Origin of the sequence: Brevundimonas sp. NPDC092305, assembly GCF_044755415.1 — a bacterium.
In the GTDB taxonomy this organism is placed as follows: domain Bacteria; phylum Pseudomonadota; class Alphaproteobacteria; order Caulobacterales; family Caulobacteraceae; genus Brevundimonas.
The window spans coordinates 446,462-502,278 of the sequence record NZ_JBIVQY010000002.1; the positions used below are offsets into that span (position 1 = coordinate 446,462).

The following is a 55,817-nucleotide window of genomic DNA, read 5'->3' on the forward strand; positions in this document are numbered from 1 at the left end:
CCGGCTTGAACATCGTCCGGGCGGTCCCGTCCCGCGCCACCACGGCGAAGGTGTTGGTCGAGGCCTGATAGATCAGGGTGTCGCCATTGGGACGTTTAACCGTCTCGGCGTCTGCCGGCGGACTACCGGTGAAGGCCTCCAGTCGCGCCAGATAATCCTCGGCCGTCCGCGCCCCGAACGCTGCCCCGTTGCGCTCGAACAGGCGAGCGACCTTGGCGTCCACGGTCTCGCGCCGGTTGGCCGTCACGACCGGCTTCGCCTTGCCGGGCGCGCCCGGGTCAGCTTCTCCGACATTCACGCCCGCGGCCCGCGCCGGTTCAGACGCCTCGACCGATCGGTCCCGCGTCTCCACGGCCGACGCGTTTTCTCCACACGCGCCCAGCGTCATCGCCGCAAGCACAAGCCCGCCCGCCATCGTGGTCCTGAGCATCAAACCCTCCATCATTGAACCCACCGGCGCGGACATAATCATAGGTTATATGTTCGCGCAATGTTCCATTCGAAGACTCGTGCTCGACGAGCCGGGACCGCATCGCTACATCAGGCCCATGACCCAGCTGTCCGGACGCAAGGTGTTGCTGATCGTCGGCGGCGGCATCGCCGCCTACAAGGCGCTGGAGCTGGTGCGGCTGCTCGGAAAGTCGGGCGCCGAGGTCATGAGCGTGCTGACGTCGGCCGGGGCGGAGTTCGTCACCCCGATGTCGCTGGCGGCCCTGACCGGCCATCCCGTGCGGCAGGGCCTCTTCATGCCGGACGACGAGACGGCCATGGGCCATATCGAACTGTCCCGCTGGGCCGATCTGGTCGTGGTTGCGCCGGCGACGGCGGGCCTGATCGCCAAGGCGGCGAACGGGCTGGCCGACGATCTCGCGTCCACGACCCTGCTGGCCACCGACAAGAAGGTGCTGCTGGCCCCGGCCATGAATGTGCGCATGTGGCTGCACCCGGCGGTTCAGGCCAATGTCGAACGGCTGAAGGCCTTCGACGGCTTCCATGGCGTCGCCGTGGTCGGGCCCGATGAGGGTGAGATGGCCTGCGGCGAGTTCGGCCCCGGCCGTATGGCGGAGCCGGCGGCGATCCTCGAGGCGATCTCCGGATTGCTGGCCGGACCCGATGGCCGGCCGCTGGCGGGGCGCAAGGCCGTGGTGACCGCCGGTCCAACCTTCGAGCCCATCGATCCGGTGCGCGGCCTGACCAACCGGTCCAGCGGCAAGCAGGGCTATGCCATCGCCGAAGCGCTCGCCGGACTGGGCGCCGAGGTGACGCTGGTCTCCGGACCGGTCGCTCTGTCCGCGCCAGTCGGCGTGACACGGGTTTGGGTGGAGACGGCGCGCGAGATGCAGGCGGCGGTCGATCAGGCCCTGCCCGCCGACATCGCCGTGATGAGCGCGGCCGTGGCTGATTGGCGCGTGGACGGCGTGGCTTCCGGCAAGATCAAGAAGGCCCCCGGCGGGCCGCCGTCATTGGCCCTGATCGAAAACCCGGACATCCTCGCCGGCGTGTCGGCCAAGGGGACGAAGCGGCCCGCCCTCGTTGTCGGCTTCGCCGCCGAGACCACGGATCTGGAGACCAACGCCCGCGCCAAGCTGTCCCGCAAGGGCTGCGACTGGATCGTCGGCAATGATGTCTCCGACGACGTGTTCGGGGCCGACGGCAACGCCGTGACCCTGTTCACCAAGGACGGCGCCGCCGATGTCTGGCCGCGCCAGTCCAAGACCGAGGTGGCCCGAAAGCTGGCCGTCCGCATCGCCGATCACTTCAAGGGCTGAGAGACCTCGCATGACCACCGTCCGCGTCGAACGCCTTCCACATGCCGACGGCCTGCCCCTGCCCGCCTATGAGACCTCGGGCTCGGCCGGCATGGACCTGCGCGCGGCGGTGCCGGACGGCCAGCCGATGACCCTGCAGCCGGGCGCGCGGGCGCTGGTGCCCACAGGACTGAAGATCGCTCTGGAGCACGGCTATGAAGCGCAGGTGCGCCCCCGCTCCGGTCTGGCGCTGAAGCACGGGATCACCTGCCTGAACTCGCCGGGTACGATCGACAGCGATTACCGTGGCGAGGTGGGCGTCATCCTCGCCAACCTCGGACAGGAGCCCTTCGTCATCCAGCGGGGCGAGCGCATCGCTCAGATGGTCATCGCCCGACACGAACAGGCGGCCATGGTCGAGGTCGCAGCGCTTGACGAAACCGCACGCGGCGTGGGCGGCTTCGGCTCCACAGGACGGTGACGCCGTCTACTTCGGAATAAGCCGCCACATCCTGAGCGGATGACGCACCGCGCCGGCCTCCTCGCCTGCCGCATGGCCGCGGCCCATGTAGAGATCGGCCCGCACCGGCCCGCGTATAGCAGAGCCCGTATCCAGCGCGGCGACCAGCCCATGATAGCTGCCCCGCGCACCGGCCAGATCGCCGCCGTCCGCGCTGATCCACACCAGATCGCCATAGCGCCAGTGCGCCGGGTCCACCGCGATGGCGCGCCGCGCAGGCAAAGGCGCCCCGGCGGCGCCGGCGGGATCGCCGCCATCGTCCGGAGCCATGCGGAAGAAGATGTAGCGGGGGTTCAGCGCCATCACCGCCTGCGCTTCCCGGCCGCGATGTGACGCCAGCCATGCGCGAATCGCCTCTCCGGAGGTTCCGTTCCGTGGGAGCAGGCCCTGCTCCGCCATCCGCCGGGCGATGCCTGTGAAGGTGCGCCCGTTGTCGGCCGCATACGAGGCGCGAGCCTTCGACCCGTCCTCGAAGGTCAGATAGCCCGAGCCCTGGATCTGCATAAAGAACAGGTCTTCGGCCCGCATCCATGCAAGGGCGTCACGGGCAGGCGAGGCCTCGATGTCGGCTCGCGTCGGCAACGTGTCGCCGCGCTTCCAGCCCGACGGCGCGGCGCGCACCGGCGTGTCGAAATCGCCCGAGGGCGAGCGGCGGGCCGGATACTCGGGTGCGAAATAGGAGGTCAGCAGACCCGGCCGGCCGTCGTCGTTGCGCTGCTCCACGACGCTGAAGCCGCTCTCGAAGAAGGCGCGCGCCATGGATGGCGTGACCGGACGGGATGTGCGGCGGATGTCCATCGCGCGATCGCACTGGCGACGGGCGGCCTCTTCGCGGGCGATGCTGCAGGCGGCCGACCACGCGTCGAAGGCCGCGAGGAAATCCTCATGATCCCAGCCCGGTAGAAGCGTGGGACTGTCAGGCGCGGGCGACGCCGGCGTCGGGCCCGGTCCCGTTGGAAGCGGCGCGGGCGCGGGCGGCCGCGGCAAGGGTGCGACCGGCGGAGTCCCGGAGACGCAACCCGCGAGCAGGGCCGCGCAGGCGAGGACCCCGGCCCAGGCCCGCGCCAGCCTCATGCGCTGGCGGCTTCGGTCCGGGCCAGCACCCAGTTGGGGTCCGCCGCGCCAAGGGTGCGCTCAAAGGTCCATATCTCGGCCACGCGCCTTTCCTCGACCGCCTCCTCGGCGGCCGGGTCAGCGGATTTCACCCGGTTGCGCAGCTCGGCGAGGAACCGGACCTTGGCGACGGCGCGGTTCTCCTCGGCCGTGGCCAGTTCCAGATCGGCGCGGGCCGGATGCACGAACTCCGCGATCTCGGTCTCTCCGCGGGCCTCGCGGGCGGCGATGCCGGCCTCGAAGGACTCCATCACCACCGGCTTCAGCAGGGGCCGGAGCGTATCGCGGTCGCCGCCGGCGTAGGCCCGCACGATCGTCTCGTGCGCCTGACGCGCGCCCTCGAGGAAGCGGACGGGGTCGAAGTTGGGATCGCGGGCCTTCAGGCCGGCGATGGAGGCGAGGGTCACGGCGTCCAGCACCTGACCCGCACGCGGCTGGGGTTGGCCGTCAGGCGCCACGGCGGGACCGGCCGGAACGGGCGGCTTGGCGCGGGCGTCCTCCTCGGGCTGACGGCCGACTTTCTTGCCCAGCACATTGTAGAGCTGGAACAGCACGAGAGCCGCGATCACGGCGAAGATGACGATCTGAACCTGGGTGGGGATCACTGGCGGTCTCTGATGGGCGCCGGCAGGGCGCGGCACGCGAGGAATGACGATTAGGGCCGGATATGGGGGTGCGCAAGGCGAAGCGCTGCCCCTGACAACCCGGAAACCGGCGCGTCGTTGCCGCAGGGGGCCGTCCATGATAGTCGCGGCGCCTTCTTCCGGCCGCGAATGGCCCTCCTTCTTTCAGACAGACCTCCGATGACCGACGCCGCCCCGCCCGCCGACGCCAACGCCCCGCTGGAAGGCGCGCCGCAAGGTCCGGGCTTCCGGATCCTGGCCCAGTACGTTCGCGATTTCTCGTTCGAGAACCCCAAGGCGCCGGACAGCCTGCGTATCGAAGGCAAGCCCCAGATCGATCTGGGCGTCGAGATGAACGCCCAAGGCCGCAAGGACGGCCTGTTCGAGGTCGAGCTGCGCCTGTCGGTGCGCGCGACCGGCGACATCGGCGCGGTCTTCAACGTCGAGCTGCTGTACGGCGGCCTGTTCGCCCTGTCCGGAGTCGCCGAGCAGGACATCGAGCCCATGCTGCTGATCGAATGCCCGCGCTACCTGTTCCCGTTCGCGCGCGAGATCATCGCCCGCGCGACCTCGGACGGCGGCTTCTATCCGCCCTTCATGCTGGACCCGATCGACTTCGCCTCGATCTATGTGCAGCGCCAGCAGCAGATCGCGCGCGGACCGGCGGAAACCGGTCAGGCCTGATCCGTCAGGCGGCCTCGAGGCCGTAGCCTTCCCACAACGACCGGTCCTTCAGCGTCGCCTTCAGGAAGGCGACGTGCGCCTCGCGTTCGGCGTCGGTCAGACGCGGCTGCAACGGACGGGGTCGCGGACCGTGGCCGCCCGCGGCAATGCCTGCCGCCGTGGAAATCGAGACCGTCGCGGACGCCAGATCCAGCCGGCGCTCCTTGCCGCCCTTGAGCTCCAGATAGACCTCGGCCAGCAGACGGGCGTCGATCAGGGCGCCGTGCAGGGTGCGTTCGACCAGCGAGACCTTGAAGCGCTTGCACAGGGCGTCGAGCGAGTTGGCCATGCCCGGGAACTTGCGCTGGGCCAGTTCCAGCGTGTCGATCCAGCGCGTTTCCTCGATCAGCGGATGGGCGCAGCGGCCGCACTCATGATCGATGAAGTTGCGGTCGAAGCGGGCGTTGTGGGCGATCACCGGCGCATCGCCGATGAATTCCATCAGGTCGTGGACGATCTCGGCGAACTTCGGCGCGTCCTTGACCTTGTCGTCAGTGATGCCGTGCACGCGGATGGCGTCGGGCGGGATCAGCCGCTCCGGATTGACGAACCGGTGGAAGGTCCGGCCGGTGGGCAGCAGATCCTCGATCTCGATACAGCCGACCTCGATCAGCCGGTCGCCCGTTTTCGGGTCGAAGCCGGTGGTTTCGGTATCGAGAACGATTTCGCGCGCCATGTTCCCTTAATGGGGCTGTTCGACCGATTTCGAAAGAGTCCGGCGGCGGCTGGTCCAGCCTGCTGACAGAACCATCCCCACGATTTCGCGCACGCGGGCCCGGGCGGCGTCCAGGCCTTCGCCGGTGTCGATGACGAAGTCGGCGCGGCGGCGCTTCTCGGCGTCGGGTGTCTGGCGGGCGAGGATGGCCTCGAACCGCTTGAGGGTCATGCCGGGCCGGGCGAGGACGCGGGCGGCCTGCACCTCGGCGGGGGCCGTAACCACCACCACCGCATCGACGGCGGCGTCACCGCCCGTCTCGAACAGCAGCGGAATGTCCAGCACGGCGAGACGAGTTCCGCGGGTTTCGGCCTCGGCCAGATCGGCGAGGCGACCCTGTATCACCAGCGGATGGACGATGGCTTCCAGGGTCCCGAAGGCAGCCTCGTCGCGACCGAGGGCATCAGCCAGTCGGGTGCGATCCACGGCGCCGTCAACGACCACTCCGGGGAAGGCCTCGCCGACCTGAGCCACCGCAGCTCCGCCCCTTGCGTAAAGACGATGCACGGCGTCGTCAGCGTTCCAGACCAGCGCCCCTTCTTCAGCGAACATGGCCGTCGTCGTCGACTTGCCCATGCCGATGGAGCCGGTGAGGCCCAGCACGATCATCCGCCCACGCCCTCCAGATGCGCCAGCAGCAGCGGCCGCAGGTCCAGCGGCGGCGGGGGTCGGCGGAACAGGGCCTCGAACGAGGGTGCGGCCTGACCGACCAGCATGGCGAGGCCGTCGACCGTCGTCAGGCCTCGCGCGCGGGCCGCCTTCAGGAAGGCGGTCTCGACCGGCCGGTAGGTCATGTCCATGACCACCGCGCCGGCCGACAGATGATCAAGATCGATCGCTGGCTGGATGCTCAGCGCGTTGATGATCAGGGCGGCGTCGCGGACGACGGCTTCGTCTTCGGCCACAGACACCCGGTCCCCGAGTTCCGCCGACAACGCCTCTGCCCGGTCGCGCGAGCGGTTGAGCAAACGAACTTCCGCGCCGGCATCGACCAGCGAGCCGACCGCGGCACGGGCCGCCCCGCCCGCACCCAGCACGACGACGAGACTGTCCCTCAACGTGAGCTTTGGCGCCTGATCGGTCAGGGCGATCAGCAGGCCCTCGCCGTCGGCGCTGTCGGCGTGAACCCGGCCGTCCTCGAAGACGAGGATGTTGGCGGAGCCCACGCGGCGGGCGCGGTCCGTAGAGGAGTCCGCGAGACCGAACGCCTGTTCCTTGAAGGGCGCCGTGACGTTCAGGCCGAGAAGCAGACCGGCCCGTCCGGCTGCGACCAACGCCTCGAACCTCGCCGGATCGCGGGGGCGGAATGGCACATAGGCCCCATCCATCCCGGCGGCGGCCAGCCAGGCGTTGTGCATGACCGGACTGAGGGAGTGGGCGATCGGATCGCCCGCGATACCCGCGACGGCGGCGGCTCCGGTGATCATGGCGTCAGCACCCCCGCGCGCCGCAGCTCGGCCAGCACCGGCCACAGCGGCAGTCCGAGGACCGTGAAATAGTCGCCGTCGATGGTCTCGAACAGCTGGGCGCCCATGCCCTCCAGCCGGTAGGAGCCGACACAGGACAGCAATCCTTCGCCCTCGGCTGTCAGATAGGCGTCGAGGAAGGCGTCGGAGAAGTTTCGAACATTCATCGCCGCCGTGTCGACGCCCGACCAGACGATCTGGCCGTTCCGGGCCAGCGCCGCGCCGGAGTGCAGGGAGTGAGTGCGTCCGCGCATCGCCGAGAGGCGCGTGCGCGCGTCCTCAAGCGAGCGGGCCTTGGACACCAGACCGCCGTCGAAGGCCAGCGTCTGGTCCGCGCCAAGCACCCAGGCGTCTCCATCATGACGCGACACCGCCAAGGCCTTCGCCCGGGCCAACTCGACCGCCAGCCCGGCCGCGTCGGCCGGATCGTGGCCGATCTTCAGCGCATCCTCGTCCACATCGGCGACCTGGACCGTGAACGGCACGCCGGCGCCTTCAAGCATGGCGCGGCGGGCGCCGCTCCTTGATGCGAGGATCAATCGCTCACCGCTCACGCCGGCGCGCCCAAGCGGTGTGAACGGCGCTCGTTCAGCAGGTTGATGATGGCGGCCGCCGTCTCCTCCACCGATCGGCGGGTCACGTCGATCACAGGCCAGCCGCGGCGCTCGAACGCCCGGCGCGCCTTGACCGTCTCGTCGCGCACAGCGTCATGGTCGGTATAGGCGAAGGCCCTGTTGGCCTGCAGGCCGTCAAGCCGGTTGCGACGAATCTGCACCAGCCGGTCCGGCGACACCGTCAGGCCGATGACCAAAGGGGTCTTGAGGGCCGTCAGTCGCTCTCCGTCTTCCTGACCCGGCACCAGCGGCACATTGGCGGCGCGGATGCCCCGGTGGGCCAGATAGATGCAGGTGGGCGTCTTGGACGTCCGGCTGACCCCGCACAGCACCACGTCGGCGGTCTCCAGTTGCTCGGTCGTGCCCTGTCCGTCGTCGTGCGCCATGGCGAAGTCCAGTGCGGCGATGCGATTGAAATAGTCGGTGTCCAGCACGTGCTGCACCCCCACCCGGGTCGTCAGCGCCGCGCCCAGATAGCGGGACAGGGCCCCCACCAGCGGGTCCAGCGCCGCGATCTGGGGCACGTCCAGCTTGCGGCAGCCCTCTTCCAGCTGATCGCGGAGGTCGCGGTCGACCAGGGTGTGGAGCACGACTCCCGGCAGGCTCTCGATCTCTTCCAGCACCCGCTCCATCTGCTTCTCGGAGCGGACGAGGGCGTAGATGTGCTCGATCGGGATCACGCCCTCGAACCGGGCCACGACCGCCTTGGCCAGTGCGTTCAGCGTCTCACCCGTCGAGTCCGAGACCAGATGGACGTGGAAATAGGTGGCGAGGCGCGAGGCGCCGGCGGGTCGGGCGGCGCTCATTGACGGGTCGTCCCTGAGGAAAGACTCACGATCGGCTGTCCATGACGTGCGGACTCCTGTGGATCGGACGGGGCGCCGTTCGGCCCGACCGGGGCGCCGATACCTATAGCCAAGCCGGTCAGCGGCTGCGAGCGGGGATGACGGGGGACGACGGGCGCCGGTCCGCGACGAGTCGTCCACCTGCCGCGGCGTCTCCATCGTGCGGATGTGGACATCCTTAACAAATCCTTAAAAGTCCCCGGCCCCATCTACGCCTTGAACCCTGCCAAGCCCTTGTCGATTAAGGACTCGTTAGAACCTTTCCACCGGCATCCCCAGCCCTCGGCTGAACCGGGATCCGTCCCCACCGCCAGCGGGAAAACCCGGCCGGATACGGACAATGAACGCGGTTCATCCCCGTCGTCCCCGGCCCTGCCTTCTACCTCCATCTCTTTCGATTCTTTCTTGAGAAGGGATAGGGGTGCGACACCGGTCCGGGCTTGAGACCGGTCCGGTCGACCGGTAAGCCGACGACGATGACCAGCCCGACAGACCAAACCGGCGAAACGCCCCTCCTGCTCAAGGTTCTGGCGGGGGAGACGACAGCGCGTCCACCGGTGTGGTTCATGCGTCAGGCCGGGCGTTATCTGCCCGAGTACAGGGCTCTGCGGGCGGAAGCGCCGGACTTCATCGCCTTCTGTCTGAACCCGGGCATGGCCGCCGAAGCGACGCTGCAGCCGATGCGGCGTTTCGGTTTCGACGCCGCCATCGTGTTCGCCGACATCCTGCTGATCCCCCGGGCCCTTGGTCAGGACGTCTGGTTCGAAACCGGCGAAGGCCCAAGGCTCGGCGCCCTGCCTGTGATCGGTCGGATGGAGGAGCTGGCGGCTGGCGCGGGCGAACATCTGCATCAGGTCGGCGAGACCCTGTCTCGCGTGCGGGCGGAGCTGGAGCCCGAGCGGGCCCTGATCGGCTTTGCGGGGGCTCCGTGGACGGTGGCGACCTATATGCTGGACGGCGAGCACCGAACCATCGGAAAGGGCGAGCGGGCCCAGGCCCGGGCCTACGCCTATCGCGAGCCGGAGAAGGTCGACGCCCTTCTGGACGTGCTGGTCGAGGCGACGGCGCGGTATCTGAAGATGCAGGCCGACGCCGGCGCCCAGGTGCTCAAGATCTTCGAAAGCTGGGCCGAGGGCCTGCCGGACGACCTGTTCGAACGGCTGGTGCTGAAGCCCCACCAGGCGCTGGTCGCCCGCACGCGAGAGCTGGGCGTCACCGTGCCCCTGATCGGTTTTCCGCGCGGATCGGCGGCGCTGGCCGAGCGCTATGCCGCCGAATGCGACCTGCAGGCGGTGGCGCTGGACACCGCCTGCCCGCTCGAGGTCGGCAAGCGGGTGCAGGCGATCAAGCCGATACAGGGCGCGCTGGATCCCCTGCTGCTGCTGACCGGCGGCGAGGCGCTGGACCGCCGGGTTGATCAGCTGATGGAGGCCTGGGGGCAGGGGCCGTGGATCTTCAATCTCGGCCATGGCATCACGCCAGAGGTGCCGATCGCGCACGTCGAACAGGTGCTGAAGCGGATCGGCGCCCAATGACGGCTCCGATGCCCAACCGCCGTGTCGCCGTCGTCCTGACCAATCTGGGCGGGCCGGACGGGCCGGATGCGGTCAAGCCCTTCCTGTTCAATCTCTTCAACGACCCGGCCATCATCGGCCTGCCGGGGATCGTGAGGACGCCGCTGGCGAAGCTGATCTCGTCGCGGCGGGAAACATCGGCCCAGGCGAACTACAACCTCATGGGCGGCGGTTCGCCCCTGCTGCCCGAGACCCTCAAACAGGCAGACGCCCTGTCCGCGCGCTTGTCGGAGACCGCCCCCGGCGACCAGACCCGCGTCTTTATCGCCATGCGCTACTGGCATCCGTTCACCGAGCAGACGGCGCGAGAAGTGGAGGCCTTTCAGCCCGACCACATTGTCCTGCTGCCGCTGTACCCGCAGTTCTCCACCACCACGACGGCGTCCTCTCTGAAAGCGTGGCGTGAGGCCTACAAGGGCTCGGGCGAGACCCATGTGGTCTGCTGCTATCCGGACGCCGACGGACTGGTCGAGGCGCAGGCGCGGCTGATCCGTCAGACGATCGACAAGGCTGGCGATGAGCCTGTGCGGGTGCTGTTCTCGGCCCACGGCATCCCCGAGAAGCTGGTCGCGAAAGGCGATCCCTATCAGGCGCAGGTCGAGGCGACGGTGGCGGCGGTGGTCGCGCGCATGGGCCTGACCGACTGGATGATCTGCTATCAGAGCCGGGTCGGACCCCTCAAATGGCTGGGCCCGTCGACGCCGGAAGCCATCCAGCAAGCGGCCGATGACAAGGTCGGCGCGGTGGTCGTGCCGATCGCCTTCGTCTCCGAACACGTCGAGACCCTTGTCGAGCTGGACCACGAGTATGGCGAGCTGGCGAAACAGATCGGCTGTTCGCCCTATCTGCGCGCGCCCGCCGTCGGCGTTGAACCCGCCTTCGTCTCCGCCTTGGCTGACGCGGTGGCCTCGGCGCTCGAAACGCCTGGCACGGCGCCACAGGGCGCCTCCGCCGGTCGGCCATGCGCCAATTTCGGTGCATGCCCCTCAGGCTGTGCAAAGACGCGTCGGGCGGCCTAGAACAGCGTCATGAACTGGTACGACCTCGCCCGCGGCCTGCACATTCTGGCGGTGATCGCCTGGATGGCGGGCCTGCTGTTCCTGCCGCGTCTCTACGCCTACGACGCCGAGCAGGCCGGCAAGCCGGAGCCGCTGCGCACCGAGATGCGGACCCTGCTGCGGACGTGGCAGCGGCGGCTGCTCAAGATCATACTCAATCCGGCCATGGGGCTGGCATGGGTCTTCGGCCTGTGGCTGATCCATCTCGATGTGCAGATGCGCGGAGCGGCCTTCCTTGCGGAGCCGTGGATGGTCGCCAAATTACTGGGCGTGGTCGCGCTCAGCGGCTGGCACGGCTTCTTGTCCGCCGAGTTTCGCCGCATCGAGGCCGGCACGTCCAAAAAGTCCAGCCGCTTCTGGCGCATGACTAACGAGATCCCCTTCCTGATCGCCATCGTCATGGTGATCTCGGTGACGACGGAATGGACGTTCGGGTAAGCCCCGCTTGACCTGACCCCGTCCGCCGTGGTCTTCCTCCTCCCGAACTGTCCCTGGCTCTCGCCGGGCGGTCCCTCTCTTTCAGCGTCGCCGATCGGCCAGAGTCCCTCCGGGGAGCCCGTCGGAGCCCGCCGCTTCCCCTGACGGCCGCAAGGCCAGAGACATTGTCAGCCTGCCGGGTCTCGTCTTCGCGAGCGCCCGCCCGCGCCTGCGTGAAGAGCCTCCCATGACCGACGTCCGCGACACCGATCCGACCGCCCCCGAAGCCGAGACCCTCGGCGACGAGACCGTGACCAACGAGGTCTCGGCCGCGGACCTGCCCATGGTCGATCAGGAAACCGACGAGGACGACGACGGCGAACCCATCGTCCCCAACGGCCGCATCACCCTGGCCGAGCTGAACGAGAAGACGCCGGCCGATCTGGTCGCCTTCGCCGAAGGTCTGGAGATCGAGAACGCCTCCAACCTGCGCAAGCAGGATCTGATGTTCGCCATCCTGAAAGGGCTGGCCGACGAAGAGGTCGAGATCATCGCCGACGGCGTGCTGGAAATCCTGCCGGACGGCTTCGGCTTCCTGCGCAGCCCGGACGCGAATTACCTTCCGGGTCCGGACGATATCTATGTGTCGCCGTCCCAGATCCGCCGCTTCGGCCTGCGCTCGGGCGACACCGTCCACGGGGCCGTGCGCGGTCCGCGTGAGGGCGAGCGCTACTTCGCCCTGCTGAAGTGCGACACCATCAACTTCGAGGACCCGGAAGCGGTCCGCACCAAGGTCCTGTTCGACAACCTGACGCCGCTCTATCCCGAAGAGCGGCTGCACATGGAAATCCAGGATCCGACCCTGAAGGACCGTTCCGGCCGGGTCATCGACATCGTCGCCCCGCTGGGCAAGGGCCAGCGCTGCCTGATCGTCGCCCCGCCACGCGTCGGCAAGACGGTGATGCTGCAGAACATCGCCAAGTCGATCGAGGCCAACCACCCCGAGGTGACCCTGATCGTCCTGCTGATTGACGAACGCCCGGAAGAAGTCACCGACATGCAGCGCACGGTGAAGGGCGAGGTCGTCGCCTCCACCTTCGACGAGCCGGCCACCCGGCACGTCGCCGTCGCCGAGATGGTGATCGAAAAGGCCAAGCGTCTGGTCGAGCACAAGAAGGACGTCGTCATCCTTCTCGACTCCGTCACCCGTCTGGGCCGCGCCTACAACGCCACCGTCCCGTCGTCGGGCAAGGTCCTGACCGGCGGCGTCGACGCCAACGCCCTGCAGCGGCCGAAACGCTTCTTCGGCGCCGCGCGGAACGTGGAGCAGGGGGGTTCGCTGACCATCATCGCCACCGCCCTGATCGACACCGGCTCGCGGATGGACGAGGTGATCTTCGAAGAGTTCAAGGGCACCGGCAACTCGGAAATCGTGCTGGACCGCAAGGTCGCCGACAAACGCATCTTCCCGGCCATCGACGTGCTCAAGTCCGGCACCCGCAAGGAAGACCTCATCACGCCGAAGGACCAGCTGGCCAAGACCTACGTCCTGCGCCGCATCCTCAATCCGATGGGCCCGCAGGACGCGATCGAGTTCCTGCTCGACAAGCTGCGCCAGTCCAAGAACAACGGCGACTTCTTCCAGTCGATGAACACCTGACCCGCAGCCGCGGAGTAGAATATGCGAAGGCCCCGGAGCGATCCGGGGCCTTTTTGCTGTCAGGGAATGAGGATCGTCGATCCCGTTGTCTTCCTTGCTTCCAGCGTCTCATGCGCGTCACGGATTTTCGACAGCGGGACGGTCTGGCCGATCTCGATCTTCACCGCACCGGACCGGATGACCTCGAACAGGGCCGCAGCGCTTTCGTCCAGTTCTTCGACGGTCGAGACATAGTCGAACAGGGTCGGGCGGGTGACGTAGAGGGAGCCGCCGCGGGACAGGCGCAGGGGATCGAACGGCGGAACCGGTCCGGATGCATTGCCGAAAAGGACGAGCGTTCCCCGTCGTGCGAGACTCGCGAGGGAGGATTCAAATGTCGACTTGCCGACCGAGTCATAGGCGACCGCCACGCCCTCACCGCCGGTGATGGTCTTGACGCGCTCGGCCACGTCTTCGCGGTCGTAGAGAATGACGTGATCGCAGCCGAGACTCCGGGCTAGTTCCGCCTTGGCCTCCGATCCGACCGTTCCGATCACAGTCGCGCCGATCGATTTGGCCCACTGGGATAGGATTTGCCCGACGCCGCCCGCTGCCGCGTGGAGCAGGATTGTGTCACCTCGTTTCACGTGAAACGTTCGCCGAACAAGGTATTCCGCAGTCATACCTTTCAGCATGACCGCCGCAGCCGATTCGAGCGGAATCTCCGGCGGAACATGCACCGCCCGGTCCTCCGCGACGACGTGCGCTTCGGCATAGGCTCCGGGCGGGCCGTTTGCGTAGGCGATGCGGTCGCCGATCCGGAAGCGGCTCACGCCGTCGCCGACAGCTTCCACGATACCTGCGCCTTCCAGGCCCAGTCCGGTCGGATAGCTGAGCGGATACAGGCCGGTCCGCTGGTAGACGTCGATGAAGTTCAGCCCGATTGCCGCATGCCGCACCAGAACCTGCCCCGAGCCGGGTGTCGGCGTTTCCAGCTCCACAAGTTCGAGAACCTCGGGCCCGCCGGCCCGGTCGATCCGCACGGCGCGCATTGTGGAGGACATGGGCGGGTTCCTTTTTCGGGCCTGTTGGGCCTATGAACAGGTTCAGAGATTGGAGCGATCCCATGAAAATCAATGTCGAGGTCGATTGCACACCCGCCGAGGCCCGGGCCTTCATGGGCCTGCCCGACGTCACGCCGCTGAACGAACATATGGTTGCCGAGATGCAGCGGCGGATGGAGGCGAACATCTCGGCGATGCAGCCCGAGGAACTGATGAAGACCTGGACCAGCTTTGGCATTCAGGCGCAGGACCAGTTCCGCCGCCTGATGGAGACGGCGGTCGGCGGCGCGGGCAAGTCCTGATCCTTGACCGACACCGTCTTCGCCCTCGCCACGCCCCCGGGCAGGGGGGCCATCGCCATTCTGCGTCTCTCGGGCCCGGCGACGGATAAGGTGCTCTCGGCGCTCGGCGCCGCGGGACTGACTCCACGGATGGCGAGCCTGAGGACCCTGGCCCACGACGGCCGGATCCTTGATCAGGCTCTGGTTCTCCGCTTCCCCGGCCCGGCTTCCTATACAGGCGAAGACTGCGCCGAGCTCCACCTTCACGGCGGTCGCGCGGTGGTGGAGGCGGTGGGTGAGGCGCTCCTCGCATTAGGCCTGCGCCCCGCCGATCCCGGCGAGTTCACCCGCCGCGCGTTCGAGAACGGCCGGATGGATCTGGCCCAGGCCGAGGCGGTCGCCGACCTGATCGACGCCGAGACCTCGGCCCAGGCGTCGCAAGCGCTCGGACAGCTCGATGGCGCGCTCAGCGAAACCTACGCCGGCTTTCGCCGCGACCTCCTGCACGCCCTCGCGCTGGTCGAGGCCGAAATCGATTTCCCGGACGAAGAGGTGCCGGACAATCTGGCGCGAACGGCTGGCCCGGTTCTGGATCGGCTCGCCGACGATCTGAAGGCCGCGCTCGCCGATGCCCGGCGGGGCGAGCGTGTGCGCGAGGGCTATCGGATCGTCCTGATCGGGGAGACCAACGCCGGCAAGTCGTCGCTCTTCAACGCCCTCGTCGCGCGCGAGGCCGCCATCGTCACGCCAATCGCCGGAACAACCCGGGATGTTCTGGACGCGGATCTGGTGATCGGCGGCTATGCGGTGACCCTGTCCGACACGGCGGGCCTGCGCGACTCCAACGACCCGGTCGAGGCCGAGGGCGTGCGCCGCGCCCGCGAACGGGCGGAGCAGGCGGAGCTGAGGCTGTGGGTGCGGGCGCCAGGCGACCCGGATGGCGCTGCGGCCGGCTTCGTGCGGCCCGATGATCTGCTCGTGCTGACCAAGGCCGATCTGGAGCCAACCGCCCCGCCGACGGATCGGGCGGCTCTGGCGGTATCGACGGAGACAGGGGAGGGTCTCGGCGTCCTGCATGACTGGATCGCGGCGCGACTGGCACGCGACCTGTCCGGGGCGGACTTCCCCGCGGTGACGCGAGAGCGGCATCGCCGGCGCCTGGCCGAGGCCCTGTCGGCCGTGGAGCAGGGGCGGACTGCCCTCGATCGCGCGCCGGAGATGGCGGGGGACGACCTGCGTCGTGCCGCGGATGCGCTGGCGCGGGTAACGGGCGCGATAGGGGTGGAGGACATCCTCGGCGAGGTTTTCTCGACATTCTGTATCGGGAAGTGACCGTTTCACGTGAAACGCCCTTACGGCTGCGGTGGCGAAGGGGGCGGTTTTCGACTATGTCCCGCCTCCCATGGTTCAGTTCGATGTCATTGTAATCGGCGGCGGACACGCCGGCTGTGAGGCTGCGGCCGCTTCAGCGCGCGTCGGGGCGGCCACGCTTCTGCTGACCCAGAAGCTCGAAACCATCGGTGAGATGAGCTGCAACCCGGCGATCGGCGGTCTGGGCAAGGGCCATCTGGTTCGTGAAATCGACGCGCTGGACGGGCTTATGGGCCGGCTGGGTGACAAGGCCGGTATCCAGTTTCGCCTGCTGAATCGCTCCAAGGGCGCCGCCGTGCGTGGGCCCCGCAGCCAGATCGATCGCCGCCTGTACCGCGAGGCCATGCAGGCCGAGCTGGCGGATACGCCGAACCTGACCCTGATGGCAGGCACGGCCGAGCGTCTGATGCTGGACGGCGAGCGGGTGATCGGCGTGGTTACGGGCGAGGGCGTCGAGATCCGCGCAGCCGCAGTCGTGTTGACGACGGGCACCTTCCTGAACGGCGTGATCCACAAGGGCGACCAACGCATCCCGGCCGGGCGCCATGGCGAGGCCCCCTCAACCGGTCTGGCCGCCGACCTCCACGACGCCGGGCTGATGCTCGGCCGTCTGAAGACCGGCACCCCGGCGCGTCTGGATGGACGGACGATCGGTTGGGATCGGCTGGAGATGCAGCAGGCCGACAGCGACCCTGTGCCGTTCAGTTTCCTGACGGACCGGATCGACACGCCGCAGATCGCATGCGGCGTGACCCACACCAACTCGGAAACGCACCGGATCATCGCCGAAAATCTGGGCGAAAGCGCCGTCTATGGCGGCCATCTGTCCGGACGCGGTCCTCGCTACTGCCCCTCCATCGAGGACAAGGTGGTGCGGTTCGCGGACAAGACCTCGCACCAGATCTTCCTTGAGCCGGAAGGTCTCGATGACCCGACCGTCTACCCGAACGGCATTTCCACCTCGGTTGGCGATGCAACACAGCTCGCCTTCCTGCGCACCATCGTCGGGCTGGAGCAGGTGGAGGTGTTCCGGTTCGGCTATGCGATCGAATACGACTATGTCGATCCTCGTGAACTGACACCGGCGCTTGAGGTCAAGAAGCGGCCCGGCCTGTATCTGGCCGGCCAGATCAATGGCACGACGGGGTATGAAGAAGCGGGCGCGCAGGGTCTCGTTGCGGGACTGAACGCCGCCCGCGCTGCGGGAGGGTCCGACCCGGTGATCTTCGGCCGGGACCAAGCCTATATCGGCGTGATGATCGATGACCTCGTGACGCGGGGTGTGACCGAGCCATACCGGATGTTCACCAGCCGCGCCGAGTACCGGCTTACGCTAAGAGCCGACAACGCCGATCTTCGACTCACATCGCTCGGCACATCGGTTGGTGTGGTCTCCTCCCGGCGTGCAGCGGTGTTCTCTGTCAAAGCACATGAGCTTGACGAGGCGACCGTTGTTTCACGTGAAACGCAGTTCACCCCGAAGGAAGCCGGCGCGCTGGGCATCCACGTCAACGCCGACGGTCAGAGACGGTCCATCCGGGACCTTCTGTCGTTCCCCGACGTGACGCTCGACCGGTTTCTGTCCGTGCGCCCCGAGATCGCATCGTGGTCGAAGCAGGTGCGCGAGCAGGTCGAGATCGATGCCGGTTACGCCGGTTATCTGGATCGGCAGGCTGCGGACGCCGAGGCTCTCCGCCGGGAGGAAGCGCTCGCCCTTCCGCTCGACCTCGACTATGCGGCGATCGGGGGCCTGTCCAATGAGGTCCGCGAGAAACTCAGCCGTGTTCAGCCCATGACCCTTGGTCAGGCGGGCCGGATCGAGGGCATGACCCCCGGGGCGCTCACAGCCTTGTTGTCTCACGTGAAGAAGCCCCGGGTTCCGGCGTGACGCCTGCGGAATTCCAGTCTCTCACGGGCGCATCCGCTCAAACCATCCCCGATCTCGAGACCTTCCTCGGGATGCTGACGGAAGCGAATGCGGTGATGAATCTGGTGGGCCCCGACACCCTGCCGGACTTCTGGAATCGGCACGCGTGGGATTCCGCCCAGTTGTTGTCTTTGGCGCGCGAGGCGAAGACTTGGGCGGATCTGGGCGCCGGGGCCGGTTTCCCGGGCGTCGTCCTGGCGATCCTGCTGAAGGGGCGGCCTGGCGCTCACGTCTGGCTGATAGATAGTCTTGGCAAGCGATGCCGTTTTCTGGAAGAGGTCGTCGATCGGCTCGCGCTCCCGGCGACGGTGATCAACGGGCGTGCCGAGGCGCAGACCATCACCGTCGATATTGTCACCGCCCGCGCGGTGGCGCCGATGGAAAAGCTGTTCGGCTATGCACAGCCTTATCTACAGCGTGGGGCGGGCGGCCTGTTCCTGAAGGGTGAAAAGGCCGAGAGTGAGGTGGCGGAGGCGCGGAAGGTCTGGCAATTTCAGGCCGCCCTCAGTGTGTCCCGAAGCGATCCAAGAGGCCGCATTGTATCCGTCCGGAGTCTCCGCCGTGTCCCACACCTCTAAAACCCGCGTTCTGGCGGTGTCGAACCAGAAGGGCGGCGTGGGCAAGACGACGACGGCGATCAATCTCGGCACGGCCTTGGCCGCGATTGGGGAAAAGGTTTTGATCGTCGATATGGACCCACAGGGCAATGCGTCCACGGGTCTGGGTGTTCCACGTGAAACACGCCGCGTGACCATCTACGACGTCATCGTGGATGGTAGGCCTGTGGACGATTCCGCCGTGGAGACCGCCGTTCCCGGACTTTGGATCATCCCGGCCGACGCCGATATGTCCGGCGTCGAGATCGAGCTCAGTCAGCAGGACCGGCGCTCCTATCGCCTGAGAGACGCTCTGGCGCTTCAGGGGAAGGACGGCGCAGCTCGCTATGACTATGTGCTGATCGACTGCCCACCGTCGCTCAACCTGCTGACGCTGAACGCCATGGCGGCTGCGGATGCGGTTCTGGTGCCGCTTCAGTGCGAGTTCTTCGCGCTGGAGGGCCTGACCCAGCTGATGAAGACCATCGAGATGGTGCGTCAGAACCTAAACACCTCGCTGGAAATTCAGGGCCTCGTCCTGACCATGTACGATCGCCGTAACGCCCTGTCGGGTCAGGTGGCGGCGGATGTGCGGTCTCACTTCGGGGACAAGGTGTACGATGCGGTGATCCCGCGGAACGTCCGCGTTTCCGAGGCGCCGTCCTTTGGCAAGCCGGCCCTGATCTACGACCTGAAGTGCGCGGGCAGTCAGGCCTATCTCCGTCTCGCGCGGGAAGTGGTCGCGCGCGAGAAGACGCGTCGGCTGCAGGCCGCTTGAGCATGATTAAAAGAACGGAATCAAGACCTTGAGTGAACGTCAAAGAGGTTTGGGCCGGGGGCTTTCGGCTCTTCTGAGCGAACAGGCCGCCGAGACCGTCTCCATCGACGGCCAGAACGCACCCGCCGGCGTGCGTGTGGTTCCGATCGAAAGCCTCAAGCCCAACCCGGATCAGCCGCGAAAGATTTTCGGCCCGGAGGATCTGGAAGAGCTGTCCACCTCCATTCGCGACAAGGGCGTGCTTCAGCCGATTCTGGTCCGGTCTCACCCCCGGGACGACGGCGTCTGGCAGATCATCGCCGGCGAACGGCGTTGGCGAGCGTCCCAGCTCGCGCGCCTGACCGAGGTGCCGATCGTTGTGCGTGAGATGGACGACGTCGAGGTGTTCGAGGTCGCGATCATCGAGAACGTCCAGCGCGCCGACCTGACCCCGCTGGAGGAGGCCGACGCCTATCGCGCCCTGATGGACCGGTTTGGCCGGACGCAGGATCAGGTGGCCGGCGTGGTCGGCAAGAGCCGCAGCCATGTGGCGAACACCCTGCGCCTGCTGCAATTGCCCGAGGACGTGCTGTGGTACGTGCGGAACGGCAAGATCAGCGCCGGTCACGCCCGCGCCCTGATCACCGCCCCGAACCCCGGGGAGCTGGCCGAACAGATCGTCAAGGACGGCCTGAACGTCCGTCAGGCCGAGGCGCTGGCGCGCCGCTCCGCCGAAGGGCCGAGGCCGGCGAAGGCCCGAGTTACCGGTGCATCGGGCGAGGGCTCGGCCGACGCCGCCGCCCTGGAACAGGATCTGGCCGACGCGCTGGGCCTCAAGGTCCAGCTCGCGGACAAGGGCGGCAAGGGCGAAATCACCATCCGCTATGGCACGCTTGAGCAGCTGGACGACCTGTGCCGCCGCCTGATGCGGGGCTGAGATGGCGTCGGCGGCCGAGGGGATCATCGATCTCTACAGCCGCCGGGCCGCGGAGTTCGACGCCGATCGCGGGCGAGGCCTGTCCGAACGCCCTTGGCTGGACGCCTTTCTGGCCCATGTCCCGCCGACGGGAACCGTGCTGGATCTCGGCTGCGGGTCCGGCGAGCCAATCGCGGCCTATATTATCGCCCGAGGTCGTCGGGTGACGGGCGTCGACGCCTCGCCGGGTCTGATCGATCTTTGTCGCGCCCGGTTCCCGGAGCAGGACTGGCGGGTCGCTGACATGCGCGAGCTGACGCTGGACCGGACGTTCGACGGCCTGATCGCCTGGCACAGCAGTTTTCATCTCAGCCAACCGGATCAACGTGCGTTGTTCACCGTGTTCGCGCGTCATGTCAGGCCGGGCGGCGTACTCATGTTCACCTCGGGGGACGAAGACGGCGAGCAGATCGGCGACTGGCGGGGAGAGCCGCTCTATCACGCCAGCCTGTCGACGGCGGACTATCGCGAGGGTCTGGGAGCCGGCGGGTTCGATGTGATCGACCACGTCGTGGGCGACTATGCGAAAGGCGAGGCGACCGTTTGGCTGGCGCGACGGCGCGTGTCAGACTGACCCCATGACCGACAAGCCCAGCAATCCGACCGCCGAAGCCATGAAGAAGGCCCTCGCCGCCAAGAAGGCAGGGGGCGGACCCTCCCACGTCGGCATGCAGGGCGCGGCGCGGGCGGAGGAGAAGGCCCAGAAGGCGCGCAACGTTGCGTTGGCCAAGCCCGCCTTCCGCAAGGCGTCGAAACGGGGCTAGAGCCCCATTCGTCTGGCGCGACTGGAGATTTCCAGCAGTAGACGTTCGGCGATCAGCTGATCCGGCGAGCCGGTCGTCTTCGAGGCGATGTCGGCCGCGTTGATGCTGTCCAGAACGCGATCGAGGTCGTCCAGCCGCCAGCTACGGGCCTGACGCAGCATCTCCGCCTCCTGCTTCCAGAAGACCCCGGCGGCCTTGGCAGCCTCCTTGGCGCCCGCGCCGTTGGCTTGCAGCACATTGATCCGGCGCAGACGACCGAGATGGATCGACGCCTGTCTCACCGCCATGACAGGCGATTCCCCTTCGGCGAAGGCGCGGCGCAGACCGGCCTGCGCCGGGGCGGGGCGGCCGCCGAAGGCCTGCAGGGCGGCGTCCTTAAGCGAGGCGTCCGGCTCCACGCCGAGAAAGGCGTCGAGCGCGTCGGCATCGATCGTCCGGCCGCTTCCGGGACCGATGTAGAGGGCCAGCCGCTCGATCTCCTGACGCATCAGCCCGCGTTCGCGGGGCAGGCGGGCGACGAAGCGGTCCAGCGCGTCCTGCGTCAGGCCGACCTTGTCGCCGGCCAGCGCTTCACGCGTCATGCGCGCCACGTCGCCGGTCTCGTCCTCGTAGCAGACGATGCCGACGGCGGCCTTGTCGGCCTCGGCCGCCTTGCGCAGGGCGGAGTCGCGACCCAAGGCCCCGGCCTCGATCACCAGCATGCAGTCGGGGTTGAAGCCGCCTTCCGCGTGGGTTTTCAACGCCTGCGCCAGCATCTTGTCGATCGACGCCTTCTCGGCCGACAGGCGGATGCGCACGAGGCGCCGGCCGCCGATCATGCTCAGCGCCGTCAGGGATTCCTCCAGCCGCATCTCGTCGCCGTCGATGTCGCTGTCGGTCAGGACGGTGACGTTGAAAGGGTCGTTCAGGTCGGGCGTGATCGCCTTGCACAGCACCTCGGCCCGCTCGGCGACGCCGGAACGGTCCTTGCCGTGAATGACGGCCGCGCGAACGCCCTTGTCCGGGCTTTTCAGAAAGCGCTCGATCTCGGGGCGCTTGGAGAGGATCACGGCCGGGCGAGCGCCTGAAGCAGGTCGAGCCGGATCAGGCGGGCCAGCTCGGCGGCGGCGCGCTCCTCGCCATCCTGCTGGGCGGCGATGGCGGCGTAGGGCTGGTCGGCGGCGGCGTAGGTGGTGGTGACGGTCTCGACGCCGGTCAGCGGCGGTGTCGCCCCCGAAAGCGGCGTCAGGGTCCAGGCTCCGCGCACCGTCAGCTCGTAGCGGGTCGCTGTATCGTCGATCCGGCGGCCCAAGGGACGGCGCGATTGTTCGATCACCGTCTCGAGACGGTAGAGCGGCGCCTGCGCGCCATCGCGGCCGAGCGCGTCCTCAAGCTGCTCCCGCACGCGATAGCCGAGACGGTCGTCCTGCGCGGTTACGGCGATGCGGGACAGGGCGCCGCCCGCGCCGGCGTCGCCGTACATCGGCGTGAAACCGCAACCTGACAGTCCCATCAGCGCGACAAGCCCGAGGGCGGCGGCGCGCATCAGGCGGCCACCACATTGACGATGCGATCCTTGACGACGACGATCTTGCGCACGGTCAGTCCCTCCAGCCGCGCCTGAACCTCCGGATCGGCCATGACGATGGCTTCCACCTCGGCCGGCTCGAGTCCCCGGGCGACACGGATTTCGCCGCGGCGCTTGCCGTTGACCTGAATGGGCAGGGTCACCTCGTCGTCGGCCGCCAGCGCCGGATCGAACACCGGCCAGGGCGCGTCGAGGATCATCCCCTCCTGACCCAGCCGCGTCCAGCCTTCTTCGGCGAGGTGCGGGGTGAAGGGGGCGACAAGACCCAGCAGGGCGAGAAGCGCGTCGCGTTTGGCGGCGCCGCCCGCCTTGTCGTGGTCGCGGATGGTCGCGACGAACCCATACAGCTTGGCAATGGCGGAGTTGAAGCGGAAGCCGGCGACGCCTTCGGTCACGGCCTTGATCGCCTTATGCGTCTCGCGAACCAGCGAGGCGTTCGCGGCTTCATCGCCCGCAGGGGCCGGATCAAAGCCGTCGACCTCGGTCCAGACGCGCTGGACGAAGCGGCTGGCGCCCTCGACGCCGCCCGGGGTCCATTGCACGTCGCGCTCGGGCGGGCTGTCGGACAGGACGAAAAGGCGGCCCGCGTCGACGCCGTAGCTGTCCACGATCTCCTGCGGGGCCACGACGTTCTTCTTCGACTTCGACATCTTCTCGATGTCGCCGATGGTCAGGGTCTCGCCCGTCGACAGCTGGCGCGCCGAGCGTTTGCCGCCGTCGTTGATCAGGTCGACATCGGTCGGCTCGACCCAAGCGCCGTCCGCGCGGCGGTAGGTCTCGTGGACCACCATGCCCTGGGTGAACAGCCCGGCGAACGGCTCCTTCACGTTCATCAGGCCGGCGTCCGAAAGGGCGCGGCTGATGAAGCGGGCGTAGAGCAGGTGCAGCACGGCGTGCTCGACGCCGCCGATGTACTGATCGACCGGCAGCCAGCGATCAGCAGCCTCGGCGTTGATCGGCTCGGCGGCCGTCGGATCGACGAAGCGGGCGAAATACCAGCTCGAGTCGACAAAGGTGTCGAGGGTGTCGGTCTCGCGGGTCGCATCCCCGTGACACGACGGGCATTTGACGTGTTTCCATGTCGGGTGCCGGTCCAGCGGATTGCCGGGTTTGTCGAAGGTCACGTCTTTCGGCAGCTCGACGGGCAACTGATCTGCGGGCACGGCGCCGCACGACGGGCAGTGGATCACGGGTATGGGACAACCCCAGTACCGCTGGCGGCTGACGCCCCAGTCGCGCAGACGATAGATGGTTGCGCCCTTGCCCTGACCGGCCGCCTCGATCCGGGCTATGGCCTCGGCCTTGGCGTCCTCGACCGACAGGCCGTTCAGAAAGTCCGAGTGGAACAGGCGGCCGGGGCCGACATAGGCCTCGTTCGCCACCTCGAAGTCCTCTCCCGCCTCATCCGGCTTGACCACGGCAGTGACCGGCAGGGCGTATTTGCGCGCGAAATCCAGATCGCGCTGGTCGTGCGCCGGGCAGCCGAAGATGGCGCCGGAGCCATAGGTCGACAGCACGAAGTTGGCCGCCCACACGGGCACGGTCCGCTCTGGATCAAACGGATGACGCACGCGGACGCCCAGATCGACACCCAGCTTGTCGGCCTTCTCAATATCCGCCTCGCTGGTGCCGGAGCGGGCGCAGGTCTCGATGAAGGCGGCGACGTCAGGGCGATGTCCCGCGATCGCCTTCGTCAGCGGATGGTCGGCCGACAGCGCCAGGAAGCTGGCGCCGAACAGGGTGTCAGGACGGGTCGTATAGACCTCGATCGGATCGCGCGCGTGGTCGGGCTGACCGTCCGGAGACGAAGGCAGGAAGTCCGGGGCTTCGACGATGTCCCACCACAGGGTCGCGCCGCGGCTCTTGCCGATCCAGTTCTCCTGCATCAGCCGGACCTTCTCGGGCCACCGGCCTTCAAGCGTCTTCAGGCCTTCGATGAGATCGTCAGCATAGTCGGTGATGCGCAGGAACCACTGGTTCAGCTTCCGCTTCTCGACCAGCGCGCCGGAGCGCCAGCCGCGGCCGTCGACCACCTGCTCATTGGCCAGAACGGTGTTGTCGACCGGATCCCAGTTGACGACCGAGTCCTTGCGATAAACCAAGCCCCGCTTGAACAGCTCGAGGAACCACGCCTGCTGCTTGCCGTAGTAGGCCGGGTCGCAGGTGGCGAATTCGCGGCTCCAGTCCAGCGACAGACCCAGCAGCTTCAGCTGGTCGCGCATGGCGGCGATGTTGGACCAGGTCCAGTCTCCGGGGTGGATTCCCCGCTCGATGGCGGCGTTCTCGGCCGGCAAGCCGAAGGCGTCCCAGCCCATGGGATGCAGCACGTCAAAGCCCTGCGCCCGCTTCGAGCGCGCCACCACGTCGCCCATCACATAATTGCGGGCGTGACCCATGTGGATGTTGCCCGACGGATAGGGAAACATCTCCAGCACATAGTATTTCGGCTTGCCGGTCGCCTCGGTGGGTGCGCGAAAGGCGTCAGCCTCCGCCCAGCGGGCCTGCTGGCGGGGTTCGGCGGTCTTGGGCTCGTAACGGGCCACGGGAATCCTTCAGGCATCGCTCCTTGAGGGCGCGCCTGAAGGAGGCTGTGATCGTGAGAGAGGGTTAGCCGGCGTTCTGGAGATTAAGCTGGCGCGCCTTGGTCAGGATGGCGTTTTCCAGATCGGTCTCGGTCTGGGCGGCCACCGGGGCCGCAACCCAGCCGCCGGTCGCATCGCGCGTTTCCTTGGTCACGGTGACGTTCAGGGCGTCGGCGCGCAGGCGGGTGTCGAGGATGAAGACGGTCGCCTTGAAGCGCTCGTTCGGCGTTTCCGGGTTGACGTACCAGTCGTAGTTGATGACGCCGCCCCACGGATCAGCATTGGCCAGTGGCATGAACGACAGGGTGTCGAGGGTCGCGCGCCACAGGAAGGCGTTGACGCCGATGCCTGTGCCGGGCGCCGTGCGGGCCTTGCCGATCGTCTCGCCGTTTCCGAACACGTCGCCGACGGTCGGTCCGAAGGGACGTTGGGCCGAGCAGGCGCCCAGCACCAGACCCGAGGCGATCAGGGCGATCGTCGCGCCACGAACCAGCACCATCCAGAAACTCCATTCGATCGGAACATGCGCGGACCTTTCCGCACACGCGCGGGCGCGGACCGATCCCGGTTCCACGCCGAAGCGACGCTCTATAACACGGCGAAAAGGGGCGATGACAAGGCGAAGTCATTGCGGACCCGATGGTAAACGGCGGCGCGGTGTCTGAAATCGGACAGAGTCCGTGACGCGGGGGACACATCAGGCCGTTGAGTCGTACGGAACCGGCCTCTAGCGGGGCCGTTCGGTTGACCGGGTTGTTCGGCGGCGCCTATCTGCTGTCAGTGATCGCGACGGGACGCTCGTCGCGGCGAAAAGGGTTGGATATGCGCACAGGCGCCGTCATCGCTGGACTGGCCGCGGGGCTTTCGCTCCTCGCGATCGCCGACGTGGCTTCGGCCCAGACCGCCCGTGGCCGCACGCCCGCCGTTTCTCTCTCCGACGCCCAGGCCGCCCGCGCCGCGACGCCGCAAGGCCAGTCGCGCCTGCGCTTCACCGAACGCGGCCGCTGGGGTCTTGACCTCAACATGAACCAGCCCGTCGGCCGCGAAAGCGAGCTGGGCGATGTCGAGGCTGGCGCCTACTACCGCGTCAATCCGCGCCTTCGCGTCGGCGCCGCCGCCGGTCTGGCCGAGCCTGAGGCCGATCCGGCTCGCGCCCCCCAGACCGACCGCCGCTCGACCCCGCGGTTCCGTCTGGAATCGATCTTCCGTTTCTAATCTGCTCCGAACGCCGACTGGATCGAGCCGATCGCGGCGATTCCGCATGCGTGCGACCCGATGAGGCCGGCTGCATTCCGGGCGTTTATCCCGCCCAGTGCATAGACCGGGCAGGGCGCGCGGCCAACCAGATCCGAGAACACCTCGACGCCCAGTTCCGGGCGATCCGCCGACGCGCCCCCGGCCGGGAAGACTGGAGACAGGACGGCCGCATCCAGTTCCGACGCCTTTGACAGGACTTGCCGACCGTGGACGGCCCCGGTCAGAAGCCAGCCGGGATGGGCGGCCCTCAAGGCTGCAGCCCGATCCAGCGCCCGTTCGGGCAAGTGCAGGCCGTCGGCGTGGCAGGCCTGCGCCAGTTCTCCATCCAGCCCGACCAGAAGCGTCACCCGCCCTTGTGTCGCCTCCCGCAGGCGCAGGGCGGTCTCGCGGGCGTCGGTCGCACCGAACGCCCGGTACACGACGCCGGAGCCGGCCGGCAGCCGCGCCGCGACTTCCCATGGCCGGGGCGTGCGGACGGGGTCGGTGAAGAACAGGAGCGGCGGCAGCGCGCGCCCGTGGCTGACTTTGGCGGCGTCGCGGGATAGGACGCTGGCGACCTCCCACAGGATTTCGGCGTCTGAACGCTCCATGGCCTCCTCTTCTCCCGATCCGACCCTGTCGTCCAGCGATGTCGCCGCGCGCGTCGACACGGTGCGACGCCGGATTGCGAAGGCGGCACGGGTCGCGGGCCGGGCCGATCCCGTGGTTCTGACGGCCGTCAGCAAGACACAGCCGCCCGAGGCGATCGACGCGGCGCTGGAGACCGGTCTGCGCGTGTTCGGCGAAAACCGGGTGCAGGAGGCGCAGGGGCGATGGAACCGGCGTCGTGCGGGACGTCCTGATCTCGAGTTGCGCCTGATCGGGCCGCTGCAGACCAACAAGGTCGAGGAAGCGCTCGCCCTGTTCGACGTCATCGAGACGCTCGACCGGCCGAAACTGGCCGAGGCGCTCGCCAGGGCGGCGGAAAAAACCGGGAAGCCGGTGAGGGTGCTGGTTCAGGTCAACACCGGCGAGGAGGAGCAAAAGGCCGGCGTGGCGCCGCGGGACGTCGACGCCCTGATCGCCCGGGCGCGCGCGCTGGGTCTGATCGTGGAAGGGCTAATGTGCATCCCGCCGGCCGACGAGGCGCCGGGCCCGCATTTCGCCCTGCTGCGAAAGATCGCGCGACGTAACGGGCTGGACGTGCTTTCGATGGGCATGAGCGGCGATTACGACGTCGCGATCCGCTTCGGCGCCACCCATGTGCGTGTCGGATCGGCGTTGTTCGGGGAACGAAACGTCATTCCCGCGTCCTAAAGCTTGGCGAACCCGCCAAGCCTCGCCATTCTAGAGCCCATGCCGACGCCCAAGACGATCCTCATCATCGACGACGACAACGACCTGCGCGAGGCGCTGGCCGAGCAGTTGGCGCTGCACGAGGCCTTCCGCCCGGTGCAGGCCTCGACGGCTACGGAAGGGGTGCGTCTGGGGCGCGAGACGCGGGCGGACCTGATCCTGCTGGACGTGGACCTGCCGGACATGGACGGCCGCGAGGCCTGCCGCCTGTTGCGCAAGGACGGGGTCTCCACCCCGATCATCATGCTGACGGGTCAGGATTCGGACGCCGACATGGTGCTGGGCCTGGACGCCGGGGCGAACGACTATGTCACCAAGCCCTTCCGTTTCGCGGTCCTGCTGGCCCGAATCCGCGCCCAGCTGCGCAGCCACGAACAGTCCGAGGACGCCGTCTTCCGTGTCGGGCCCTATGAGTTCCGTCCCGCCGCCAAGGTGCTGGTCGACGACAAGGGCAAGAAGATCCGGCTGACGGAGAAGGAAACCAACATCCTCAAGTACCTCTATCGCGCCGGCGCCAAGGCTGTGTCGCGCGAGGAGCTGCTGACCGAGGTCTGGGGCTACAACGCCGGGGTCACGACCCACACGCTGGAAACCCACATCTACCGACTGCGGCAGAAGGTCGAGCCGGAGCCGGGTCAGGCGAGGCTGCTGCTCACGGATGCGGGCGGGTACCGGCTGCAGCCTTAGGTCGGACGCCACTCGCTGAGGCGCGCGCCGGCGGCGGTTTCGAACCGGATGCTGTCCAGGGCGACGGCGACAATGCAGGTCGGGCGCCGATTGGGATTGGTTGCCGAGCATCGCACCGCCTTCCCATCCGGGAACGTCCCGATCCGACCTTCGAGAACAAGGCGATATCCTGCCGTCGGGGCCGCCGGCGGCGTTTTGTCGATGCCCCGAACGGTGAAACTGTAGGGTTCGCCCGCCCGACGGCCAAGACGCGAGCCCTCCGCGGTCTGGATCGCCGCCAGACCGGCGGTGAAGGGTGAGGCCGCCGCGTTCGGCGCCCCGATCTGTGCCTCAATTGGCGGCGAGGCCCCCTGATTTCCGCTTTCGACCGTCGGACTGGATGTGGTGGAAGGGCTCGCGGCAGGACAATCGTCCGACGCCAGCCATGGGCGCGCGATCCAGTAGCCGTCCGCCCGATCCCACATCGGGTCTCCGCTGACGCCGAGCAGGGACGATCGGGTCCAGTCCACGGGGCGAAGGGACAGGATCTGGCTCCGCCGATCCTCTGACCATCGCCAGCTGGCGAGACCATCTCCGGCGAGAGCGACCGCCGTCGGCGACGCGCCTGCGCCCACTGGACCGAAGCAGCCGAACGGAAGGCGCAGGGAAAATGGCCGCCCTGCCAAGGCGGGAGCTGCGGCGTCCGACGCGCCGGCGGCGTGAGCGGACGCCGCGAGAGCTAATGCCGCGACAAGTTCGGTGCGGGACAATGCGGTCGGCGCTACAGGAGATGGCGCAGGAGCGGGAGTCGGGGCGGACGGCGTCTGCGGCGCCGTCTCGCGTTCGCACCCGGCAGCAGCGAGAGACGCGTACACGCAAAGGCTCGCCAGTGTCTTCTTCATGGAACCGTCGCCTCCCGACGCCCGCTAGGTGATCGAAGGCTAAAGCGTTCCGGAGCGCAGGGGGTTCATGAATTTCGACCAGATTGCCGCCTTGGCGGTGCTCGCCGCAGTCATCGCCGCATTGGTGCATGGACGCTTGAGGGCGGACGTCGTGGCCCTCACCGGCGCGGCGGTCCTGCTGATGCTTGGCGTTGTGCGACCCGTGGAGGTTCAGGGCGCATTTGCGAGCCCTGCCGTCATCGCTCTGGCGGGTCTTTTCGTGATCGCCTACGCCATCGAGATTTCCGGACTTCTCGCCTGGCTGATCCGAAAGGCGCAAGGCCTGACCCGTGTTCTGGGCTCCCAGGCGATCTGGCTGGTCATAGCCGTCTGCGGTTCGGTCGGCGGCTTTCTGAACAACACGCCGGTCGTGGTTCTGGCCGCGCCGGTCGTCCGGGATATGGCGACCGCGCTCGACCTCTCGCCCAAAAGATTTCTGATGCCGCTCAGCTATGTGGTCGTGTTGGGCGGGCTTTTGACCTTGATCGGGACGTCCACCAACCTGTTGGTCAACGACATGGCCCGAAACGCCGGCCAGCCCGTTTTCGGCCTGTTCGACATCACGGGAGTCGGCCTCGTCATCGCGCTGAGCGGCGGTCTCTACCTTTACTTCGTCGGCGCCCGACAACTGGATCGACCCGCGCGATTTGAGGAGGTGATGATCCGGCGGCGAAAGCTGGCCGAGGCCCGGGCTCAGCGCGTCGACACGAAGCCGCGATCAAACTGGCTTTCCGGCTTCTTTCGCTTTGGCGAGGGGCGAAGTACGCCGGACGGGTCCGGGGATGGCGTTCTGGGCGACGTTGATCTGTATGAGCAGGGCGCGGACAGGCCCCTGCGTGTCCCACAGGCAGCGGCGTCGATCACTGTCTTTCTCGGGGTGATACTGGTCGCGGCGTTGGGAATCGCACCCATCGCGGCGGCGGCGTTCGCCGGCGCGGTTCTGCTCATCCTCTGCCGGGTGATCACGGCGGACGAGGCCTATGCGGGGCTGCGCCCTGAAATCCTGTTGCTGATCGCCGGAATGGTGGTGGTCGGCATGGCTATCGAGGTTACCGGTCTGGCGGCGGCGGGCGCTACGGGACTGATCGATGTGATCCGACCGCTCGGTCCGTTCGGCGCGCTGATCATCTTCTATGGCGTGACCCTGTTCGCGACCGAGCTTCTGTCGAATGCCACCGTGGCGGTGCTGATCACGCCTGTGGCCGTGGCGCTCGCGGAAAGTCTCGGCGTCGATCCGCGACCGTTTCTGGTCGCGGTCATGATGGCGGCGTCGGCGGCGTTCGCCACGCCCTTCGGCTATCAGACCAATGTGCTCGTCTTCCAGATGGCCGGGTACAGCTACATGGATTTCGTCCGCGTGGGCGTACCGCTGAATCTGGTCACATGGGCGGCGGCCATGGTCGCCATCCCGATCTTCTTCCCGTTCTAGAGCGCCAGATCCATCGTCACCGGGGCGTGGTCGCTGGGTTGTTCCCATGCCCGGACATCGTCATGAATGCGCGCCGAGCCGGCGACGACGGCGCCGCCAAGGCCTGGCGAGGTCCACAGGTGGTCCAGACGCAGGCCCCTGTTTGATTTGCGGAAATCGGCGGCGCGATAGCTCCACCAGCTGGCCAGCCTGGTCGGCTCGGGGATCTGGTCGCGCAGCACGTCGGAGAAGTCGCCGGCGTCCTGCAGGCGGCGCAGGATCTCGACCTCGATCGGCGTGTGGCTGACCACCTTCGACATATAGCGGTGGTTCCAGACGTCGTTCTCGCCGGGCGCGATGTTGAAGTCCCCCGCCAGCACCAGCGGGCGTTGGCGGTCGCGTGCGGCCATGTTGGCGGTCAGCCGCTCGTAGAAATCCAGCTTGTGATCGAATTTCGGATTCACCGCCCGGTCAGGAATGTCGCCGCCTGCGGGGATGTAGAAGTTCTGCACCTCGACCCCGTCCACGACCACGCCGACGCAGCGGGCATGGCCCTCGCGGCAGACGTCCAGCTTCGGCGCCTCGGTGATCGGCTTGCGGCTGGCGATGGCCACGCCGTGCCAGCCTTTCTGGCCGCCGATCTTCAGGTGGGGCAGGCCCATGGCCTCGAACGCGGCGCGGGGGAACTGGTCCTCGAGGCATTTGATCTCCTGCAGGCACAGGACGTCGGTTCCGCTTTCGGCGACGAAGCGGCTGACCTGATCTATGCGCAGGCGAACGGAGTTGATGTTCCAGGTGGCGATGCGAAGCATGGCGCGGTCTTAGCGGGGGACGTGCCGCGCCGCCATGCAATCCCCGCAGTCGCGCGTGATCCCTCGCGCTCAGGCAGCGAGCCGCCGTGCGGCGAGCGATAGCGCCCCTAAGCAAGACAAAGAAACGCCCGGCCGCGGGCGGCCGGGCGATGGATAGTTTGTCTCTCTCTCGCCGCCAGGAAGGGGATGAAATCCAGGGCGGTCGACCAGCTCCCGCCGATCTGTTGCGAAAACACCACAACGCGCAGAAAAAGTCAAACCCGTTTTGGTTGAGGGTCTCTTCTAGTTCCGGCGAGGCCGCTGGGTAGGGTCACGCAACTGGAACAGGCTGGCGGCCAATCCTGATGCCGGCTGCATGGTGGTCAGCTGGGTGCGGGTGCGCACGCCCTGGGCGTCGGTGATGGTCCATTCCTGCAGACGCAGCGGGCTGCCGGCGAAGGCGAGGATGGCCGAGCCGTCGTTGGGACGCGACTGGCTGCGCGCCGTGATGGCGAAGGCGCCCGACTGCATCCGGGTCACCCGCGTAATGACCACGCCCCGGTCCAGCCGGACATTATTGGCGAGGAAGGTCGCCAGCGGCGTCGATCCCAGCGGCACCTGACGGAAGGTGTTCAGGCGCGGGTCGTAGCGTTTGACGTTCGAGCCGTCGGACACCACCAGCAGGCCGGCCGGGTTGGTGTACTCGAACCGCATCTTGCCGGGCCGCTGCAGATAGAAGCGGCCCTCACGACGCACGGCGCCAGAGGTTTCCACGAACGTGCCCTGGGCTGCTGCGAGGCCCTGCAGATAGGCCTGCGCCTGCGCCACGACGGCGCGATCCTCTGCCGAAAGGGCGGCGTTCTGGGCTGCGGCAGGCAGGGCGGCAAGCGCGCCGAGCGCGGCGGCGCCGAAGCCGAAGGCGCGGCGGGAAAGATGGGAATCGAAATCGGTCACGGCGTCTCCAACGTAGCGCTGTTGATCGGTCTGTCTGTCATGCGGAAGCGATCTGACCGGGAAATGGCCCAAGCCTGACCATATTCCGGCGACCGAATGAAGCGCTGTTCATCCGTCCGCGGTTCCAGAAGAGATCAGACCATCGGCGGCGGACCGGCCAGAACGTCGCGTTTGCCGGCGTGGTTGGCGGGAGAGACCACGCCTTCCTGCTCCATCCGCTCGATCAGGGAGGCGGCGCGGTTGTAGCCGATCTGCAGGCGGCGCTGGACGTAGCTGGTCGAGGCCTTGCGGTCACGGGTGACCACGGCGACGGCGCGGTCGTAGAGGTCGTCGCCGGATCCGCCGCCGCCCTCGTCGAAGCTGGCTGCGTCGCCGTCTCCGTCCGGATCGTCGGTGATCAGGTCGAGGTATTCGGGCTCGGCCTGAGCCTTCAGATGCCTGCAAACAGCCTCGACCTCCTGATCCTCCACGAACGGGCCGTGCAAGCGGGTGATGCGGCCGCCGCCGGCCATGTAGAGCATGTCGCCCTGACCCAGCAGCTGCTCGCCGCCCTGTTCGCCAAGGATGGTGCGGCTGTCGATCTTGGAGGTGACCTGGAAGGAGATCCGGGTCGGGAAGTTGGCCTTGATGGTGCCGGTGATGACGTCGACTGACGGTCGCTGGGTCGCCATGATCAGATGGATGCCGGCGGCGCGGGCCATCTGGGCCAGGCGCTGGACCGCACCCTCGACATCCTTGCCGGCCACCAGCATCAGGTCGGCCATTTCGTCCATGACCACGACCAGATAGGGCATGGGTTCGGGGCGGATCTTCTCGGATTCGTAGATCGGGCGGCCCTGTTCGTCGAAACCGGTCTGGACGGTGCGCTCGAAATGCTCGCCCTTGGCCTGGGCCTCCCGGGCGCGGTCGTTGTAGCTGGCGATATTGCGCACGCCGAGCTTTGACATCCGGCGATACCGGTCCTCCATCTCGCGCACGGTCCATTTCAGCGCGACGACGGCCTTTTTGGGATCGGTGACGACCGGGGCCAGCAGGTGCGGGATGCCGTCATAGACGCTGAGCTCCAGCATCTTCGGGTCGATCATGATGAAGCGGCACTGTTCGGGCGTCAGCTTGTACAGGATCGACAGGATCATCGCGTTGACCCCGACCGACTTGCCCGAGCCGGTCGTGCCGGCGATCAGCAGGTGGGGCATTCGCGCAAGATCGGCGACATAGGGCTCACCGCCGATGGTCTCGCCCAGCGCGAGCGGCAGCAGGTGGGCGGGCTTGTCGTATTCGGTCGAGGCCAGCAGGTCGCGCAGATAAACGGTCTCGCGCTTCACATTGGGCAGCTCGATGCCGATGGCGTTACGGCCCTGAACCACGCTGATGCGGCAGGCGCGGGCGGACATGGAGCGGGCGATGTCGTCGGCCAGCGCGACGACGCGGCCGTGCTTCACGCCCGGCGCGGGCACCAGCTCGTACAGGGTGACGACCGGACCGGGGCGGATCTGGTCGATGACGCCGCGGACGCCGAACTCCTGCAGCACGCCCTCCAGCATCTTGGCGTTCTGCTTCAGCGCCTCCTCGTCGACCGAGGCGACACGCTTGGCGGGCTTGGTCAGCATGCCCAATGGGGGCAGGTCGAAACCGCCCGTGGGTTTGGCGAAGTCAAAGGCGGCCTGGCTGTCGTCGATCTCGCGTTTTGACGCCTTCGGAGCCTTGGCGGCTGCGACGCGGGGCTCGGTCTCGGCTCGCGCCGGTTCGGGCGCATGGCCGGGTTCGGGCTCGTCCCAAGGCGGCGCGTCCGCCATGTCGCGGGCGACGGCGGGGTAGGTCTCCGGCAGGTCTTCGGGTTCGGGGGCCGGTCGCGGGCGTGGGGCCGGGCGCTCGATCGCCTGACGCCCGCCTCCGGCGCGAACGGGCTTGCGGCGTGCGCCGCCGGCCCAGGCCAGACCCTCGCCGAGGTCGGAGACGCGCAGCCCGATGGCGTAGCCGATCGCCCAGAGCGCCAGCGGCAGGAACAGAACGCCGGCGATGATCGGCGCGCCGGGAATGCGAAGGGCGTCGCAGGTCATGCGGATCAGGCCGACCACGGCCTCGCCCCACAGACCGCCCAGACCCGAAGCCAGCGGCCACGCAGCGGGCGGCGCGAGGGAGGACAGGCCGGCGGCCAGCGCCAGCACGCCCGCCGTCGCCGACAGCGCCTTCAGCGGCGTGGGCTTCAGACGCTGCTGCAAGGCGTCGCCGATGGCGCGGGCCAGACCGAAGGCGATCAGCAGCAGGGCCGCGGGCCAGGCCGCCAGCCCCAGCGACTGCATGAACAGGTCGGCGAACAGGGCGCCGTTCGCCCCCAGCCAGTTAGTCGCGGCCAGACCCGAGGCGACGTTCAGGCTGGGATCGGCCGGATTCCACGACGCCAGCGCGGCCACCAGCAGCGCCGCCAGCAGCGCCTGCAGCACGCCCCGGAACCGCACCACGAACGGCGCGTCCCACAGGACGCGGGCGCTGATCCAGGCCTGTTTGCCGAGAGCGAGGGCGGCGGACATGCGAAGGGGGTCTCCGGACGGAAGGGTTCGAGCCTCCATCTCGCGCCATCAGGGTTAAGGGCCTGTTTACCGCACCGGAAAAGAGCTGCGGCGCCGGCCTCTATGGACGCCGTGAGGCAGGCGCGCGAAAAGCGGTGCATGAACGCGTCCGACCGCTACGACATCGTTATCGCCGGGGCCGGCATGGCCGGGGCCACGTTCGCGCTGGCGGCGGCGCAGGGCGGCTTGCGGGTGGTGCTGGTGGATCCCCAGCCGTTCAGCGCCCAGCTGGCCCCGACCTTCGACGGACGTTCGACCGCGATCGCGTTCTCGACCTTCCGGATGCTGGACGCGTTGGGCGTAGGCGAGGGGCTGAGGCCGCACGCCTGCCGGATGGACCGCATCCTCGTCACCGATGGCCGACGGCCCGGCGCGGCGTCGCGGGCGGCCTCGTCCGCCTTCCTGCGTTTCGACGCGGACGAGATCGGCGATCGGACGAACGGCGAGCCGCTGGGATATCTGGTCGAGAACCGCCGCATCCGGGCCGCACTGGCGGAGGCGATCACGGCGGCGGGTATTGAGGTCCGGGCGCCAACGGCCGTTGCGGCGGTCGATACCGGTCCGGGCGTCAGCCGCGTCACGCTGGCCGACGGCGCGGTTCTGGAGGCGGCCGTCGTGGTCGGGGCCGAGGGCCGGGGGTCGCTGGTCCGCAAGGCGGCGGGCATCGACACCCTCGGGTGGGGTTACGGCCAGTCCGGCGTGGTGGCGACGGTGGGTCTGGGTCGCGACCACGGTAACGTCGCCCACGAGTATTTCCTGCCCGCCGGCCCCTTCGCCATCCTGCCGCTGACGGAACAGCGCGCCAGTCTGGTCTGGACCGAGACGACGCGGCGGGCCGAAGCCTTGAAGACAGCGTCGGAGGCGGCGTTTCACGCCCATCTGATGCGTCGGTTCGGCGAGTTTCTCGACGACGTCACGGTAGTGGGACCGCGCTTCGTCTATCCGTTGTCCCTGCAGCTCGCCGAGCAGTTGACCGCGCCCCGCACCGCCCTGATCGGAGATGCGGCCCATGCCGTCCATCCGGTGGCGGGACAGGGGCTGAACATGGGGCTGAAGGACGCCGCCGCTCTGGCCGAGGTGCTGATCGAGGCCATGCGGCTGGGCGAGGATATCGGGTCGGAGATCGTGCTGGACCGCTACGCCCGCTGGCGACGGTTCGACAACACGATGCTGGCGGCGGGCTTCGACGGCTTCGTGCGCCTGTTCTCGAACGACGCCCCGCCGGTGCGGCTGGCGCGCGATCTGGGCATCGCTGCGGTAAATCGGGTCGGTCCCCTGCGCCGGGCTTTCATGCAGGTGGCTGGTGGGGGGCAAGGGGATCTGCCGCGCCTGCTGAAAGGCGAAGCGGTCTGAGCGTCAGTCGAGCTGGCGCGCCTCTTCCGGCAGCATGATCGGCACGCCGTCGCGGATCGGATAGGCCAGCTTCGCGCCCTGTGAAACCAGCTCCTGCCGCTCGCGATCATAGTCCAGTTTGCCGCGCGTCACCGGGCAGACCAGCACCTCAAGCAGGCGCGGATCGACGGAGGACGGAGTGTTGAAGGCGTCGGACATGGGAGGGTTCTAACCGCCCGGCCGCCCGGGCGCTACTGCATCCCCGGCGCGTCGCCGTCGCTGACATCGGCGGCGTCGATCCGCATCAGGGCGGTCAGGACGGCGGCGCGGGCGTCGAGGTCGGGCGCTTCGAGCAGGGCCTGCTTCTCCGCGGGCTCGAACGGCAGGGCCATGGACAGGCTGTTGACCAGCGCTTCAGGCGGCGCGCCTTCGGCCGTGTCCCAGTCCAGGTCCAGACCGCGCGTTTCCAGATAGGCCCTCAGGGCATCGAACAGGCCTTCGCGGTCCAGACCTTCGTCCTGTGATCGGGGGGCGGTCAGGTCGCTTTCGAACGGCGCGAATTCGGCGCGGACCTGACGATAGGGGGTCTGGCTGGGCAGCTCGGCCTTGATGCGAAAGCGGGCGCAGCCGGTCAGGGTGATCAGATAGCGTCCGTCCGAGGTTTCGGCGAAAGCCGTTATCCGCCCCGCGCATCCGATCGGCGAAAGGCGCGGCAGGCCGGACGGCCCGCCCGACGGCTGGATCATGCCGATGATCCGGTCGCCGGCCATGGCGTCGTCGATCATGTTCAGATAGCGCGGCTCGAAAATGTTCAGCGGCAGCTGACCGCGCGGCAGAAGGATCGCGCCGGGCAGCGGAAATACAGGGATCACCTGCGGCAGATCGGCGGCCTTGATATAGCTTTGGGCCACCGCGTGATCCTCAGGCGAACAGGATGGAGGAGAGGCGACGCCGGCCGTCCTTGGCGACATCGGACGCCCCGCCCGCCGCCTCGAACACGGTGAGCAGTTGCTTGCGCGCCGCCTGTTCGTTCCACTCGCGGTCGGCGGCGACGATCTTCAGCAGATGATCGACCGCACCCTTCAGGTCGCCGGACGAGGCGAGCGCCCCGGCCAGATCGAAGCGGGCCTGATGATCGGACGGGTCCGCGGCGACCTTCGCCTCCAGCTCGCTGTGTTCACCGGCGGGCGCCGTGGAAGCCAAGGACAGCTGGGCGCGGATGGACTGGACGTCGGGGTCGCGGGAGTCCTGCGGGGCCATGGCGATGGTCTGGCGGGCCTGATCGGCGTCGCCGTCGGCCAGATAGACCCGGGCCATGCCGGCGATGGCGGGTTCATTCCCGGGTTCCAGCGTCAGCACCTGCGCAAAGGCCTGGGCCGCGCCGCCGAGGTCGTTCAGCGACAGACTTTCGTTGCCCAGCTCCAGCAGCTGCTCGACGTCGGAGTTGCCGGACGCGCCGCCGGTCAGCTTGTCGATAAAGGCCTTCAGCTGGCTCTCGGGCACCGCGCCCTGAAAGCCGTCGACCGGCTGGCCGTTGACGAAGGCGTAGACGGTGGGGATCGACTGGACCCGCAACTGGCCCGCATACGCCGGGTTCTTGTCGACGTCGATCTTGACCAGCTTCACCGCCCCGCCCGCGGCGCGGACGGCCTTTTCGATCATCGGCGTCAGGGTCCGGCACGGCCCGCACCAGGTCGCCCAGAAGTCGACCAGCACCGGCTGGGTCTTCGACGCCTCGACCACATCCTTGATGAAGGCGGCGTCGGAGCCTTCCTTGATCAGGTCGTCAGGCAGGGCGGTCGGGTCGGCGAGGCTCATCGAAAATCCTGTCGTGCAATCGGGTAACGCGGCAGCGTTCAGATGGTCGCGAGACGGTCCCCGCTCAAGGCGTCGCAGGCCGCCTTGTCACGTCGGATCGCCGCTCGCGCCGGCCGGGCTCAGTTTCCACCGAATCTTCGTCTCGGAGTCCGTGCGGGCCGAACCGCGCACGACGATCTGCAGCGACCGCCGGGTCAGGCCGTCCTCGACGTGGACCGAGGGCTCGATGGCGACATCGGGCCCGTCGGTGCGGAACCACCAGCCGCGTCCCGAATGGCCGCGCAACAGGATCGAGCGCCGGTCGCGGGCGAGCGAGGCCTGTACCCCGGGCTCCAGCTGGAACCTGACCGCATAGGGGGCGGCGATGGCGCGAACCGTATCGCGGGCGTCGCTGGCCGGATGCAGACGCTCCTCGGCCCGCAGCTCATCCAGTCTCTGATCCAGATAGAGGCGGCGCTGGTGCAGCAGGCCCAGGTCGTGGACCCAGCCGTCGTGCTCGATCTCCAGCCAGACCGCGCCTTCGCCGTCGCGGCGATCGGCCGTGACGTGGAGAGGTCGTCCGATCAGGCGCGGGCCCAACAACTCGGCCTTCCAGCCGCCCAGCGGCTCGGCCGGCGGCGTCTCGCCCAGCGCCAGCGTCGAGTGACCGGCGGGCAGGCGCAGCCCCTGTCTTTCGGAGGCGCGCGACGTCCAGCCGCAGCCGGTGATCAGGCGATCCTTGCCGCAGACTATTTCCAGCGCGATCGGCTGGGCGCAGGCCGAACCTGACCATGCGGCGCGCGCCGGCGGGGCAGCGTCGGCGATAATCGTCAGCAAGGGGCTGTGGATGCGGACCAGACCGCCGAGGGTCCCGGGCGCCTCGTCGGTCGCGGGCTCATCGACCCGGGCGGCGGAGACCCGTTCGACCGTCGAGGGTCCCCCGCCCTGCATCGTCGTCAGCCGTCCGTCCGGCAGGACATGCAGCCGCAGCGCGCCCGAGAGTCGCCCGATGGCGCGCCGGACCGACTCGGGCGGAGTCTCCGACAACTGGGACAGGCCGTCCTCAAGCGTCAGCAGGTCGAGCAGGAGCTCCAGCCCGGCTTCGGGCGAGCGGGAGGCATGGGCGCCGTCATCACCCACCGCGCGATGCAGGGCGGCGGACAGCCGACCCAGAGCCCGGCGGCGGATCGAGGCTCCGGGGCGGCCAGACAGGGCGCTTCCAACCACCGCCGCGGCGACAAGACGCTCCGCCAGCGTGGCGACGCCGCCGGGCGGACGCAGCAACTGGCGCCCGTGGCGGGCGAGAATATCGGCCAGACGCAGACGCTCCGCCTCGGTCGCGACCTGCCCCATCCGCCGCGCGGCGCAGGCGAGATTGAAGCCGCGGCGGGCGAGGATGTCGGGGTCCCAGGCGAAGGGCGTCCAGCGCCGGAAGACGTCGTACCAGGCCAAAGTCAGGCGCAGGGCCTCGCGGGCGCCGCGCTCCTCCTGCGTCATCAGCGACGGCAGCCAGGCGAAGGCGTGCAGATCGACGGCGAAGGCGCGCGTCGGGCTGGGACGATCGAAGGGGTCTTCCGGCGCGGCCGCCTCGAGACTGACGCCGCCGAGCACGAACTTTCCGCCCAGCACGCTCTTGCCCATGGCCGGATCGACCGGACGGAAATCCCGCGGTGTGGAGGCGAAACCGGTGGGTCGACCTCCCCTCAGGGTCTGGGTGTAGCCGGGCAGGCCGTACAGCTCGATCCAGAGCTGGCGGGTCAGGACACGGCCGGCGATGGCGGGCCACAGGCCCGGTCCGGCCTGGGCCCCTGCCCCGCGTACGGGCGTCCGCATCGGTGCGCCGCGCAGGCCGGGGATCGCGCCGGATGACGGCGTTTCCGGATCGGGCGGAGTGAAGGCCAGCGGGCTCATCAGGCCGCCGTCTTCAGCGCCTGGATGTTCGAGGCGTAGGCAGACGGCCCGCCCTTGAACACGAACGAGCCGGCGACCAGCGCATCCGCGCCCGCCGCGACACAGGCCCCGGCGTTGGCGCTGGTCACGCCGCCGTCGACCTGCAGGTTCGCCTTCGATCCGGCGGCGTCCAGAATGGCGCGGGTCTTTTCAATCTTGCGCAGCGTGGTCTCGATAAAGGCCTGACCCCCGAAGCCAGGGTTGACCGACATCAGCAGCACCAGATCGACGAGGTCGACCACCTCCTCAAGGATGGACAGCGGCGTGCCGGGATTCAGCACGACCCCCGCCTTTGCGCCCAACTGGCGGATGCGGCCCAGCGTCCGGTGCAGATGCGGCCCGCTTTCCGGGTGGACGGTCAGGATGTCGGCGCCCGCGTCGCGATAGGCCTCCAACCACGGGTCGACCGGCGCCACCATCAGATGAACATCGAACGGCAGGGTCGTATGCGGCCTGATCGCCTTCACGATGTCCGGACCGAGCGTGATATTTGGCACGAAGTGGCCGTCCATCACATCGACGTGGATCCAGTCGGCGCCGGCGGCTTCGAGCGCCGCGACCTCCTCGCCCAGACGGGCGAAGTCGCTGGCGAGGATGGACGGGCAGATCAGCGGTGCGGCCATGTCCGGGGATTAGGACGGGTTGCGGGCGCGAGCAAGGCGCAGGCTGGGCTTCGACGCCGCAGCGGCCTACACGGTTCGGTCATCAGGGAAGCGGTCATGAGCGAATATGTCGCGACGGTGGACTGGGTCCGGGGCGACCAGTCGTTCTCGGACAGGCGCTACTGCCGCGCCCACGACTGGCGCTTCGATGGCGGCGCGGTGGTCCGGGGATCGTCCGCGCCGTCCAGTGTGCCCCTGCCGATGTCGGACGCAGCCGCGGTCGATCCGGAGGAAGCCCTGGTGGCCTCGGTGTCCAGTTGTCACATGTTGTTCTTCCTCGATTTCGCGGCCCGCGCCGGGCTGATCGTCGATCGCTATACGGACGAGGCGGTCGCCGTGATGGACAAGGACGATCGCGGCCGCACGGCGATCGTTCTGGTCAGGCTGAGGCCTCTCGTCGTCTTCACCGGAACGGATCCGGATAAGGCGACGCTGGACGACCTGCACCACCGGGCGCACGAGGCCTGCTACATCGCCAATTCGATTCGGGCCGAGGTTCGCGTCGAGGCCCGCTGAGCCTTCTCGACCCGGAACAAATAGTGCACAAGGATCGCATGTTCGCCGATTCAACCTTGGTGGAGTCTCCGGCTTCCGCGCCCCTGTCGCTGGATGACGCGCGTGCGGTGCTGGAGCGGGTGTGGGGCCACGCCGACTTCCGGGGCATGCAGGCCGAGGTCATCGAACAGATACTGGCCGGGCGTGACGTGATGGCGGTGCTGCCGACCGGTGGCGGCAAGTCGGTCTGCTACCAGATCCCGGCCATGCTTCGTCCCGGGCTGGGTCTGGTGGTCTCGCCGCTGATCGCCCTGATGACCGATCAGGTCGAGGCGCTGAAGCAGCAGGGCGTCGCCGCCGCCCGGCTGGATTCCGGCGTGTCGATGGACGACCGGTCCGCGATCTGGCGCGCGGCGAAGGCCGGCGAACTGGACCTGCTCTATGTCTCGCCCGAGGGACTGGCGCAGCCGCATATGATCGACCGGTTGCACGACCTGCCGCTCAGCCTGATCGCCATCGACGAAGCTCACTGCGTCAGTCAGTGGGGTCATGACTTCCGGCCGGACTATCGCACCCTTGGTCGACTGGCCGAGCTGTTCCCCAACGTGCCGCGGATCGCCGTGACGGCGACGGCCGATGCCCGCACGCGGGACGACATCGTCCGCTCCCTGCGTCTGGAGGGCGCCCGGGTCGTCGTCGACAGTTTCGCCCGTCCGAACCTGCAGCTCTCGGCAGAGCGCAAGGAGACGGCGTCGCGCAAACGCACCGACGAGCGGGTGATCGAACTGGTCCGGGCGCGTCGAGGCAAGTCGGGCGTCGTCTACTGCGGTTCGCGCGAGGGTTGCGAACGGGTGGCCGAGGCGCTGGTCGGCGCCGGCGTCAACGCCATCGCCTATCACGCCGGCATGGACGCCCGGGCCCGCGATCGGCGGCTGGAGCGGTTTCTCGCCGAGGACGGAGCCGTGATGGTGGCGACCATCGCCTTCGGGATGGGCGTGGACAAGCCGGACGTGCGGTTCGTCATCCACGCGGACCCGCCCGGATCGCTCGAGGCCTACTGGCAGGAGATCGGCCGCGCGGGTCGCGACGGCGAGCCGGCGGAGGGGATCACGCTCTACGGTCCGTCCGACATCGCCTGGGCCCTGCGTCGGCTGGAAAGCCGGCCGATGGCGGACGAGGTCAAGGCGGTGCAGGTGCGCAAGGCGCGCCAGCTGTTCGCCATGCTGGACGGCGCGACCTGCCGGCCACAGGCCGTGCGCCGCTATTTCGGCGAGGCGGAAGCGGACCCCTGCGGCGTCTGCGATGTCTGTCAGGACCCGCCCCAGCTCTATGACGCCACCGTCCCGGCCCAGAAGGCCCTGGCGGCGGTGCAGCGTCTGGATCAGCGCTTCGGGCGCGGCCGCGTCGTCGACCACCTGCTCGGCAAGACGAAGGATGTACAGTCGTGGGAAGAGGGCCTGTCGACCTGGGGCGTGGGCTCGGACATCTCGCCGCACGGATGGCGCGATGTGATCGATCATTTGATGTTCGAAGGCCTGCTCGCCGAGGATCCGAATGAGGGCAAGCCGCTGGTGCGACTGGGTGAGCCTGAGGCGGTGCGCGCGGTCTATCGCGGCGAGCGCCGGATCGAGGTGCGGCGCGCGCCCTCGCGGTTCGACCCCAACAGCCGGTCCGGCAATCCCCGGCGCGGCGGCAAGGGCCGGGTCGCCGAGCTGGAGGCGCTGGACGCCGACGCCCGCGCCCGTTTCGACGCCCTGCGGGCGTGGCGGCGAGACCGGGCCGCCGAACAGCACGTGCCGCCCTACGTCATCTTTCAGGACCGCACCCTGCTGGAGATCGCCCTCCGCCAGCCCCGCAACCTCGCCGAACTGGCGGAAGTCTCTGGCGTGGGACAGTCGAAGATCGAACGTTACGGCGAGGCCGTTCTTGGGGTCATAGAGGCTGCCGCAGCCTAGGTTTTCCGTCCGAACGATGTTCGCCCGGTAAGATTCGTGAAACGTCTCGGAAGGGGCGCCTTAAGCTTTGCGCGTCACACTCAGTGGGTGAATGCTTCGCGCGCCCCTTCTCCGGCCAAAAAGCTGGCTCTCGCCATCGTGCATGAGCCGGAACGTTCGACGCCCGCTCCGCTCGGGGCTCGCGAAGAGCTGCTGCGCTCTCTTTTGCAGACCGCGTCTGACGGCGGCGTGAACCTTGTCGCCACCCGGCCCGACGGCGATGGCGAACGTCTGCTTGGGCAGGCATGGCCCTTCCCGTCCCCTTTCCAGGTCACCATCAGCACGGTGCCCATCAGTGACGGGGTCGATCGGGTCGAGGCGCGGGCGCGTCGGTCACTGGAGCGGCTGGGCCTGCCGCGCGGCGACACCCTGCTGGTCTCCTGCGCCACCGATCTGGCCGGCGCCGAGGGGCAAGCCCTCTGGAGCCGGTTGTCGGAGCTCAAGGCCCGGGGCCTGTTCCGCCGGATCGGCTTCCGCGCCACCATTGCGGACGGCCCTGTCCTGCTGGCCCGGCGTTTCCAGCCGGACGTGGTCCAGCTGCCGATCAATCTTCTCGACCAGCGCGCCCAACGCACGGGCGTCCTGTCCGAGCTGGCCGCGCTGGGTGTCGAGGTGCACGCCGCCTCGGTGTTCGCCGACGGCCTGCTGTTCTTCGGCGGCGAGGCCCTGCCGCCCGAAATGGCGCGCCACGCCCACGAGCTGTCGCGTATTCGCCGGCGTCTCGCCGAAGCCCGCGTCGATCCGATGCAGGCGACCCTCGCCTACGCGCTCAGCCAGCCCGAAGTCGGCCGGGTGATCGCCAGCGTCGCCTCGGCGGCCGAACTGCGCGCGGTCCTCGCGGCCGCCCACGCACCGACCCCCAACCTGAACTGGGACGCGATGCAGCTGGAGCCGGCGACGGCGACTGCCGCCGGCCCCAATTCTCGAGGATCTGGGCGCGTCAGTAGCGCAGCCTGATCCCCACGTAGCCGGACCGACCCGGCTCGCCGTAGCCCAGCACCTGCTGATACCGCTCGTCCGCGAGGTTCTCGACTCGCGCGGTCAGGGTGACGTTCTGCGTCAGTTCGTACGCCGCGTTCAGATTCGCGGTGACGAAGCCGTCGCGGATGGCGGGGGTCGCCGCATTCGTATCCCGGTCTTCCCCTTCCGCCCGCACCGTCAGGGCGCCGGACAGACGCTCGCCGGTCCAGCCGAGGGTGGCCGAGCCCGACTGTTCCGGCACGCGCGCCAGCGGCCGGTCGTTGCTCTGGTCTTTCGCGTCGGTCCAGGCGTAGGCGAGGGTCAGGTCGAACCCGCCGCCCAGCAGGGCCCTGCCTTCCAGCTCGACCCCGTCCGTGCGAGTCTCGTCTATGTTGATGTAGTAGCTGTCGAAGGTGACGGGATCGAAGATGTAGGTGATCTGGTCCTCGACGTTCAGCCGATACAGCGTCGCCCGGCCCTCGATGCGGTCGTCGGACGACCGCCAGCCGATCGCCGCCTCGTAACCTTCCGCCGTCTCGGGCCGCAGCACCGGGAAGGGCTGGGACGAGAAGCAGAAGTCGCAGACCGCCTGGCTGACCGTCGGTGACTTGAAGCCCGTGCCGTATGCGCCGGACAGGGTGAAGCCGGGACCGAATTCCCAGGCCGCCGAGACCCGCCCGGTGGTCTTCGAGCCGAAATCATCCGTGTCATCGAAGCGCACACCGCCGGTGACGCTGAGCGCGTCGCTCACCTGATAGCGACCCGTCGCGAAGATCGAGGTGGTCCCCAGATCGACCGTGTCGCCGGTCGAGATGCTGCCGGCGCTGTCCTCGCGTTCGGCGCCGAAGGCATACGTCGCGGCGCCGGTCTGGCCGTTGGCCTGCCAGCGATAGGCCTGCCGGTCGGCCTCGAACACCGACCCGAAGGCGCTGAAGGTCTCGCGCGCGATGTCCGAGCCGGAGACGCTGAACTGGTGCTCCAGACCCAGGGCCTCTACGCTGGCGCGGACGACGGCCGACCATTGTTCCGACTCGGAGCGGTCTGCGTTGTCCTCGACCGGGAAGCCGTTATCGAGATCGGCCTCGCTTCGGGACCAGCGGGCCGAGCCGTCCAGCTTCACTGTCGGTGAGACGGCGTAACGGCCGCGCAGACCCACCGTGGTGTTTTCGAAGCCGTCAGCCTCGGGGTTGCCGTTGGCCTCGTCGGCGACCGAATTGCCGTCGGTGTCGAAGCGCGAGACATAACCGCCCAGCGCCCAGGTCTCGGTGGCGACGCCGCCGGCCAGACGCCCGCGAAGGGTGTCGAAGCTGCCGGCCTCGGCCTCGGCGCGGACGCCGTTGATCTCTTTAGTGGTGAAGGCGATCACGCCGCCGATCGCGTCCGAGCCCCACAGGGAGGACTGGGGACCGGACAGGATTTCAATCCGGTCAATATCGCCTAGATCGAAGCCCGAGATGTCATAGGCGCCGTTGGGCTCGGCGGCGTCGTTGACCGGGGCGCCGTCGACGAGGACCAGCGTCTTGCCCGGCGTGGCGCCGCGCATGCGGACCTGCGCCACACCACCGAAAAGGCCCGACCGGGTCACCGACAGGCCGGGCACGTCGGACAGGATGTCGGACGCAAAGACGGCGCCGCGCTTTTCGATGGTCGCGCTGTCGATGGCGCGGGCGCCGGGGGTGTCGGCGACGATGGCGGGAATGCGGGTGGCGGTGACCACCACCTCGGGCAGCTCGTCCGGATTTACGGCTTCCTGAGCGTGGGCGGACAGGGGCAGGCAGGCGGCGAGCGCCGTGGAGAAAAGAAGGGTTCGCATGGTTGCGAGGGCTCCGTCAGTCCCCGCGCGAGCGCATCGCGGCGACATGCTGATGGCGACCGACCCGCCCGGAATGGACGGCGCAGGTGTCGGGTCGCCTCGACGGACAAGGCCTGCGAACAGGCCTCTACAAACATGTCCCGCGTCTCTGTCTGGTCCCGGACAGCAACGGACGACGTCGGCGGCCAGGTCTCCTGGCTTGCGGGTCAAAAAAGAACGGTCGCGCCTTCCCGGTTTCCCAGTGACGCCGGAGCAGAGCCCCGGAATGATCGTTCGTCTCGCCGCTCACAGTTGCGGGCACAGCCGCGGTATCACACCGCGTTCCCTTAACCGCCTGAGCGCGCCTATCGCAGCGCAGCAGAGCTTGTGCAAGACGTGCGGATCGCGCTTGAGGCGACGGCCTCGATCCGTCACCCTGCCGACACGCATGAACGCCCCCCTCGTCCACCCGCCGAAAGCCGACGCTATTCCCTCCATGGAAGGCGTCACGCCGTTCATGGCCCAGTATCTGGCGGCCAAGGCCAAGGCGACGGACGCCATCCTGTTCTTCCGCATGGGCGACTTCTACGAGCTGTTCTTCAAGGACGCCGAGATCGCGGCGGCGGCGCTGGGCATCACCCTGACCAAGCGGGGCAAGCATCAGGGCGACGACATCCCCATGGCCGGGGTGCCGGTCCATGCGCTCGAAGGGTATCTGGCCCGCCTGATCCGGCAGGGCTTCAAGGCGGCGATCTGCGAGCAGCTGGAGGACCCGGCCGAGGCGAAGAAGCGCGGGTCAAAGGCTGTCGTCCACCGCGACATCGTGCGGGTGGTCACGCCGGGGACGCTGACAGAGGATTCCCTGCTGGACGCCCGGGGCGCCAACCGACTGGCGGCGGTTGCGGTGCGCAGGGGTCGGGCCGCCGTGGCGGTGGTGGAGCTGTCGGCCGGCGTCGTCGACGTCGTCGCCTGTTCGCTCGAGGATCTGGGCGCGACCCTGTCGTCGTTTCGGCCGTCGGAAGTGCTGGTCCCCGATCGTTTGTTTTCCGACGAGGCCACGAAGGACGCACTGAACGGCTCCGGCGGCGTGGTGCAGGCGCTGCCGCAGGCGCTGGCTGAACCGGTTGGCGCACGGGCCCGGGTGGAGCGGCTGTACGGCGTGGCCTCGCTGGACGGGTTCGGCGGGTTCGAGGAGGCGGAAGTCTCGGCTCTGGGACTGATCGCCGCCTATCTGGAAACGACGCAGGCCGGGAAGATCCCGGCGCTGGTCCCGCCGCGCCGCTCGGGCGACACCGGCTTCCTCGCCATCGACCCGGCGACCCGGCTGAGCCTCGAGATCGACCGGACCCAGCGCGGCGAACGCGAGGGCTCGCTGCTGGCCTGTATCGATCGCACCGTGACCTCCGGCGGCGCGCGGGCGTTGGCCGAGCGGATCGCCCGGCCCTTGCGCGAGCCGATCGCGATCAATCACGGCCTGGACGCGGTCGAGTGGCTGCTGGAGCGGCGCGATCTGCGACGCGACCTGCGCGACGGGCTGAAGGCCTCGTCCGACGTGGCGCGGGCCGTATCGCGGCTGGCGCTCGGACGGGGCGGACCGCGCGATCTGGCGGCGATCCGCATCGGCCTGTCGATCGCGGAGGGCGTCGTCGGCCTGTTCCCGCCCTCGCCGGACCCGCTGACGGGCCCGCCGGCGCGCATCGCCGCCTGTCTCGATCGGCTGACCCTGACGCCTGAACTGGGACGGCTGCTGGTCGATCTGGCAGAGGGTCTGGTCGCCGAGCCGCCGCATCTGGCGCGCGACGGCGGCTTCGTGAACCCTGACTTCCGGCCCGAACTGGATGAGGCCCGCCGCCTGCGCGACGATAGCCGCCGCGTGGTCGCCGATCTGGAGGCCCGGGCCGTCGCCGAGTCCGGCGTGGCGTTCAAGGTCCGGCACAACGCGGTGCTCGGCTACTTCCTGGAGACCAGCGCCAAGGCTGCAGAGCCGTTGATGCGGCCGACCGGGGAAAGCCCCTTCATCCACCGCCAGACGTTGGCCAATCAGGTCCGCTTCACGACGGTTGAACTGTCCGAGCTGGATGCGAAGATCAGTCAGGCTGGTCATCGGGCATTGGCCATCGAGGGCGAGACGTTCGAGACATGGCGGCGCACGGTCCAGTCGCTGGCCCAGCCGCTTCAGGCCGTGGCCGAGGCGATGGCCGAGCTGGACGCCCACGCCGCCCTCGCCCAGTGGGCCGAGGAGGTCGGCGCGGTCCGCCCGATTGTGGACGACACCACCTGTTTCGACGTCACGGCCGGAAGGCATCCGGTGGTGGAGGCGGCGGTCAAGGCGGCTGGCGATCCCTATACGCCGAACAATTGCCGGCTGGACGGTTCCGGCGCGGGCTGCGCGCGCCTGTCGATCGTCACCGGGCCGAACATGGCGGGCAAGTCGACCTTCCTGCGCCAGAACGCCCTGCTGGTCGTGCTCGCGCAGGCCGGGGCGTTCGTACCCGCGAAGGCGATGCGGCTGGGCGTCGTCGATCGCCTGTTCAGCCGCGTCGGCGCCGGCGACGATCTGGCGCGGGGCCGGTCCACCTTCATGATGGAGATGGTCGAGACCGCCGCCATCCTGACGCAGGCGACGGATCGCAGCTTCGTGGTGCTGGACGAGATCGGGCGCGGCACCGCCACCTACGACGGTCTGGCCATCGCATGGGCGACGGCCGAGGCTCTGCACGACGCCAACCGAGCCCGCACCCTGTTCGCCACCCACTATCACGAGCTGGCCGGGCTGGAGACGCGGCTGGCCCACGTCTGCAACCTGTCCATGCGGGCCAAGGAGTGGAACGGCGAGCTGGTCTTCCTGCACGAGGCCGCGCCGGGCGCCGCTGACCGTTCGTATGGCGTGCAGGTGGCGAAGCTGGCCGGCGTGCCGCCGTCGGTGGTCGCGCGGGCGCGGCAGGTGCTGGACCGGCTGGAGGGCGAAAAGGCCGCCGCCGCCAATCTGGACGACCTCCCCCTGTTCGCCGTCGCCGAACCCGCCGCCCCGCCGCCGTCCTCGGCGGTGGATGACGCGCTCAAGGGCATCGAGCCCGACGAGATGACCCCGCGCGAGGCGCTGGAGGCGCTCTACCGTCTCAAGACCCTGTCACGCTGATCAGGGCCGCGCCAGGTCGAAGACGCAGACGGTGCGCCAGCGAGGGTGGGCGCCGCAGCCCACGCCGATGAGCTGATAGGTCGGGTTGAACAGGGTCGTGCGATGGCCGCGATCCGGCACGCCGTCGTCGATGATCAGCTGCATGACCACGTCCTCGGGGCGGTGCGGGCCATAGGCGATCGCCTCGCCCATGGCGGTCCAGCGTCCGCTACGTCGCATGCGGTCGAAGGGATTGGAGCCATCCGATCCCGCATGACCATCGCCGCCGGAGCGGCCCTGATCGGCGGCGTGACCCGCCGCCGCACGATCCAGCGCTGCGCGTCGGGTCACCGGAGTCAGCGGCGCCTGACGCTCCAGAAAGGAGATGGCTTCGTCGACGGCCGCGACGCCCTCCTGCGTCTCCACGGGGATTTCGCCCGGATATTCGATGCGCCCGTCGCGATAAACCTGCCGGAAGCGACGGACGCGCTCGGCATAGGCCTGCGGATCCGTCCTCGCGGCGTTCAGCGACGCAAGCGCAGCCGCCTCGAAGGCGGCGTCCGTAACTACCGGCGCAGGCGGGCGAACCGGCAGGGGCGATGAGGGCGGCGCGGCGCAGGCCGACACGGCGATGAGGATGGCGAGCGGGATCAGGGCGAAACGCATCGGACGACTGTCGCGCGGCGATCCGCACGGGTCTATAGCTGATCCATGCGCGACACCCTCCCCGCCCGCGCGCCGTCGCTCCCTTCCGGCGCGTGACCCAGTCCCTCGACGATCGGCTCGCCGAGGCCGCGACGGCCGTCGATGTGCGCGCCGCCGTGGCCGGTCTGTTGCGCGAAAGCTGGGAGGCGGCCCGCGCCCGCGCCGCGCGACGGCTGGAGGCCGGCGGCAATGGGGTCGAGGTGGCCCGGCTCTACAGCGGCGCGGCAGACGAGATGCTGACCGCCCTGTGGCGCTTCACGACCGCCATCCTCTATCCGGCGCCGAATCCTACCGAGGCCGAAAGGCTCTGCCTTATCGCGACGGGCGGCTACGGTCGTGGGGTCCTCGCGCCATTCTCCGATCTTGACCTGATGTTCCTGCGGCCGTGGAAGTCGACTTCGCGGACCGAGCAGGTGACCGAGTTCATGCTCTATGTCCTCTGGGATCTGGGGGTGAAGGTGGGTCAGGCGGCGCGGTCGCTGGACGAGTGTCTGGCCTTGGCCAGATCCGACATGACGGTCCGGACTTCGCTTCTGGAGGCACGCTGGCTGGCGGGCGATGAGGCGCTGGCTGCCGACTTCACGACCCGGTTCCACGCCTTCGTCCGCAAGGCCGACCCCCGCCCCTTCATCGCCGCCAAGTTGGAAGAGCGGGACGTGCGGCACCAGAAGGCCGGCGCCGTGCGCTATCGGGTCGAGCCCAATGTGAAGGACGGCAAGGGCGGTCTGCGCGACCTGAACACCCTGTTCTGGATCGCCCGGTCGCTGGCGCCGGACAGCCCGCTGGGCGAGCGTGTCATGGAGGGGCTGCTGACGCCTCGCGAGCGGCGGGTGTTTGAGGAGGCGTTCGACTTCCTCTGGCGCACGCGGGCGCACCTGCATCTCGTCGCCGGGCGGGCCGAGGAGAAGCTGACCTTCGACCTGCAGCCCGAGGTGGCCCGCCGCATGGGCTGGCGCGGGCGTGGCGACGAGCCGGCGGTCGAGCGGTTCATGCGCCGCTATTTCCTCGTCGCCCGAGACGTCGGCGGCCTGACCCGGGCCATGTCGGCCAAGCTCGAATCCCTGCACCAGAAGCCGACGCTCAGCCTGTCGCGCCTGATCCCCGGACGCCGCCGCAATCTGGGCGTCGAGGGTTTCATCGAGGCGTCGGGGCGATTGTCCGTGACCAGTCCGGAGGTCTTCGTCGCCGATCCCGCGAAGCTGCTGATCCTCTTCCGTGTGGCGGATGAGCACGACCTCGACCTGCACCCCGACGCCTTTTCTGCCGTCACCCGCTCGCTGTCGCTGGTCACGCCCGGCCTGAGGCGCGACCCGGAGGCGACGCGCGCCTTCCTCGACATTCTGGCCCAGGGCCAGCGGCCCTATCGCGTGCTGTCGATGATGAACGAGACCGGCCTGCTGGGCCGGTTCCTGCCCGAGTGGGGGCGGATCGTGGGCCAGACCCAGTTCAACATGTACCACGCCTATACGGTCGACGAGCACACGCTGCAGGCCATCGGCATCATCAACGACATCTGGCGCGGCAAGCTGGGCGCCGATCATCCGGTGGCGACCGAGATCGTCCATCGGATCGACGATTTCGAGGCCCTGATGCTGGCTATGCTGCTGCATGACGTGGGCAAGGGCGGCGACCGGGGACAGCTGGAGGACGGCGCTATCGCCGCCCGTCGCGCCTGTGACCGGCTGGGGCTCGATCCGCGAAGGATCGAGTTCGTGGTCTGGCTGGTGCGCAACCATCTGGCGCTCAGCGACTACGCCCAGAAGCGGGATGTGTCCGATCCGGCCACGGTGCGCGCCTTCGCCGAGCTGGTGGGCGATCCGGAGCGGCTGCGCACCCTGCTGATCCTGACCGTCGCGGATGTGCGGGCGGTCGGTCCCGGCGTCTGGAACGGCTGGAAGGGTCAGCTGATGCGCGAGCTGTACAAGCGCACCGAGACGGTCTTCCGGGGCGAGGATGTCGCCCGCGCCGATCCTCTGGCCGACTATCCGCGCCTCGTGTCCCGTGCGCGAGACATTGGGGCGGCGGCCGAGGCTCTGGCCAGTTGGGACGGCGAGGACGAGGCGGTTCGGTCGGCGACGCGGGTCGCTGTGGCGGCGCGCGACCGGCCGGGCCTTTTCGCCGATCTGGCCGCCGCCCTTGCGGACGCCGGCGCCGACGTCGTCAACGCCCGGGTGGCCACGGCCGAGGACGGACTGGCGCTGGATATCTTCGAACTGCAGGACGGCTCGGGCGCGCCCTATGGCCAACTGGAGCCGCGCCGCCTGACCCGGCTGATCGGGGCTCTGGAGGCGGCTGCGGCCGGCGAGCCGCACAGCCGGGAAACGCCCTCGGTCCAGCCCAACTCCCGTCGCGCCGCCTTCGACGTGCGGCCGGTGGCCCTGATCGATCTCGAAGAGACGCCGGATGCGGCGGTGGTCGAGGTGTCCGGCGCGGATCGGCCGGGCCTCTTGGCTGACCTCGCGCGAGCGCTGTCCGACGCTGGCCTGTCGATCCGTTCGGCCCACATCGCGGCCTTCGGCGAGCGGGCGGTGGACGCCTTCTATGTGACCGATCGCGACGGCGGGAAACCGAAGGCAGGGCGCGGTCTGGAGCGCCTGCGTGCGGCTCTTGAGGCGGTGCTGGATCACCGGGATCCGGCGGCCGGTCGCATCTCGACGCCGGTGCGCGCGTCGCTCAGGGACGTCTCGGATTTCGCGCCGCGCCGCGCCCCCGTATCGCCGCGTCCGGAAGCAGGCTAATCCGCGTCGCATGAGCCTGGCCCGCAACACTCTCGTTCAAGCGACCCTGACACTGGGCAGCCGTGTGCTCGGTTTCGCCCGCGACATGGCGCTGGCCGCCCGCTTCGGCCAAGGACCGATGATGGACGCCTGGGCCACGGCCCTGATGCTGCCCAACCTGTTCCGCCGCCTGTTCGCCGAAGGGGCGTTCGCGCAGGCCTTCGTGCCGGTCTACGGCGGCGTCCGGGCCCGTGAGGGCGAGGAGGCGGCCGCCGTCACGGCCAGCGAGGCGCTCAGCTTCATGTTCGCTGTGGTCGCCGGGTTCTGCATCCTGCTGCAGGTCTTGATGCCGTGGATCATGCCGTGGCTGCTGTCGGCGTGGCGGCACGATATCGGCGTCATGCAGGTGGCGGTCACCGCGACCCAGCTGGCCATGCCCTATCTGGCCTGCATGACCATCGCGTCGCTGTTGTCAGGGGTGCTGAACACGGCCGGGAAGTTCGCCCTGTCTGCGGCCGTGCCGGTGTTCCTCAACCTGTGCACCCTCGTGCCCCTGCTGGCGCCGACCGTGCTGCCGATGAGCCAGCCGGACACCCTGCTGGCCACCTCGGCGGCGGTCACTGTCTCGGGCGTCGTTCAGGCCGGCCTGCTGTGGTGGGGCGTGCGCCGGCTCGGTGTGAAGCTGAAACTGGGCTTGCCGCGACTGACGCCGAACGTGAAGCGGGCGCTGGCGCTGGCCGTGCCGGGCGCACTGGCCGGCGGGGCGATGCAAATCAACTCGGTGGTCAGTCAGGTGCTGACGGGTTCGGACGAGGGCGCCCGCTCGGTGCTCTACAACGCCGACCGCCTGTACCAGCTTCCGCTGGGCCTCGTCGGGGTGGCGATCGGTCTGGCGCTGGTGCCGCGCCTGACGAAGGCGTTCGTGTCGGGCGATCACGAGGGCGGTCGTCGCACGCTGGACGACGGCATCACCCTCGCCATGGCCTTCACCCTGCCCGCGGCGGTGGCCCTGTTCGTGATCCCCTTCTTCATCATCGACGCCACCGTAACCCGGGGCGCCTTCACCAGCGCCGACGCCGCGCGCACGGCCGATGTGCTGCGCCACTTCGCCTGGGGCGTGCCGGCCTTCGTGCTGGCCAAGGTGCTGACCCCGCCTTTCTTCGCGCGGGAGGATACGCGCCGGCCGATGATCTTCGCGGTGTCCGCCGTCATCTTCACGGTCATCATCGGCTCGGTCCTGTTCTTCCAGCTGAAAGCGATGGGGATCGACGGCGTGCTGGGTCTGGCGATCGCCACCAGCCTGTCCGCCTGGGTGAATGTCGCGCTGCTGGGCGGAACGCTGATCCGCGAGCGCGCCTGGTCGCCGTCGCCGAGGTTCTTGTCGCGCATACTTCGGGTTCTGGCCGCGAGCGCCGTCATGGCCGGCGCCCTGTTCGCGGCGGACGTCTTCTACGGTCTGCTCAGCCGCGTCTTCCTCGCCAAGGAGATTGCGGTGCTCGTGGTCTGCGGCGCCGGCGCGGCCCTTTACGGCGCCTGCCTGATCGCCTTCCGGGCCGTCAGCCTGTCGGAGCTCAAGGGGGTGCTGCGCCGCGAGCCCGGCGGGTCAGTCTCGTCCGGTCTGGACTGACCGGCGGCGAGACGATAAGCGCCTTGGCATGATAATTTCGGGACTGAACGCCGCCGGCCGGCGATGGCGCGGCTGACCTTCCAGCGCCTTGCCCATGCGCGACGTCGCGCGCCTGATCCAGACTTCCTCCCGAGTACCCGACCATGACCGACCAGACCCCGGCCCCGACCGCCCCGGCTTATGAGGGCCCGCGCCGCATCCTCAGCGGCATCCAGGCGTCCGGCGCCCTGCACCTCGGCAACTATCTGGGCGCCCTGAAGCGCTTCACCCAGCTGCAGGACCAGGGCGCGCCCTGCTTCCTGTTCGTGGCCGACCTGCACGCCATCACCGTGTGGCAGGACCCGGCTCTGCTGACCGCCCAGACGCGCGAGATCGCGGCGGCCTATCTGGCCTCGGGCCTCGACCCGGCGAAGTCGGTGATCTTCCCGCAGTCGGCGGTGCGCGCCCACTCCGAACTGGCGTGGGTCTTCAATTGCGTCGCCCGCCTCGGCTGGCTGGACCGGATGACCCAGTTCAAGGAGAAGTCGGGCAAGCACAAGGAACGCTCGTCGGTCGGCCTCTACACCTATCCGGTGCTGCAGGCGGCGGACATCCTGCTGTACAAGGCGACCGAGGTGCCGACCGGCGAGGACCAGAAGCAGCATCTGGAGCTGACCCGCGACATCGCCCAGAAGTTCAACACCGACTTCGGCGTTCCCGGCTTCTTCCCGTTGCCCGAACCCCTGACGCAGGGGCCCGCGCCGCGGGTGATGAGCCTGCGCGACGGGGCGGCCAAGATGTCCAAGTCCGATCCCTCGGACCAGTCGCGCATCAATCTGACCGACGACGCCGACACCATCGTCGCCAAGATTCGCAAGGCCCGCACCGATCCGGACGCCCTGCCCGAGACGCTCGAGGGGCTGGAAGGCCGCGCCGAGGCGAAGAACCTCGTCACCATCTACGCCGCGCTGGCCGATGTCAGCCGTGAGGCCGTACTGGCCGAGTTTGCGGGACAGGGCTTCGGCCAATTCAAGCCGGCGCTGGCTGATCTCGCCGTCGCCTCCATGGCCCCGGTGACCGCCGAGATGCGTCGTCTGATGGCGGATACGGCCGAGATCGACCGGGTGCTGAAGGACGGCGCCGAACGGGCCGCAGCGGTCGCCGATCCGGTGGTGGACGAGGTCAAGAAGATCGTCGGTTTCTGGCGCGCCTGACGGCGGTTTCCGGCCCCGGTCTTCGTCAGGGGCTGGCGAAGGGCTACGGTTGGGCTAGATCGCTCTGATGACGATGACCCATCCGCTCGACCGGGCCGTATGGAACGCCCTGACCACGCGACAGGCCTCGCTGGCGATCCGCGAAGGCGGCGTGCTGCGGTTCGATGGGGACTACGCCCTGTTCGCGGCCGCCACGCCGGAGGCCACGTACGCCGACTGGGTCGCCCTCGCCCGCACGACCGGCCCGGTTGCGCTGTTCGAGGTCGACCCGGTTGTGCCGGACGGTCTCGTCGTGACCAACCGCATCGATTGCCAGCAGATGGTCTGCGAGGCGCTGACCGCTGGCGGGCGCGAGGTCGACTTTGAGCCGCTGACCGACGCTGACGGGCCCGAAATGCTGGCGCTGGCGACGCTGACCCAGCCCGGCCCCTTCTTCTCGAAGACGCATCTGCTGGGCCCGTTCATCGGCCTTCGCCATGAGAGCCGGCTGATCGCGATGGCCGGAGAGCGATTGAGCCTCGACGGCTTCAGCGAGGTCAGCGGCGTCTGCACCCATCCTGACCATCGCGGGAAGGGCTATGCCGGCGCCCTGATGCGGGTGGTGACGCAGCGC

53 protein-coding genes and 1 riboswitch (2 of these 54 running past the window's edge) are annotated in these 55,817 nt (G+C 68.6%); of the genes, 28 read left to right on the top strand and 25 right to left on the bottom strand.

The window, feature by feature from the left end:
* Nucleotides 1-430: the 5' portion of an S-type pyocin family protein gene (locus tag ACIQC9_RS12675; protein WP_400616420.1), read on the bottom strand. The gene continues 80 nt to the left of window position 1, outside the view; 430 of the gene's 510 nt are visible here — the first part of the coding sequence; the start codon lies at nt 428-430; the stop codon falls past the left edge of the window.
* Nucleotides 431-548: 118 nt separating this feature from the next.
* Here ACIQC9_RS12675 and coaBC point away from each other — a divergent pair, with 118 nt between their 5' ends.
* Both coaBC and dut read left to right on the top strand, forming a co-directional pair.
* Complete coding sequence (coaBC, locus tag ACIQC9_RS12680) at nt 549-1,769, top strand: bifunctional phosphopantothenoylcysteine decarboxylase/phosphopantothenate--cysteine ligase CoaBC (protein WP_400616422.1); 1,221 nt, start codon at nt 549-551, stop codon at nt 1,767-1,769.
* Between the two features lie 10 nt (nt 1,770-1,779).
* Nucleotides 1,780-2,229: a dUTP diphosphatase gene (gene dut, locus ACIQC9_RS12685; RefSeq protein WP_400616424.1), complete on the top strand. Its 450-nt coding sequence runs from the start codon at nt 1,780-1,782 to the stop codon at nt 2,227-2,229.
* Nucleotides 2,230-2,235: 6 nt separating this feature from the next.
* Here the strand turns inward: dut and ACIQC9_RS12690 are convergent, their stop codons facing one another.
* Nucleotides 2,236-3,342 carry an MltA domain-containing protein gene (locus tag ACIQC9_RS12690; protein WP_400616426.1) on the bottom strand — a complete coding sequence of 369 codons (1,107 nt, stop codon included), beginning with the start codon at nt 3,340-3,342 and terminating at the stop codon, nt 2,236-2,238.
* A complete protein-coding gene (gene timA, locus ACIQC9_RS12695) occupies nt 3,339-3,983 on the bottom strand; it encodes a TIM44-related membrane protein TimA (RefSeq protein ID WP_400617350.1) in 645 nt (214 codons plus the stop codon). The genes ACIQC9_RS12690 and timA overlap by 4 nt, the downstream gene beginning before the upstream one ends.
* 201 nt (nt 3,984-4,184) lie before the next feature.
* Here timA and secB point away from each other — a divergent pair, with 201 nt between their 5' ends.
* Entirely contained in the window at nt 4,185-4,688 is a 504-nt protein-coding gene (gene secB, locus ACIQC9_RS12700; protein WP_400616428.1) for a protein-export chaperone SecB, read from the top strand.
* A gap of 4 nt (nt 4,689-4,692) precedes the next feature.
* Here the strand turns inward: secB and dnaQ are convergent, their stop codons facing one another.
* Genes dnaQ through ACIQC9_RS12725 form a run of 5 tightly spaced genes read right to left on the bottom strand, consistent with a single transcriptional unit; the run spans nt 4,693 to nt 8,328 of the window.
* Nucleotides 4,693-5,403: a DNA polymerase III subunit epsilon gene (gene dnaQ / locus ACIQC9_RS12705; RefSeq protein ID WP_400616430.1), complete on the bottom strand. Its 711-nt coding sequence runs from the start codon at nt 5,401-5,403 to the stop codon at nt 4,693-4,695.
* Nucleotides 5,404-5,409: 6 nt separating this feature from the next.
* The gene (gene coaE, locus ACIQC9_RS12710) at nt 5,410-6,051 is read right to left on the bottom strand and encodes a dephospho-CoA kinase (protein ID WP_400616433.1); all 642 of its coding nucleotides are present in this window, start codon (nt 6,049-6,051) and stop codon (nt 5,410-5,412) included.
* Nucleotides 6,048-6,869, bottom strand: a complete 822-nt coding sequence (locus ACIQC9_RS12715) for a shikimate dehydrogenase family protein (RefSeq protein WP_400616436.1) — start codon at nt 6,867-6,869, stop codon at nt 6,048-6,050. The genes coaE and ACIQC9_RS12715 overlap by 4 nt, the downstream gene beginning before the upstream one ends.
* Nucleotides 6,866-7,411, bottom strand: a complete 546-nt coding sequence (locus ACIQC9_RS12720; RefSeq protein WP_400616439.1) for a Maf family protein — start codon at nt 7,409-7,411, stop codon at nt 6,866-6,868. The genes ACIQC9_RS12715 and ACIQC9_RS12720 overlap by 4 nt, the downstream gene beginning before the upstream one ends.
* A gap of 47 nt (nt 7,412-7,458) precedes the next feature.
* Nucleotides 7,459-8,328: a pyruvate, water dikinase regulatory protein gene (locus tag ACIQC9_RS12725; RefSeq protein WP_400616441.1), complete on the bottom strand. Its 870-nt coding sequence runs from the start codon at nt 8,326-8,328 to the stop codon at nt 7,459-7,461.
* A gap of 515 nt (nt 8,329-8,843) precedes the next feature.
* On the opposite strand from ACIQC9_RS12725, the gene hemE reads away from it, so the two are divergent.
* From hemE to rho, 4 genes are all read left to right on the top strand, one after another.
* A complete protein-coding gene (gene hemE / locus ACIQC9_RS12730; protein WP_400616443.1) occupies nt 8,844-9,902 on the top strand; it encodes a uroporphyrinogen decarboxylase in 1,059 nt (352 codons plus the stop codon).
* A complete protein-coding gene (gene hemH, locus ACIQC9_RS12735; RefSeq protein WP_400616445.1) occupies nt 9,899-10,960 on the top strand; it encodes a ferrochelatase in 1,062 nt (353 codons plus the stop codon). The genes hemE and hemH overlap by 4 nt, the downstream gene beginning before the upstream one ends.
* A 9-nt stretch (nt 10,961-10,969) precedes the next feature.
* Nucleotides 10,970-11,437 carry a CopD family protein gene (locus ACIQC9_RS12740; RefSeq protein ID WP_400616448.1) on the top strand — a complete coding sequence of 156 codons (468 nt, stop codon included), beginning with the start codon at nt 10,970-10,972 and terminating at the stop codon, nt 11,435-11,437.
* Between the two features lie 226 nt (nt 11,438-11,663).
* A complete protein-coding gene (rho, locus tag ACIQC9_RS12745) occupies nt 11,664-13,076 on the top strand; it encodes a transcription termination factor Rho (protein ID WP_400616451.1) in 1,413 nt (470 codons plus the stop codon).
* Between the two features lie 59 nt (nt 13,077-13,135).
* On the opposite strand, the gene ACIQC9_RS12750 is transcribed toward rho, so the two are convergent.
* The gene (locus ACIQC9_RS12750) at nt 13,136-14,107 is read right to left on the bottom strand and encodes a quinone oxidoreductase family protein (protein WP_400617352.1); all 972 of its coding nucleotides are present in this window, start codon (nt 14,105-14,107) and stop codon (nt 13,136-13,138) included.
* Between the two features lie 74 nt (nt 14,108-14,181).
* Between ACIQC9_RS12750 and ACIQC9_RS12755 the strand changes: the two genes are divergently transcribed.
* From ACIQC9_RS12755 to ACIQC9_RS12790, 8 genes are all read left to right on the top strand, one after another.
* Nucleotides 14,182-14,421 carry a DUF6489 family protein gene (locus ACIQC9_RS12755; protein ID WP_400616453.1) on the top strand — a complete coding sequence of 80 codons (240 nt, stop codon included), beginning with the start codon at nt 14,182-14,184 and terminating at the stop codon, nt 14,419-14,421.
* Between the two features lie 3 nt (nt 14,422-14,424).
* Nucleotides 14,425-15,732: a tRNA uridine-5-carboxymethylaminomethyl(34) synthesis GTPase MnmE gene (mnmE, locus tag ACIQC9_RS12760; protein WP_400616456.1), complete on the top strand. Its 1,308-nt coding sequence runs from the start codon at nt 14,425-14,427 to the stop codon at nt 15,730-15,732.
* Nucleotides 15,733-15,802: 70 nt separating this feature from the next.
* Entirely contained in the window at nt 15,803-17,659 is a 1,857-nt protein-coding gene (mnmG, locus tag ACIQC9_RS12765) for a tRNA uridine-5-carboxymethylaminomethyl(34) synthesis enzyme MnmG (protein ID WP_400616458.1), read from the top strand.
* Complete coding sequence (gene rsmG, locus ACIQC9_RS12770; RefSeq protein ID WP_400616460.1) at nt 17,656-18,276, top strand: 16S rRNA (guanine(527)-N(7))-methyltransferase RsmG; 621 nt, start codon at nt 17,656-17,658, stop codon at nt 18,274-18,276. The genes mnmG and rsmG overlap by 4 nt, the downstream gene beginning before the upstream one ends.
* The gene (locus ACIQC9_RS12775; RefSeq protein ID WP_400616461.1) at nt 18,260-19,072 is read left to right on the top strand and encodes a ParA family protein; all 813 of its coding nucleotides are present in this window, start codon (nt 18,260-18,262) and stop codon (nt 19,070-19,072) included. Before rsmG ends, ACIQC9_RS12775 begins: the two co-directional genes overlap by 17 nt.
* A 28-nt stretch (nt 19,073-19,100) precedes the next feature.
* Nucleotides 19,101-19,988 (top strand): ParB/RepB/Spo0J family partition protein, encoded by an 888-nt coding sequence (locus ACIQC9_RS12780; protein ID WP_400616464.1) that lies wholly within the window; start codon nt 19,101-19,103, stop codon nt 19,986-19,988.
* 1 nt (nt 19,989) lies between these two features.
* The gene (locus ACIQC9_RS12785) at nt 19,990-20,601 is read left to right on the top strand and encodes a class I SAM-dependent methyltransferase (protein WP_400616466.1); all 612 of its coding nucleotides are present in this window, start codon (nt 19,990-19,992) and stop codon (nt 20,599-20,601) included.
* Between the two features lie 4 nt (nt 20,602-20,605).
* Nucleotides 20,606-20,791 carry a hypothetical protein gene (locus ACIQC9_RS12790; protein WP_400616469.1) on the top strand — a complete coding sequence of 62 codons (186 nt, stop codon included), beginning with the start codon at nt 20,606-20,608 and terminating at the stop codon, nt 20,789-20,791.
* Here the strand turns inward: ACIQC9_RS12790 and holA are convergent.
* The 4 genes from holA to ACIQC9_RS12810 form a co-directional block, all read right to left on the bottom strand.
* Complete coding sequence (gene holA / locus ACIQC9_RS12795; RefSeq protein ID WP_400616471.1) at nt 20,788-21,840, bottom strand: DNA polymerase III subunit delta; 1,053 nt, start codon at nt 21,838-21,840, stop codon at nt 20,788-20,790. The genes ACIQC9_RS12790 and holA overlap by 4 nt on opposite strands.
* Complete coding sequence (gene lptE, locus ACIQC9_RS12800) at nt 21,837-22,316, bottom strand: LPS assembly lipoprotein LptE (RefSeq protein WP_400616473.1); 480 nt, start codon at nt 22,314-22,316, stop codon at nt 21,837-21,839. Before lptE ends, holA begins: the two co-directional genes overlap by 4 nt.
* Complete coding sequence (gene leuS, locus ACIQC9_RS12805) at nt 22,316-24,901, bottom strand: leucine--tRNA ligase (protein WP_400616475.1); 2,586 nt, start codon at nt 24,899-24,901, stop codon at nt 22,316-22,318. Before leuS ends, lptE begins: the two co-directional genes overlap by 1 nt.
* A 64-nt stretch (nt 24,902-24,965) precedes the next feature.
* On the bottom strand, nt 24,966-25,439 hold the full coding sequence (locus tag ACIQC9_RS12810) for a DUF3576 domain-containing protein (protein WP_400616478.1): 474 nt from the start codon (nt 25,437-25,439) through the stop codon (nt 24,966-24,968).
* Nucleotides 25,440-25,762: 323 nt separating this feature from the next.
* Here ACIQC9_RS12810 and ACIQC9_RS12815 point away from each other — a divergent pair, with 323 nt between their 5' ends.
* Nucleotides 25,763-26,155 carry an NtrZ family periplasmic regulatory protein gene (locus tag ACIQC9_RS12815; protein ID WP_400616481.1) on the top strand — a complete coding sequence of 131 codons (393 nt, stop codon included), beginning with the start codon at nt 25,763-25,765 and terminating at the stop codon, nt 26,153-26,155.
* On the opposite strand, the gene ACIQC9_RS12820 is transcribed toward ACIQC9_RS12815, so the two are convergent.
* A complete protein-coding gene (locus ACIQC9_RS12820; RefSeq protein ID WP_400616483.1) occupies nt 26,152-26,787 on the bottom strand; it encodes a thiamine phosphate synthase in 636 nt (211 codons plus the stop codon). The two genes, ACIQC9_RS12815 and ACIQC9_RS12820, sit on opposite strands and share 4 nt — an antisense overlap.
* Between ACIQC9_RS12820 and ACIQC9_RS12825 the strand changes: the two genes are divergently transcribed.
* Complete coding sequence (locus ACIQC9_RS12825; RefSeq protein WP_400616486.1) at nt 26,786-27,493, top strand: YggS family pyridoxal phosphate-dependent enzyme; 708 nt, start codon at nt 26,786-26,788, stop codon at nt 27,491-27,493. The two genes, ACIQC9_RS12820 and ACIQC9_RS12825, sit on opposite strands and share 2 nt — an antisense overlap.
* A gap of 39 nt (nt 27,494-27,532) precedes the next feature.
* Nucleotides 27,533-28,219: a response regulator transcription factor gene (locus ACIQC9_RS12830; protein ID WP_400616489.1), complete on the top strand. Its 687-nt coding sequence runs from the start codon at nt 27,533-27,535 to the stop codon at nt 28,217-28,219.
* Here ACIQC9_RS12830 and ACIQC9_RS12835 read toward each other — a convergent pair.
* The gene (locus ACIQC9_RS12835; RefSeq protein WP_400616491.1) at nt 28,216-29,100 is read right to left on the bottom strand and encodes a hypothetical protein; all 885 of its coding nucleotides are present in this window, start codon (nt 29,098-29,100) and stop codon (nt 28,216-28,218) included. The two genes, ACIQC9_RS12830 and ACIQC9_RS12835, sit on opposite strands and share 4 nt — an antisense overlap.
* Nucleotides 29,101-29,167: 67 nt before the next feature.
* Here ACIQC9_RS12835 and ACIQC9_RS12840 point away from each other — a divergent pair, with 67 nt between their 5' ends.
* Nucleotides 29,168-30,568, top strand: a complete 1,401-nt coding sequence (locus ACIQC9_RS12840; protein WP_400616493.1) for an SLC13 family permease — start codon at nt 29,168-29,170, stop codon at nt 30,566-30,568.
* Here the strand turns inward: ACIQC9_RS12840 and ACIQC9_RS12845 are convergent.
* The 3 genes from ACIQC9_RS12845 to ACIQC9_RS12855 form a co-directional block, all read right to left on the bottom strand.
* On the bottom strand, nt 30,565-31,359 hold the full coding sequence (locus ACIQC9_RS12845; protein ID WP_400616495.1) for an exodeoxyribonuclease III: 795 nt from the start codon (nt 31,357-31,359) through the stop codon (nt 30,565-30,567). The two genes, ACIQC9_RS12840 and ACIQC9_RS12845, sit on opposite strands and share 4 nt — an antisense overlap.
* 282 nt (nt 31,360-31,641) lie before the next feature.
* Nucleotides 31,642-32,292, bottom strand: coding sequence for an outer membrane lipoprotein carrier protein LolA (locus ACIQC9_RS12850; protein ID WP_400616497.1), 651 nt, complete (start codon nt 32,290-32,292; stop codon nt 31,642-31,644).
* A 134-nt stretch (nt 32,293-32,426) separates the two neighbouring features.
* Nucleotides 32,427-34,823 carry a DNA translocase FtsK 4TM domain-containing protein gene (locus tag ACIQC9_RS12855; protein WP_400616499.1) on the bottom strand — a complete coding sequence of 799 codons (2,397 nt, stop codon included), beginning with the start codon at nt 34,821-34,823 and terminating at the stop codon, nt 32,427-32,429.
* Between the two features lie 138 nt (nt 34,824-34,961).
* Here ACIQC9_RS12855 and ACIQC9_RS12860 point away from each other — a divergent pair, with 138 nt between their 5' ends.
* The gene (locus ACIQC9_RS12860; RefSeq protein ID WP_400616501.1) at nt 34,962-36,215 is read left to right on the top strand and encodes a UbiH/UbiF/VisC/COQ6 family ubiquinone biosynthesis hydroxylase; all 1,254 of its coding nucleotides are present in this window, start codon (nt 34,962-34,964) and stop codon (nt 36,213-36,215) included.
* Between the two features lie 3 nt (nt 36,216-36,218).
* Here the strand turns inward: ACIQC9_RS12860 and ACIQC9_RS12865 are convergent, their stop codons facing one another.
* The 5 genes from ACIQC9_RS12865 to rpe all read right to left on the bottom strand — a co-directional run bounded on the left by ACIQC9_RS12865 (nt 36,219) and on the right by rpe (nt 40,564).
* Entirely contained in the window at nt 36,219-36,413 is a 195-nt protein-coding gene (locus ACIQC9_RS12865; RefSeq protein WP_400616503.1) for a Trm112 family protein, read from the bottom strand.
* 32 nt (nt 36,414-36,445) lie between these two features.
* Entirely contained in the window at nt 36,446-37,105 is a 660-nt protein-coding gene (locus tag ACIQC9_RS12870; protein WP_400616506.1) for an LON peptidase substrate-binding domain-containing protein, read from the bottom strand.
* Between the two features lie 10 nt (nt 37,106-37,115).
* The gene (gene trxA, locus ACIQC9_RS12875; protein ID WP_400616508.1) at nt 37,116-38,012 is read right to left on the bottom strand and encodes a thioredoxin; all 897 of its coding nucleotides are present in this window, start codon (nt 38,010-38,012) and stop codon (nt 37,116-37,118) included.
* A gap of 87 nt (nt 38,013-38,099) precedes the next feature.
* A complete protein-coding gene (locus tag ACIQC9_RS12880) occupies nt 38,100-39,902 on the bottom strand; it encodes a heparinase II/III family protein (RefSeq protein WP_400616510.1) in 1,803 nt (600 codons plus the stop codon).
* Entirely contained in the window at nt 39,902-40,564 is a 663-nt protein-coding gene (rpe, locus tag ACIQC9_RS12885) for a ribulose-phosphate 3-epimerase (RefSeq protein ID WP_400616512.1), read from the bottom strand. Before rpe ends, ACIQC9_RS12880 begins: the two co-directional genes overlap by 1 nt.
* 96 nt (nt 40,565-40,660) lie before the next feature.
* Here rpe and ACIQC9_RS12890 point away from each other — a divergent pair, with 96 nt between their 5' ends.
* The 3 genes from ACIQC9_RS12890 to ACIQC9_RS12900 all read left to right on the top strand — a co-directional run bounded on the left by ACIQC9_RS12890 (nt 40,661) and on the right by ACIQC9_RS12900 (nt 44,049).
* Nucleotides 40,661-41,119, top strand: a complete 459-nt coding sequence (locus ACIQC9_RS12890) for an OsmC family protein (protein WP_400616514.1) — start codon at nt 40,661-40,663, stop codon at nt 41,117-41,119.
* A 38-nt stretch (nt 41,120-41,157) separates the two neighbouring features.
* Complete coding sequence (gene recQ, locus ACIQC9_RS12895) at nt 41,158-43,053, top strand: DNA helicase RecQ (RefSeq protein ID WP_400616516.1); 1,896 nt, start codon at nt 41,158-41,160, stop codon at nt 43,051-43,053.
* A gap of 87 nt (nt 43,054-43,140) precedes the next feature.
* Nucleotides 43,141-44,049 carry an aldo/keto reductase gene (locus ACIQC9_RS12900; protein WP_400616518.1) on the top strand — a complete coding sequence of 303 codons (909 nt, stop codon included), beginning with the start codon at nt 43,141-43,143 and terminating at the stop codon, nt 44,047-44,049.
* Here ACIQC9_RS12900 and ACIQC9_RS12905 read toward each other — a convergent pair.
* On the bottom strand, nt 44,033-45,865 hold the full coding sequence (locus ACIQC9_RS12905; RefSeq protein ID WP_400616520.1) for a TonB-dependent receptor plug domain-containing protein: 1,833 nt from the start codon (nt 45,863-45,865) through the stop codon (nt 44,033-44,035). The two genes, ACIQC9_RS12900 and ACIQC9_RS12905, sit on opposite strands and share 17 nt — an antisense overlap.
* A gap of 166 nt (nt 45,866-46,031) precedes the next feature.
* Nucleotides 46,032-46,242, bottom strand: a riboswitch (cobalamin riboswitch).
* Between the two features lie 50 nt (nt 46,243-46,292).
* On the opposite strand from ACIQC9_RS12905, the gene mutS reads away from it, so the two are divergent.
* On the top strand, nt 46,293-48,983 hold the full coding sequence (gene mutS, locus ACIQC9_RS12910; RefSeq protein WP_400616522.1) for a DNA mismatch repair protein MutS: 2,691 nt from the start codon (nt 46,293-46,295) through the stop codon (nt 48,981-48,983).
* On the opposite strand, the gene ACIQC9_RS12915 is transcribed toward mutS, so the two are convergent.
* Nucleotides 48,984-49,628, bottom strand: a complete 645-nt coding sequence (locus ACIQC9_RS12915; protein ID WP_400616525.1) for a CAP domain-containing protein — start codon at nt 49,626-49,628, stop codon at nt 48,984-48,986.
* A gap of 92 nt (nt 49,629-49,720) precedes the next feature.
* On the opposite strand from ACIQC9_RS12915, the gene glnD reads away from it, so the two are divergent.
* From glnD to ACIQC9_RS12935, 4 genes are all read left to right on the top strand, one after another.
* Nucleotides 49,721-52,405: a [protein-PII] uridylyltransferase gene (glnD, locus tag ACIQC9_RS12920; protein ID WP_400616527.1), complete on the top strand. Its 2,685-nt coding sequence runs from the start codon at nt 49,721-49,723 to the stop codon at nt 52,403-52,405.
* Between the two features lie 10 nt (nt 52,406-52,415).
* Complete coding sequence (gene murJ, locus ACIQC9_RS12925) at nt 52,416-54,011, top strand: murein biosynthesis integral membrane protein MurJ (RefSeq protein WP_400616530.1); 1,596 nt, start codon at nt 52,416-52,418, stop codon at nt 54,009-54,011.
* Nucleotides 54,012-54,154: 143 nt separating this feature from the next.
* On the top strand, nt 54,155-55,204 hold the full coding sequence (gene trpS / locus ACIQC9_RS12930; RefSeq protein ID WP_400616532.1) for a tryptophan--tRNA ligase: 1,050 nt from the start codon (nt 54,155-54,157) through the stop codon (nt 55,202-55,204).
* 67 nt (nt 55,205-55,271) lie between these two features.
* Nucleotides 55,272-55,817: the 5' portion of a GNAT family N-acetyltransferase gene (locus tag ACIQC9_RS12935; protein ID WP_400616534.1), read on the top strand. It continues 129 nt past the right edge of the window; 546 of the gene's 675 nt are visible here — the first part of the coding sequence; it begins with the start codon at nt 55,272-55,274; its stop codon lies beyond the right edge, outside the window.

Coding starts and splice junctions, on each gene's coding strand:
- ACIQC9_RS12830 (WP_400616489.1), top strand. CDS start 27,533: ATGCCGACGCCCAAGACGATCCTCATCATCGACGACGACAACGACCTG.
- ACIQC9_RS12860 (WP_400616501.1), top strand. CDS start 34,962: ATGAACGCGTCCGACCGCTACGACATCGTTATCGCCGGGGCCGGCATG.
- rho (WP_400616451.1), top strand. CDS start 11,664: ATGACCGACGTCCGCGACACCGATCCGACCGCCCCCGAAGCCGAGACC.
- ACIQC9_RS12715 (WP_400616436.1), bottom strand. CDS start 6,869: ATGATCACCGGAGCCGCCGCCGTCGCGGGTATCGCGGGCGATCCGATC.
- ACIQC9_RS12820 (WP_400616483.1), bottom strand. CDS start 26,787: ATGGAGCGTTCAGACGCCGAAATCCTGTGGGAGGTCGCCAGCGTCCTA.
- ACIQC9_RS12825 (WP_400616486.1), top strand. CDS start 26,786: ATGGCCTCCTCTTCTCCCGATCCGACCCTGTCGTCCAGCGATGTCGCC.
- ACIQC9_RS12725 (WP_400616441.1), bottom strand. CDS start 8,328: ATGAGCGCCGCCCGACCCGCCGGCGCCTCGCGCCTCGCCACCTATTTC.
- ACIQC9_RS12815 (WP_400616481.1), top strand. CDS start 25,763: ATGCGCACAGGCGCCGTCATCGCTGGACTGGCCGCGGGGCTTTCGCTC.
- ACIQC9_RS12690 (WP_400616426.1), bottom strand. CDS start 3,342: ATGAGGCTGGCGCGGGCCTGGGCCGGGGTCCTCGCCTGCGCGGCCCTG.
- ACIQC9_RS12740 (WP_400616448.1), top strand. CDS start 10,970: ATGAACTGGTACGACCTCGCCCGCGGCCTGCACATTCTGGCGGTGATC.
- ACIQC9_RS12790 (WP_400616469.1), top strand. CDS start 20,606: ATGACCGACAAGCCCAGCAATCCGACCGCCGAAGCCATGAAGAAGGCC.
- ACIQC9_RS12810 (WP_400616478.1), bottom strand. CDS start 25,439: ATGGTGCTGGTTCGTGGCGCGACGATCGCCCTGATCGCCTCGGGTCTG.
- rpe (WP_400616512.1), bottom strand. CDS start 40,564: ATGGCCGCACCGCTGATCTGCCCGTCCATCCTCGCCAGCGACTTCGCC.
- ACIQC9_RS12890 (WP_400616514.1), top strand. CDS start 40,661: ATGAGCGAATATGTCGCGACGGTGGACTGGGTCCGGGGCGACCAGTCG.
- dnaQ (WP_400616430.1), bottom strand. CDS start 5,403: ATGGCGCGCGAAATCGTTCTCGATACCGAAACCACCGGCTTCGACCCG.
- ACIQC9_RS12750 (WP_400617352.1), bottom strand. CDS start 14,107: ATGCGCGCCGTGCGGATCGACCGGGCCGGCGGGCCCGAGGTTCTCGAA.
- ACIQC9_RS12785 (WP_400616466.1), top strand. CDS start 19,990: ATGGCGTCGGCGGCCGAGGGGATCATCGATCTCTACAGCCGCCGGGCC.
- coaBC (WP_400616422.1), top strand. CDS start 549: ATGACCCAGCTGTCCGGACGCAAGGTGTTGCTGATCGTCGGCGGCGGC.
- ACIQC9_RS12915 (WP_400616525.1), bottom strand. CDS start 49,628: ATGCGTTTCGCCCTGATCCCGCTCGCCATCCTCATCGCCGTGTCGGCC.
- ACIQC9_RS12880 (WP_400616510.1), bottom strand. CDS start 39,902: ATGAGCCCGCTGGCCTTCACTCCGCCCGATCCGGAAACGCCGTCATCC.
- lptE (WP_400616473.1), bottom strand. CDS start 22,316: ATGCGCGCCGCCGCCCTCGGGCTTGTCGCGCTGATGGGACTGTCAGGT.
- hemE (WP_400616443.1), top strand. CDS start 8,844: ATGACCAGCCCGACAGACCAAACCGGCGAAACGCCCCTCCTGCTCAAG.
- hemH (WP_400616445.1), top strand. CDS start 9,899: ATGACGGCTCCGATGCCCAACCGCCGTGTCGCCGTCGTCCTGACCAAT.
- trxA (WP_400616508.1), bottom strand. CDS start 38,012: ATGAGCCTCGCCGACCCGACCGCCCTGCCTGACGACCTGATCAAGGAA.
- coaE (WP_400616433.1), bottom strand. CDS start 6,051: ATGATCGTGCTGGGCCTCACCGGCTCCATCGGCATGGGCAAGTCGACG.
- mutS (WP_400616522.1), top strand. CDS start 46,293: ATGAACGCCCCCCTCGTCCACCCGCCGAAAGCCGACGCTATTCCCTCC.
- ACIQC9_RS12865 (WP_400616503.1), bottom strand. CDS start 36,413: ATGTCCGACGCCTTCAACACTCCGTCCTCCGTCGATCCGCGCCTGCTT.
- secB (WP_400616428.1), top strand. CDS start 4,185: ATGACCGACGCCGCCCCGCCCGCCGACGCCAACGCCCCGCTGGAAGGC.
- ACIQC9_RS12835 (WP_400616491.1), bottom strand. CDS start 29,100: ATGAAGAAGACACTGGCGAGCCTTTGCGTGTACGCGTCTCTCGCTGCT.
- murJ (WP_400616530.1), top strand. CDS start 52,416: ATGAGCCTGGCCCGCAACACTCTCGTTCAAGCGACCCTGACACTGGGC.
- trpS (WP_400616532.1), top strand. CDS start 54,155: ATGACCGACCAGACCCCGGCCCCGACCGCCCCGGCTTATGAGGGCCCG.
- ACIQC9_RS12755 (WP_400616453.1), top strand. CDS start 14,182: ATGAAAATCAATGTCGAGGTCGATTGCACACCCGCCGAGGCCCGGGCC.
- ACIQC9_RS12840 (WP_400616493.1), top strand. CDS start 29,168: ATGAATTTCGACCAGATTGCCGCCTTGGCGGTGCTCGCCGCAGTCATC.
- ACIQC9_RS12855 (WP_400616499.1), bottom strand. CDS start 34,823: ATGTCCGCCGCCCTCGCTCTCGGCAAACAGGCCTGGATCAGCGCCCGC.
- ACIQC9_RS12845 (WP_400616495.1), bottom strand. CDS start 31,359: ATGCTTCGCATCGCCACCTGGAACATCAACTCCGTTCGCCTGCGCATA.
- dut (WP_400616424.1), top strand. CDS start 1,780: ATGACCACCGTCCGCGTCGAACGCCTTCCACATGCCGACGGCCTGCCC.
- ACIQC9_RS12720 (WP_400616439.1), bottom strand. CDS start 7,411: ATGCTTGAAGGCGCCGGCGTGCCGTTCACGGTCCAGGTCGCCGATGTG.
- ACIQC9_RS12905 (WP_400616520.1), bottom strand. CDS start 45,865: ATGCGAACCCTTCTTTTCTCCACGGCGCTCGCCGCCTGCCTGCCCCTG.
- recQ (WP_400616516.1), top strand. CDS start 41,158: ATGTTCGCCGATTCAACCTTGGTGGAGTCTCCGGCTTCCGCGCCCCTG.
- mnmG (WP_400616458.1), top strand. CDS start 15,803: ATGGTTCAGTTCGATGTCATTGTAATCGGCGGCGGACACGCCGGCTGT.